Annotated in this window: 51 protein-coding genes and 2 tRNA genes; 23 read left to right on the top strand and 30 right to left on the bottom strand. The window is 67.5% G+C overall.

Going from position 1 to position 51076, the window contains the following annotated elements:
- The 4 genes from kdpB to AC07ZS_RS20065 form a co-directional block, all read left to right on the top strand.
- A partial coding sequence (kdpB, locus tag AC07ZS_RS20080; protein WP_494800295.1) for a potassium-transporting ATPase subunit KdpB occupies nt 1-1405 on the top strand: 1405 nt, incomplete at its 5' end.
- 9 nt (nt 1406-1414) lie between these two features.
- Nucleotides 1415-2059 (top strand): potassium-transporting ATPase subunit KdpC, encoded by a 645-nt coding sequence (gene kdpC / locus AC07ZS_RS20075; protein WP_494800294.1) that lies wholly within the window; start codon nt 1415-1417, stop codon nt 2057-2059.
- Nucleotides 2060-2151: 92 nt separating this feature from the next.
- Nucleotides 2152-4872: an ATP-binding protein gene (locus AC07ZS_RS20070; protein WP_494800293.1), complete on the top strand. Its 2721-nt coding sequence runs from the start codon at nt 2152-2154 to the stop codon at nt 4870-4872.
- A 4-nt stretch (nt 4873-4876) separates the two neighbouring features.
- Entirely contained in the window at nt 4877-5602 is a 726-nt protein-coding gene (locus AC07ZS_RS20065) for a response regulator (RefSeq protein ID WP_494800292.1), read from the top strand.
- Nucleotides 5603-5604: 2 nt separating this feature from the next.
- Here AC07ZS_RS20065 and AC07ZS_RS20060 read toward each other — a convergent pair whose 3' ends face one another.
- From AC07ZS_RS20060 to AC07ZS_RS20050, 3 genes are read right to left on the bottom strand one after another with little or no spacing between them, the layout of a single operon-like run.
- On the bottom strand, nt 5605-6891 hold the full coding sequence (locus AC07ZS_RS20060; protein WP_494800291.1) for an arsenic transporter: 1287 nt from the start codon (nt 6889-6891) through the stop codon (nt 5605-5607).
- 6 nt (nt 6892-6897) lie between these two features.
- Nucleotides 6898-7401, bottom strand: a complete 504-nt coding sequence (locus AC07ZS_RS20055) for an arsenate reductase ArsC (protein ID WP_494800290.1) — start codon at nt 7399-7401, stop codon at nt 6898-6900.
- An 8-nt stretch (nt 7402-7409) separates the two neighbouring features.
- A complete protein-coding gene (locus tag AC07ZS_RS20050; protein WP_494800289.1) occupies nt 7410-7730 on the bottom strand; it encodes an ArsR/SmtB family transcription factor in 321 nt (106 codons plus the stop codon).
- A gap of 92 nt (nt 7731-7822) precedes the next feature.
- Between AC07ZS_RS20050 and AC07ZS_RS20045 the strand changes: the two genes are divergently transcribed.
- From AC07ZS_RS20045 to AC07ZS_RS20015, 7 genes are all read left to right on the top strand, one after another.
- Nucleotides 7823-8827, top strand: a complete 1005-nt coding sequence (locus AC07ZS_RS20045) for a zinc-dependent alcohol dehydrogenase (RefSeq protein WP_494800288.1) — start codon at nt 7823-7825, stop codon at nt 8825-8827.
- A gap of 30 nt (nt 8828-8857) precedes the next feature.
- Nucleotides 8858-9280, top strand: coding sequence for a 6-pyruvoyl trahydropterin synthase family protein (locus AC07ZS_RS20040; protein WP_494800287.1), 423 nt, complete (start codon nt 8858-8860; stop codon nt 9278-9280).
- Nucleotides 9281-9283: 3 nt separating this feature from the next.
- Nucleotides 9284-10339 (top strand): glycosyltransferase family 4 protein, encoded by a 1056-nt coding sequence (locus AC07ZS_RS20035; RefSeq protein WP_494800286.1) that lies wholly within the window; start codon nt 9284-9286, stop codon nt 10337-10339.
- Nucleotides 10336-11172 carry a class I SAM-dependent methyltransferase gene (locus AC07ZS_RS20030; RefSeq protein WP_494800285.1) on the top strand — a complete coding sequence of 279 codons (837 nt, stop codon included), beginning with the start codon at nt 10336-10338 and terminating at the stop codon, nt 11170-11172. The genes AC07ZS_RS20035 and AC07ZS_RS20030 overlap by 4 nt, the downstream gene beginning before the upstream one ends.
- Before the next feature lie 74 nt (nt 11173-11246).
- Nucleotides 11247-11891: a LysE family translocator gene (locus AC07ZS_RS20025; RefSeq protein WP_494800284.1), complete on the top strand. Its 645-nt coding sequence runs from the start codon at nt 11247-11249 to the stop codon at nt 11889-11891.
- Between the two features lie 16 nt (nt 11892-11907).
- Nucleotides 11908-12228, top strand: coding sequence for a hypothetical protein (locus AC07ZS_RS20020; protein WP_494800283.1), 321 nt, complete (start codon nt 11908-11910; stop codon nt 12226-12228).
- Nucleotides 12229-12260: 32 nt separating this feature from the next.
- Nucleotides 12261-12518, top strand: a complete 258-nt coding sequence (locus AC07ZS_RS20015; RefSeq protein WP_494800282.1) for a hypothetical protein — start codon at nt 12261-12263, stop codon at nt 12516-12518.
- 6 nt (nt 12519-12524) lie between these two features.
- Here the strand turns inward: AC07ZS_RS20015 and AC07ZS_RS20010 are convergent, their stop codons facing one another.
- From AC07ZS_RS20010 to AC07ZS_RS19945, 14 genes are all read right to left on the bottom strand, one after another.
- Nucleotides 12525-13235, bottom strand: a complete 711-nt coding sequence (locus AC07ZS_RS20010; RefSeq protein WP_494800281.1) for an ABC transporter ATP-binding protein — start codon at nt 13233-13235, stop codon at nt 12525-12527.
- Nucleotides 13235-13996: an ABC transporter ATP-binding protein gene (locus AC07ZS_RS20005; RefSeq protein ID WP_494800280.1), complete on the bottom strand. Its 762-nt coding sequence runs from the start codon at nt 13994-13996 to the stop codon at nt 13235-13237. The genes AC07ZS_RS20010 and AC07ZS_RS20005 overlap by 1 nt, the downstream gene beginning before the upstream one ends.
- Nucleotides 13993-14985, bottom strand: coding sequence for a branched-chain amino acid ABC transporter permease (locus AC07ZS_RS20000; protein WP_494800279.1), 993 nt, complete (start codon nt 14983-14985; stop codon nt 13993-13995). Before AC07ZS_RS20000 ends, AC07ZS_RS20005 begins: the two co-directional genes overlap by 4 nt.
- Nucleotides 14982-15845: a branched-chain amino acid ABC transporter permease gene (locus tag AC07ZS_RS19995; protein WP_494800278.1), complete on the bottom strand. Its 864-nt coding sequence runs from the start codon at nt 15843-15845 to the stop codon at nt 14982-14984. The genes AC07ZS_RS20000 and AC07ZS_RS19995 overlap by 4 nt, the downstream gene beginning before the upstream one ends.
- Before the next feature lie 97 nt (nt 15846-15942).
- Nucleotides 15943-17130: an ABC transporter substrate-binding protein gene (locus tag AC07ZS_RS19990; protein ID WP_494800277.1), complete on the bottom strand. Its 1188-nt coding sequence runs from the start codon at nt 17128-17130 to the stop codon at nt 15943-15945.
- A 110-nt stretch (nt 17131-17240) separates the two neighbouring features.
- Entirely contained in the window at nt 17241-17714 is a 474-nt protein-coding gene (locus AC07ZS_RS19985) for a flavodoxin domain-containing protein (RefSeq protein WP_494800276.1), read from the bottom strand.
- A 67-nt stretch (nt 17715-17781) separates the two neighbouring features.
- Nucleotides 17782-17858: transfer RNA gene (locus AC07ZS_RS19980), tRNA-Arg, on the bottom strand.
- Between the two features lie 60 nt (nt 17859-17918).
- A tRNA-Pro gene (locus AC07ZS_RS19975) sits at nt 17919-17995 on the bottom strand.
- A 47-nt stretch (nt 17996-18042) separates the two neighbouring features.
- Nucleotides 18043-18747, bottom strand: coding sequence for a glutathione binding-like protein (locus AC07ZS_RS19970; protein WP_494800275.1), 705 nt, complete (start codon nt 18745-18747; stop codon nt 18043-18045).
- A gap of 89 nt (nt 18748-18836) precedes the next feature.
- Nucleotides 18837-20096 (bottom strand): acyl-CoA dehydrogenase family protein, encoded by a 1260-nt coding sequence (locus AC07ZS_RS19965; protein WP_494800274.1) that lies wholly within the window; start codon nt 20094-20096, stop codon nt 18837-18839.
- A gap of 39 nt (nt 20097-20135) precedes the next feature.
- Nucleotides 20136-21221, bottom strand: coding sequence for a phosphotransferase (locus AC07ZS_RS19960; protein WP_494800273.1), 1086 nt, complete (start codon nt 21219-21221; stop codon nt 20136-20138).
- 64 nt (nt 21222-21285) lie between these two features.
- Entirely contained in the window at nt 21286-22005 is a 720-nt protein-coding gene (locus tag AC07ZS_RS19955) for a Crp/Fnr family transcriptional regulator (protein WP_494800272.1), read from the bottom strand.
- An 85-nt stretch (nt 22006-22090) separates the two neighbouring features.
- The gene (locus AC07ZS_RS19950) at nt 22091-22870 is read right to left on the bottom strand and encodes an oxepin-CoA hydrolase, alternative type (RefSeq protein WP_494800271.1); all 780 of its coding nucleotides are present in this window, start codon (nt 22868-22870) and stop codon (nt 22091-22093) included.
- Between the two features lie 25 nt (nt 22871-22895).
- Nucleotides 22896-24416, bottom strand: a complete 1521-nt coding sequence (locus tag AC07ZS_RS19945) for a 3-hydroxyacyl-CoA dehydrogenase (RefSeq protein WP_494800270.1) — start codon at nt 24414-24416, stop codon at nt 22896-22898.
- 76 nt (nt 24417-24492) lie between these two features.
- Between AC07ZS_RS19945 and AC07ZS_RS19940 the strand changes: the two genes are divergently transcribed.
- Complete coding sequence (locus AC07ZS_RS19940) at nt 24493-26577, top strand: type IV pilus assembly protein FimV (RefSeq protein ID WP_494800269.1); 2085 nt, start codon at nt 24493-24495, stop codon at nt 26575-26577.
- 69 nt (nt 26578-26646) lie between these two features.
- On the opposite strand, the gene AC07ZS_RS19935 is transcribed toward AC07ZS_RS19940, so the two are convergent.
- From AC07ZS_RS19935 to lexA, 3 genes are all read right to left on the bottom strand, one after another.
- Entirely contained in the window at nt 26647-27654 is a 1008-nt protein-coding gene (locus AC07ZS_RS19935; RefSeq protein ID WP_494800268.1) for a D-2-hydroxyacid dehydrogenase family protein, read from the bottom strand.
- A gap of 70 nt (nt 27655-27724) precedes the next feature.
- On the bottom strand, nt 27725-28093 hold the full coding sequence (locus tag AC07ZS_RS19930) for a hypothetical protein (RefSeq protein ID WP_494800267.1): 369 nt from the start codon (nt 28091-28093) through the stop codon (nt 27725-27727).
- 139 nt (nt 28094-28232) lie between these two features.
- Nucleotides 28233-28919 (bottom strand): transcriptional repressor LexA, encoded by a 687-nt coding sequence (gene lexA, locus AC07ZS_RS19925; RefSeq protein WP_494800266.1) that lies wholly within the window; start codon nt 28917-28919, stop codon nt 28233-28235.
- A gap of 133 nt (nt 28920-29052) precedes the next feature.
- Here lexA and AC07ZS_RS19920 point away from each other — a divergent pair, with 133 nt between their 5' ends.
- Genes AC07ZS_RS19920 through AC07ZS_RS19910 form a run of 3 tightly spaced genes read left to right on the top strand, consistent with a single transcriptional unit; the run spans nt 29053 to nt 30929 of the window.
- On the top strand, nt 29053-30009 hold the full coding sequence (locus AC07ZS_RS19920) for an asparaginase (RefSeq protein WP_494800265.1): 957 nt from the start codon (nt 29053-29055) through the stop codon (nt 30007-30009).
- A 4-nt stretch (nt 30010-30013) separates the two neighbouring features.
- Complete coding sequence (locus tag AC07ZS_RS19915) at nt 30014-30433, top strand: hypothetical protein (RefSeq protein WP_494800264.1); 420 nt, start codon at nt 30014-30016, stop codon at nt 30431-30433.
- 10 nt (nt 30434-30443) lie between these two features.
- A complete protein-coding gene (locus AC07ZS_RS19910; protein WP_494800263.1) occupies nt 30444-30929 on the top strand; it encodes a DUF6152 family protein in 486 nt (161 codons plus the stop codon).
- A gap of 63 nt (nt 30930-30992) precedes the next feature.
- Here the strand turns inward: AC07ZS_RS19910 and adk are convergent, their stop codons facing one another.
- The 6 genes from adk to AC07ZS_RS19880 all read right to left on the bottom strand — a co-directional run bounded on the left by adk (nt 30993) and on the right by AC07ZS_RS19880 (nt 34998).
- A complete protein-coding gene (gene adk, locus AC07ZS_RS19905; RefSeq protein ID WP_494800262.1) occupies nt 30993-31649 on the bottom strand; it encodes an adenylate kinase in 657 nt (218 codons plus the stop codon).
- A gap of 154 nt (nt 31650-31803) precedes the next feature.
- Nucleotides 31804-32589, bottom strand: a complete 786-nt coding sequence (kdsB, locus tag AC07ZS_RS19900) for a 3-deoxy-manno-octulosonate cytidylyltransferase (RefSeq protein WP_494800261.1) — start codon at nt 32587-32589, stop codon at nt 31804-31806.
- Nucleotides 32586-32792 carry a Trm112 family protein gene (locus tag AC07ZS_RS19895; protein ID WP_291117088.1) on the bottom strand — a complete coding sequence of 69 codons (207 nt, stop codon included), beginning with the start codon at nt 32790-32792 and terminating at the stop codon, nt 32586-32588. The genes kdsB and AC07ZS_RS19895 overlap by 4 nt, the downstream gene beginning before the upstream one ends.
- 37 nt (nt 32793-32829) lie before the next feature.
- Nucleotides 32830-33900, bottom strand: coding sequence for a tetraacyldisaccharide 4'-kinase (gene lpxK / locus AC07ZS_RS19890; protein WP_494800260.1), 1071 nt, complete (start codon nt 33898-33900; stop codon nt 32830-32832).
- Between the two features lie 19 nt (nt 33901-33919).
- Entirely contained in the window at nt 33920-34354 is a 435-nt protein-coding gene (locus AC07ZS_RS19885; protein WP_494800259.1) for an ExbD/TolR family protein, read from the bottom strand.
- Entirely contained in the window at nt 34351-34998 is a 648-nt protein-coding gene (locus tag AC07ZS_RS19880) for a MotA/TolQ/ExbB proton channel family protein (RefSeq protein ID WP_494800258.1), read from the bottom strand. The genes AC07ZS_RS19885 and AC07ZS_RS19880 overlap by 4 nt, the downstream gene beginning before the upstream one ends.
- A 357-nt stretch (nt 34999-35355) precedes the next feature.
- On the opposite strand from AC07ZS_RS19880, the gene xseA reads away from it, so the two are divergent.
- The 3 genes from xseA (at nt 35356) to AC07ZS_RS19865 (ending at nt 39828) form a co-directional block, all read left to right on the top strand.
- A complete protein-coding gene (gene xseA / locus AC07ZS_RS19875; RefSeq protein WP_494800257.1) occupies nt 35356-36654 on the top strand; it encodes an exodeoxyribonuclease VII large subunit in 1299 nt (432 codons plus the stop codon).
- Between the two features lie 119 nt (nt 36655-36773).
- A complete protein-coding gene (locus AC07ZS_RS19870; RefSeq protein WP_494800256.1) occupies nt 36774-37355 on the top strand; it encodes a superoxide dismutase in 582 nt (193 codons plus the stop codon).
- A gap of 235 nt (nt 37356-37590) precedes the next feature.
- A complete protein-coding gene (locus AC07ZS_RS19865) occupies nt 37591-39828 on the top strand; it encodes an NADP-dependent isocitrate dehydrogenase (RefSeq protein ID WP_494800255.1) in 2238 nt (745 codons plus the stop codon).
- A gap of 34 nt (nt 39829-39862) precedes the next feature.
- On the opposite strand, the gene AC07ZS_RS19860 is transcribed toward AC07ZS_RS19865, so the two are convergent.
- Entirely contained in the window at nt 39863-40312 is a 450-nt protein-coding gene (locus AC07ZS_RS19860; RefSeq protein ID WP_494800254.1) for a DUF192 domain-containing protein, read from the bottom strand.
- Between the two features lie 96 nt (nt 40313-40408).
- On the opposite strand from AC07ZS_RS19860, the gene icd reads away from it, so the two are divergent.
- Both icd and AC07ZS_RS19850 read left to right on the top strand, forming a co-directional pair.
- Entirely contained in the window at nt 40409-41668 is a 1260-nt protein-coding gene (gene icd / locus AC07ZS_RS19855; RefSeq protein WP_494800296.1) for an NADP-dependent isocitrate dehydrogenase, read from the top strand.
- Nucleotides 41669-41697: 29 nt separating this feature from the next.
- On the top strand, nt 41698-42105 hold the full coding sequence (locus AC07ZS_RS19850) for a SirB2 family protein (protein ID WP_494800253.1): 408 nt from the start codon (nt 41698-41700) through the stop codon (nt 42103-42105).
- Here the strand turns inward: AC07ZS_RS19850 and AC07ZS_RS19845 are convergent.
- Together AC07ZS_RS19845 and ytfE are read right to left on the bottom strand one after the other, a co-directional pair.
- Entirely contained in the window at nt 42076-44355 is a 2280-nt protein-coding gene (locus AC07ZS_RS19845; RefSeq protein ID WP_494800252.1) for a nitric-oxide reductase large subunit, read from the bottom strand. The two genes, AC07ZS_RS19850 and AC07ZS_RS19845, sit on opposite strands and share 30 nt — an antisense overlap.
- Nucleotides 44356-44369: 14 nt before the next feature.
- Nucleotides 44370-45047 carry an iron-sulfur cluster repair protein YtfE gene (ytfE, locus tag AC07ZS_RS19840; protein WP_494800251.1) on the bottom strand — a complete coding sequence of 226 codons (678 nt, stop codon included), beginning with the start codon at nt 45045-45047 and terminating at the stop codon, nt 44370-44372.
- 152 nt (nt 45048-45199) lie between these two features.
- Here ytfE and norR point away from each other — a divergent pair, with 152 nt between their 5' ends.
- The 3 genes from norR (at nt 45200) to clpA (ending at nt 49726) form a co-directional block, all read left to right on the top strand.
- Entirely contained in the window at nt 45200-46735 is a 1536-nt protein-coding gene (gene norR, locus AC07ZS_RS19835; RefSeq protein WP_494800250.1) for a nitric oxide reductase transcriptional regulator NorR, read from the top strand.
- A 204-nt stretch (nt 46736-46939) separates the two neighbouring features.
- Nucleotides 46940-47299: an ATP-dependent Clp protease adapter ClpS gene (gene clpS, locus AC07ZS_RS19830; protein WP_494800249.1), complete on the top strand. Its 360-nt coding sequence runs from the start codon at nt 46940-46942 to the stop codon at nt 47297-47299.
- 90 nt (nt 47300-47389) lie between these two features.
- Entirely contained in the window at nt 47390-49726 is a 2337-nt protein-coding gene (gene clpA / locus AC07ZS_RS19825) for an ATP-dependent Clp protease ATP-binding subunit ClpA (protein WP_494800248.1), read from the top strand.
- Between the two features lie 69 nt (nt 49727-49795).
- Here clpA and AC07ZS_RS19820 read toward each other — a convergent pair.
- The coding region (locus AC07ZS_RS19820; protein ID WP_494800247.1) for a helicase HerA-like domain-containing protein at nt 49796-51076 on the bottom strand (1281 nt) is incomplete at its 5' end.

Below are 51076 nucleotides of genomic sequence, written 5' to 3'. Positions count from 1 at the left end.
GAAGACGCCCAACGAGATCGCCCTGGGCATCGTGCTGGCGGTCATGACGCTGACCTTCATGATCGTGGTCGTCACGCTGCCGTTCATTGGCGGTTTCGTGGACGTCCAGATCAACGTCGTGCTGTTGGTGGCCTTGCTGGTCTGCCTGATCCCGACCACCATCGGTGGCCTGTTGCCGGCCATCGGCATTGCCGGCATGAACCGTGCGCTCAAGGCCAACGTGCTGGCCAAGTCCGGCAAGGCTGTGGAGGTGGCGGGTGATGTGGATGTGCTGCTGCTGGACAAGACCGGCACCATCACCCACGGCGATCGCCAGGCCACCGCCTTTCACGCGATGGCCGGCGTTGATGCCGCGCTGCTGCGCCAGGCCGCGATGCTGGCCTCCCTGGCCGATCCCACGCCGGAAGGGAAGTCCATCGTCAAGCTCGCGCGCGAGAAGGGCGAAACGCTCGCCGACCCGGAAAAGGCGCACTTCCTGCCCTTCACCGCGCAGACGCGCATGTCGGGCGTGGACCTGCCCGATGACCGTGTGATCCGCAAGGGCGCACTCGATGCCATCGCGGCACACGTCAAGTCCCTGGACGGCCGCGTGCCGGCCGAGCTGGAAGCGCGCGTCTCGGAAGTGGCGCGCAAAGGAGCGACGCCGCTCGTGGTCAGCGATGGTCGCCATGTGCTGGGGGTCGTCGAGCTGTCAGACGTGATCAAGCACGGCATCAAGGAGCGCTTCGCGCGCTTGCGCGAGATGGGCGTGAAGACCGTCATGATCACCGGCGACAACAAGCTGACGGCCGCGTACATCGCCGCCGACGCCGGTGTGGACGACTACATCGCCGAAGCGCGACCGGAAGACAAGCTGGCGCGCATCCGCGCCGAGCAGGCCGGCGGCCGCCTGGTGGCCATGGTGGGCGACGGCACGAACGACGCACCCGCCCTGGCGCAGGCCGACGTGGGGCTGGCGATGAACTCCGGCACGCAGGCGGCCAAGGAGGCGGGCAACATGGTGGACCTGGATTCCGACCCGGCCAAGCTGCTCGCGGTGGTCGAGATCGGCAAGCAGCAGTTGATCACGCGGGGCGCGCTGACCACCTTTTCGCTGGCCAACGACGTGTCGAAATACTTCGCCATCCTGCCCGCGCTCTTCGCGGCGGCGATTCCTTCGATGGCCGTGCTCAACGTGATGAACCTGTCGAGCCCGAACAGTGCGGTGCTGTCGGCGCTGATCTTCAACGCCCTCGTGATTCCGGCGCTCATCCCGCTGGCGCTGCGTGGCGTGCGCTTCAAGCCCGCCAGTGCCACCCATCTGCTGCGCAACAACATGCTGATTTATGGCGTGGGTGGCGTGCTGCTGCCGTTCGTGGCGATCAAGCTCATCGACGTCGTGCTCTCGGCGCTGTTCAACCTCTGAGGATTTCCCATGACCATGACATCCACTCTCACTGTCAACGCACGCAAGGCCGATGCGGACCATCCCACGGTGGCCGGCCGCGGCACCTGGCGCGGCGCGATCGGGCTGACCATCCTCTCCCTGGCCGGTTTTGGCTTTCTCTATTCGCTCGCCGGCGTCGGCGTGGGGCAGGCGCTGTTTCCAAAGACGGCCAACGGCAGCCTGATCGAGCGCGACGGCAAGGTCATCGGCTCCGAGCTGGTGGCGCAGCCCTTCGTCAGCGACACCTATTTCCAGTCGCGCCCGTCCGCGGCCGGTTACAACACCATGTCCCTGGCCGGCAGCAACCAGGCGCGGACCAACCCCGACATGCGCAAGCGGCTGGAAGAGACGCGCGCCGCGATCGCACAGCGTGAAGGTGTCGAGCCGTCGGCGGTCCCTGGGGACTTGTTCACCCAGTCCGGCGGGGGCATCGATCCGCACATCAGCCCGGATGGCGCCGCCATCCAGATCGAGCGCGTGGCGCGCGCGCGAGGCCTTGAGCGCAGCGCCGTCGAGCGGCTCGTGGCGGCGCACACCGACAGCCAGCAACTCGGCGTGTTCGGGCAAGCCCGCGTTCATGTGCTGAACCTCAACCTGGCATTGGACGCGCTGAACGCACCTGCCAGAAAGTGAGGACGCCACGGAGCTGGCCACATTGAAGCCGATTGCCAAGGCGGCGCCGGCCACCACAATACCGGTTCGTCTCTGCAAGAAAGACAGATCACATGGGTGCTGAAAACACGGGGCAGGCCGACGCCCTGATCGGTGAGTTGCAGCGGCAGTCTGCGGGCAGGCTGACCGTCTTCCTGGGTGCCGCGCCAGGCGTTGGAAAAACCTACGCCATGCTCGCCCGCGCGCGCGAGCTGCACCGCCAGGGGGTTGATGTGGTGATCGGCATCATCGAGACGCATGGCCGCAGCGAAACCCAGGCGCTGCTGGAGGGCCTGCCGCAGTTGCCGCGGCGCAAGGTCGAGTACCAGGGTCGAACGCTGGATGAGATGGACCTGGATGGCCTGCTGGCCCGCAAGCCCGCCATTGCTCTGGTGGACGAGTTGGCGCACCGCAACGTCCCGGGGAGCCGGCACGAACGGCGTTGGCAGGATGTCGAGGAGCTGCTCGATGCGGGCATCGATGTCTACACCACCGTCAACATCCAGCACTTGGAGAGCCTCAACGACGTGGTGCATCAGATCACGGGCATTCGCGTCAGCGAGACCGTGCCCGACGCGGTGCTCGAGCGGCTGCGGGACATCCGCCTGGTCGATCTGCCCGCGCGCGAGCTGATCGAGCGCCTCAACCAGGGCAAGGTGTACCTGCCAGAGCAGGCGGCGCAAGCGCTGCAGGCCTTCTTCTCCCCATCCAACCTCACGGCGTTGCGCGAGCTGGCGATGCAGACCGTGGCGGAGCACGTGGACGCCGACCTGCGCGAGACGCGCACCGCGCGTGGGCTGGGGGACATCGCGATTCAGCGCCACGTGCTCATCGCCATCGACGGCAAGGGCCAGTCGGAATACCTGGTTCGGGCGGGTGCGCGCATCGCCGAGCGCCGGGGCGCGCCCTGGTCCGTGGTGGCCGTGGACACGGGTCATTCCGCCGACGCCGCGCTGCATGCGGAGGACCTGGAGCGCGCGGTCGCACAGCGGCACTCCCTGGCGCACACCGAGCAGCAGCGGCAGATGGAGCTGGACAAGGCCTTTGCACTCGCGCGCAACCTGGGGGGCGACACCGAGATCCTCTACAACACGGACATCCCGCAAGCGCTGCTGGACGCGGCGGCCGCGCGCGGCGCGCGTTCGATCGTGATCGGCCGCACGCGCGAGCGACCCATCGCGCGCATCTTCAACCGCACGCTGACCCAGCAGCTGTTGCTCAGAGGCGCGCGCTACGAACTGACCATCGTCAGCACCCCGCAGGCGAGGCAACGCGCCCGCCGGTTCCAGGATCTGGCGGGCGAGCGGCTGGCCAAGGGCGAACCCGTCCTGATCGCGCTGGCCACGGCCGGGGCCATTGCCGCCGCGGTCGTCGCCGAGCGCTTTCTGGGACTGGAAGACCTCTCCACGGTGTTCCTGGTCGCCGTGCTGCTGGTGGCCTCGCGCACGCGCATGGCGGCTGCGGTCATCACTGCGGTGCTGTGTTTCCTGGCCTACAACTTCTTCTTCATCGATCCGCGGTTCACCTTCCTCATCAGCGCGCCGCGGGGCGTCGCCACGGTCATGCTGTTCATGGCCGCCGCCCTGATCGCCGGGCGCCTGGCATCGCGCTTGCGCATGCAGGTCATCTCGTTGCGCACCGCGAACACGCACACGACCGCCATGCAGAACCTGGCGCGCCAACTGTCCAAGGCCGCCGATCTCGGCCAGGTGATCAGCGCCAGTGCATCGGTTCTGCAATCGAGCCTGAACGCCCAGGCCTGGGTGCGCATCAACGGCGAGTCCGGACCGTCGGCGGTGGCTGGCGAGCTCACCGAGAAAGACCTGATCGCGGCAGACTGGGCGCAGCGGCACGGGCAGCCCAGCGGCCGGTACACCGACACGCTCGGCCAATCCACGTGGTGGTTCCTGCCCATCCGGTCCGAACAGGACACGCTCGGCGTGGTGGGCCTGCACTTTCCCTCGACCATGGGGCGGCTGTCGTTCGAGCAGCGGCGCCTGGCCGAGAGCATGACGGACGACATCGGCCAGGCGGCGCTGCGCGCGCGCCTGGTCTCGGAGCTGGAAGTGGCCAAAGTGACGGGCGAGACGGAGCGCCTTCGTTCGGCCCTGCTTTCCTCGGTCTCGCACGACCTGCGCTCGCCTTTGTCCTCCATGATCGGCGCGGCCGACAGCCTGGCTCGGTATGGCAAGGACATGAGCGCCGACGACCGCAGCGATCTGCTGCAGACCATTCGCGTCGAAGGCGAACGGCTGGACCGGTACATCCAGAACCTGCTCGACATGACCCGGCTGGGCCAGCAGGGCCTGACCTTGACGCGCGACTGGATTGGCGTGGACGAGCTGGTGGGCTCCGCCGCGCGGCGCCTGCAGCGCTACGAGCCGTCGGTGAAGGTGGAGATCGACATCGACGCCGTGGTGGGGCTGATCCACGTCCACCCCGCGCTGATCGAGCAAGCGCTTTTCAACGTGATGGAGAACGCCGCCAAGTTCTCTCCACCGGACGAGCCCATCCGGGTCCAGGCCAGGCTCGCTGAGGGCCCTGCCGTCCAGATCGACATTTCGGATCGGGGGCCGGGGATTCCGGCGGATGAGCGGCGCCGCATTTTCGACATGTTCTACAGTGTGGAGCGCGGCGATCGGGGTCGGCAAGGCACCGGACTCGGCCTGACGATCGTGCAAGGCATTGTGGGTGCGCACATGGGTAAGGTCGAGGCTCTGCCGGGGCCACAGGGGCGAGGCACATCCGTCCGGCTGACCCTGCCCAAGGGCGAGCAGTCCATCGAAGAGGTATGAAAAAGTGACGTCATCCGCCGATTCGGCGCCACCCGCGCGGGTCCTTGTCATCGACGACGAACCTCAGATCCGCAAGCTGATCGACATCAGCCTGCGCTCGCAGGGTTACCTCACCCTGCTGGCGGAAACCGGGCAGCAGGGCCTGAGCCTGCTGGCGGGAAAGGGCGCGGACATCGTGGTCCTTGACCTGGGGCTTCCCGACCGCGATGGCAAAGACGTGCTTCGGGCGTTGCGACAGTGGTCGCGCGTGCCCGTCATCGTGCTCACGGTGCGGTCTGGAGAAGACGAGAAGGTCGCCTTGCTGGACGCGGGCGCCAACGACTATGTGACCAAGCCGTTCGGCATCGAGGAGCTGATGGCGCGAATTCGCGCCTTCCTGCGGGTGGCGAGCCTGCGCAGCGAGGCTGGGCCGGTCTATGACGATGGACACCTGCACATCGACCTCGCGCAGCGGGAGGTACGGGTCCAGGGACAGCCCGTGACCTTGACCCGAAAGGAGTTTGCATTGCTGGCGTTCCTGGTCGAGCAGCCGGGCCGGCTGGTGACGCAGTCGCAGCTTCTGCGAGAGATGTGGGGCCCCAGCCACGAGGAAGACGCGCACTATCTCCGCATCCTGGTGGGCAAGCTGCGCCACAAGATCGGAGACGATGCCTCGGCCCCGCGGTACATTTCCACGGAGCCTGGGGTCGGTCTGAAGTTTGTCGGCAAGGAACACCTGGCGGGGGATTGACGTCAGGTGGCGCCAAGGCGCAGGGCCAGGGCCGCCAGCGTGACCGCGAGAACGGGCAGCGTCAGCACGACGCCGACGCGGAAGTAGTAGCCCCAGGCGATGGTGGTGCCCTTGCGGGCCAGCACGTGCAGCCACAGCAGCGTGGCCAGGCTGCCGATGGGCGTGATCTTGGGCCCCAGGTCGCAGCCGATGAGGTTGGCGTAGACCATGGCCTCCTTCACCACGCCGGTGGCGGTGGACTGGTCGATGGACAGCGCGCCCACCAGCACCGTGGGCATGTTGTTCATCACCGAAGACAGCGCCGCCGCCAGGAAGCCGGTGCCCAGGGCCGCGCCCCACACCCCGCCTTGGGCGAAGCGGTCCAGCAGCGCGGCGAGGTGGCCCGTCAAACCGGCGTTGCGCAGGCCGTAGACGACCAGGTACATGCCGAGTGAGAAGACCACGATCTGCCAGGGCGCTTCCTTCAGCACCTTGCGGGTGCCGATCACGTGGCCTCGCGCCGCGACGGCGAGGAGGATGGCCGCGCCGGCCGCCGCCACCGCGCTGACGGGAACGCCCAGCGGCTCCAGCCCGAAGAAGCCCACCAGCAGCAGGCCCAGCACACCCCAGCCGGCCCGGAAGGTGTTCAGGTCGCGGATCGCGGCGGAGGGCGCCTTCAGCTGGCGCAGGTCATAGGTCGCGGGCAGGTCGCGGCGGAAATACAGGTAGAGCACCACCAGGCTGGCGGCCACCGAAGCCAGGTTCACCGGCAGCATGACGGCGGCGTAGCGGTTGAAGCCGATGTCGAAGAAATCGGCCGAGACGATGTTCACCAGGTTGGACACCACCAGCGGCAGGCTGGCGGTGTCGGCGATGAAGCCGGCCGCCATGACGAAGGCCAGTGTGGCGGCCGGCGAGAAGCCGAGCGCCACCAGCATGGCCATGACGATGGGCGTCAGGATGAGGGCGGCCCCGTCGTTGGCGAACAGCGCGGCGACCACCGCGCCCAGCAGCACGATGAAGGCGAACAGCCGGGGACCCCGGCCACCGCCCCAGCGTGCGAAGTGCAGGGCGGCCCACTCGAAGAAGCCGGCCTCGTCCAGCACCAGGCTGATGACGATGACCGCCACGAAGGTGGCGGTGGCGTTCCAGACGATGTCCCAGACCACGGGAATGTCGGACAACTGAACGACACCCGCCAGCAGCGCCACCCCGGCGCCGAGCAGCGCGCTCCAGCCGATGCCCAGCCCCCGGGGTTGCCAGATGACGAGGAGCAGCGTGAACGCAAAAATCAGGACGGCCGCGATCATGCCGGCTCAGCGCTGGGCCAGTTCGCGCGCCGCGTGCTGCAGCGCCAGCCGGTCCACGCTCGCCGGTGGCAGGCTGACCAGAAACTCCAGGCGCCGGCGGATGGCCAGCAGGGTCTCGCGGAAGGCTTCCTGCTGCTGCTCGTGCGTGCCCTTGGCCTCGGACGGGTCGGCATAGCCCCAGTGCGCTGTGGCCGGCTGGCCGGGCCAGTACGGGCAGGTTTCGCCGGCGGCGTTGTCGCACACGGTGATGACCAGGTCCATGTGGGGTGCGTCGGCCTGGCCGAATTCATCCCAGCTCTTGCTGCGCAAGCCTTCGGTCGGGATGCCGGCGCGCTGCAGCACCTCCAGGGCGAGCGGGTTGGGCTGCTGGTTCTCGCGCGGGCTGCTGCCGGCGGAGAAGGCCTTGAAGCGGCCATGGCCCAGGTGGTTCAGGGTGGCTTCGGCCAGGATGCTGCGGGCGGAGTTGTGCGTGCACAGGAAGAGCACGTTCAGGGGCGAGGGGGAGGTCATGGCAAGCATCAGCAGTTGCAGGAAGTGTTGTCCACGGCGCACACCGCGCCCTGGCAGCAGTTGTCGGTGAGGTAGCCGAGCAGGCCGTTCATCTGCTCGTAGGCGGCGCGGTAGACCAGGTGCCGGCTGGAGCGCTCCTGGGTCACCAGACCCGCCGAAGCCAACTCCTTCAGGTGGAACGACAGGGTGGTGTTGGGTATCGCCAGCGCCTCGCTCATCACGCCCGGCGTGAGGCCCGCCTGGCCATTCACCACCAGGGCGCGGAACACACGCAGGCGCAGCGGGTGGGCCAGGGCGGCCAGCGCGCGGATGACATCGGTTTCGTTCATGCACTGAATAATACGATATTTCAAGGATTATGGAAATATAAGTCATGGGTCACACTATGCCGACCCGTTGGACCTCCTGTTCGCGAACTCCCATGCCCACCGTCTCCGATCCGTTGGCTTCCGTGTCTGCCCAGGCCTGTTGGGTGGTGGCGCCCGGCCGCGCCGAGATCCGCGACGAAACCCTGCCGCCGCTGCCTGAGGGCTTTGCGCGCGTGCGCACCCTGCACACCGCCGTGAGCCGGGGCACCGAGGGCCTGGTGTTCCGGGGCGAGGTGCCGGCCGTCGAGGCGCAGCGCATGCGGGCCCCGTTCCAGGCGGGCGACTTCCCCGGCCCGGTGAAGTACGGTTACGTGAACGTGGGCCGGGTCGAGGCCGGGCCGCCCGAGCTGCTGGGGCGCGAGGTGTTCTGCCTGCACCCGCACCAGACCGTGTTCCAGGTACCGGCCTCGGCGCTGGTGCCCTTGCCCACCGGTGTGCCCGCCGCGCGCGCCGTGCTTGCGGCCAACCTGGAAACCGCCATCAATGCCCTCTGGGACGCCCACCCCGAGCCGGGCGACCGCATCGCCGTGGTCGGCGGCGGCACGCTGGGCCTGCTGGTGGCCTGGCTCACGGCGCGCCTGCCCGAAGGCCGCGTGCAGGTGGTGGACACCAACCCCGCGCGCGCCGGCATCGCGACCGCGCTCGGTGCCGGCTTTGCGTTGCCCGAGCAGGCTGAGCCGCAGGCCGATCTGGTCATCCACACCAGTGGCCAGCCTGCGGGGCTGGCCACCGCGCTGCGGCTGGCGGCCTTTGAAGCCACCGTGCTGGAGCTCAGCTGGTATGGCAGCCGCCCGGTGTGCGTGCCGCTGGGCGAGGCCTTCCACTCGCAGCGGCTCACGCTCAAGAGTTCGCAGGTGGGCCATGTGGCCCCGCGCCAGCGCGGGCGCTGGAGCCACCGCCAGCGGCTGGAGCTGGCGCTTTCGCTGCTGACCGAGCCGGTGCTGGACCCGCTTATCACCCACGCCGCGCCCTTCGCGGAACTGCCCCGGGTGCTCGAGCGCCTGGCAGGTCCCGATGCGCCCGACACGCTGTGCCAGCGCATCGACTACCCTGTGTGATCCTTCCACTTCGCCGAGGCCCTTCTTCCGATGTACGCCGTCAACGTCAGAGACCACTTCATGATCGCCCACAGCTTCCAGGGCGCGGTGTTCGGGCCGGCCCAGCGCCTGCACGGCGCCACCTACGTGGTGGACCTGGAGCTGCGCCGCGAGGCGCTGGATGCCGACGGCGTCGTGGTCGACATCGGCCTGGCCACGCAGGTGCTGCGCGAGACGCTGGCCGTGCTCAATTTCCAGAACCTGGACGCGATGCCCGAATTCAAGGGCCGCAACACCACCACCGAGTTCCTGGCGAAGGTGATCTTCGACCACATCGCCGCACGCATCGCGGCCGGTGCGCTGGGGGCGCAGGCATGGCCAGATGCAGGGTCTGCCGGCCTGCAGCAACTGAAGGTGACGCTGCATGAATCGCATGTGGCCTGGGCTTCCTACGAGGGCAGGCTGCCCGCCTGAACCATGGCCGCGCCGCGCACCTGCCACTTCCTGCTGCCCGGCGACTGGCACACCCCCACGGGTGGCTACACCTACGACCGGCGGCTGGCGCTCGCCCTGGGCGAGGCCGGCTGGACGGTGCAGCCCGAGGTGCTCGCAGGGGCATGGCCGTGGCCCGACGACAGCGACCTTTCGGCCGCCTCGACCCGCATCGCGGCCTTGCCCGACGGTGCGCTGGTGCTGGCCGACGGCCTGGCGTTCGGCGCCCTGGCCCGGGTGGTGCGGCCGCATGCCCAGCGCTTGCGCTGGGTGGCGCTGGTGCACCATCCCCTGCACCTGGAAACCGGCCTGAGCGCCAAGGACAGCGCGCGCCTGCGCGTGGCCGAGGCACAGGCCCTGCAACTGGTGCGGCAGGTGGTGGTGACCAGCCGCAGCACCGCGGCCGATGTGACGGCCCTGGGGCTGCCGCCCACCCGCATCGCCGTGGTGGAGCCGGGCACCGACCCCGTGCTCCCGCCACAGGCCGCACCCCGGCGCGGGGGCCCGGTGCAACTGTTGTGCGTGGCCTCGGTCACGCCGCGCAAGGGCCATGCCGTGCTGCTGGAGGCGCTTGCCGGACTCACGCCGCTCTCATGGGTGCTGCATCTGGTGGGCGACACGGAGCGCGACCCCCACACCGCCGCGCGCCTGAAGGCCCTGGCCGCGCCGCTGGGCGAGCGCGTGGTCTGGCACGGCGAACTGCCGGGCACGGCTTTGCGCGCGCACTATTTGGCGGCCGATGTGTTCGTGCTGCCCTCGTTGTACGAGGGCTACGGCATGGTGGTGGCCGAGGCGATCGCCCACGGCCTGCCGGTGGTCGCCACCGACGGCGGTGCGCTGGCGCAGACCTTGCCGCCGCGGGTGGGGCTGCAGGTGCCGGCCGGCAATGCGCAAGCGCTGCAGGTGGCGCTGGAGCGTGTGCTGTCCGATGCCGGGCGGCGCGAACGCCTCGCGGCCGGTGCGCGCCTCGCCGCTGCCGCGCTGCCGACCTGGCCGCAGCAGGCGGCGCGCTTCGCGGCCGTGCTGGAGGCGGTGGTGTGAGCGAAGCCGCCCGCTTCAGCGCCGGATGGCTGCAGCAGCGGGAACCCTTCGACCGCGCCGCGCGCGACGAGGCTGCGAAACGGTTGCACCTGGCCGCGCGGCTGCGCGCCCTGGCGCCTGCGGCGGGCACCCCCTGGCGCGTGATCGACCTGGGCTGCGGTACCGGCGCCAACCAGCGCTGGCTCGCGCCCCGGCTGGGCGGGGCGCAACAATGGCTGGCGGTGGACCACGACGCCGCGCTGCTGCGCGGCTGGCCGCCCGCTCTCAGGGGCCCGGGCTTCGAGGCGTCCACCGTCTGCCGGCAGCTGGACCTCGCGCAGCACCTGGAGACGTTGCCCTGGCACGCGGCACACCTCGTCACCGCCTCGGCCTTGCTCGACCTTGTGAGCGCCAGTTGGCTGCAACGGCTCGTGGCGCTGGCGGTGGCGGCGCGCGCGGCCATGCTTTTCACGCTCAGCGTGGACGGCCGCCACGGCTGGGAGCCGGGCGACCCGCAGGACACGATCGTCGGCCGGCTCTTTGCCCTGCACCAGCGGCGCGACAAGGGCTTCGGCCCGGCGCTCGGCACGGCGGCCGTGCCCGCCCTGCGGCGCGCGCTGCAGGGCAGCGGCTACCGGGTGTTCAGCGCGCCCAGCGACTGGTGGCTGCACAGCCATCACGGCCCGCAAGCCGGCGCACTGCATCACGCGCTCATCGACGGCATGGCCCACGCGGCCTGTGAGCAGGACCCCGCGTCCACCGCGGCGCTCGAAGCATGGCGGCAACGGCGGCACGCGCGGGCGGCATCGGGCGGCCTGCGCGTGGGCCACGTGGATCTGCTGGCCTTGCCCTGACCGGGTTTCAACCCGCTGTCGGCGACTGGCTTCGCGGTACAGCGATACTGGCGGTCTCGACTTCCGGAGACCCCATGCTTCCCGACACGCCTTTGCTCCTGGCTTTCGTGGGCGCCAGCCTGGTGCTGGCCCTGACCCCCGGGCCCGCCGTCGTCTACATCGTCGCCCGCACCCTGGCGCAGGGCCGCGCCTGCGGTCTTTCGTCCGTGCTGGGCGTGGCGCTGGGCAACCTCGCCAATGCCCTGGGCGCCGCACTCGGCCTGGCCGCCGTGTTCGCCGTGTCGTCGGCCGCCTTCACGGTCGTGAAGTGGGCCGGGGCGGCCTACCTCGTTTACCTGGGCGTGCGTCTGTGGATGGCGGCGGCCCCCGCCACCGACGGCACGGCCCCGCAAGTGCCGGCGCAGCCCTTGGGGCGCGTGTTCCGCGACGGCTTCGTGGTGGCGCTGCTGAACCCGAAAACCAGCTTGTTCTTCGCCGCCTTCCTGCCGCAGTTCATGGATGCGCACGGGGGCAGCCCCTTGCTGCAGACGCTGGCGCTCGGCGGCGTGTTCGTGGCGATTGCCTGCTGCACCGACATCCTCTACGTGCTCACGGCCAGTCTGGTCGCGCCGCGCCTGGGCCGCTCTGCGCGGCACGGTGTATGGGGCAACCGCCTCGCGGGCACCTCGTTCATCGGCCTGGGCGTGCTCACGGCCATGGGCTCGCGGCCTTCGCGCTGAAGGGGCGAGGCGCTTCATGAACCTGTACGAAGTCATCCGCTGGGGCAACGATTCCGACGACGTGTTCACCGGCGGCGCCAACGGCCCCGATACCTGCTTTCTCGTTCGCGCCGGCTCGGTGGAGCAGGCGGCCGGTCTGGCCGATGCCGAGCTGGCCCGGCGGCCATCCAAGCTGGTTTCCGACTGGGCAGAGGCTGTGCACCTCCTGGGTGTCGAGCAGGCGAAGGAGGACCTCCCTCGGGTCCTGCGCGGTCCGTACGTCCAGCACGCCTACACCCACGGTTGGCGTTGCTGGCACCGGGACAGTGCCTCGGACCCCTGGGTCGAACGCCCATGACGCCGCTTTCATGCACCCGCTGTCGGCGGGCCGTGTCTTTCACACCCCAAAGGGGCGAGGAACTGCGGCGGTGCCGGCAGTTCCTGGTGTTCGCCGTGGTGTTGGCTGTGGTCGCCGGCGGGCTTTACCTGGCCGAGGTGCCTTTGTGGCCTTGGTGGATCGGAGGCATGGCGGCCTACGTGCTGAGCCAGGCGGCGTTCAAATGGCACCTCAGCCGATGGACCTTCTGCCATCCGTGCCAGCACGGCCGCTATGTCTACCGGCGTGCGGCGGGGCCGGACGACGAATAGGGTCTCTCAGACGCCGAGGTACTGTTCCAGCAGTTCCGGCTGCGCGTGCAGTTGTTCCGAGCTGCCTTCAAACACCACCTCGCCCTTGACGAGGATGACGTTGCGGTCGGTGATCTGGGTGACGTGTTTCCAGTTCTTGTCCACGATCACGCTGCTGATGCCGCTCTCGCGGATCAGGCCGCAGATGCGCCAGATCTCGCGGGCGATCAGGGGCGCGAGGCCTTCGGTGGCTTCATCGAGGATGAGCAGGTCGGGGTTGGTCATGAGCGCGCGGCCGATGGTGAGCATCTGCTGCTCGCCGCCGCTGAGCTGCTGTCCGCCGTGGTTCAGGCGCTCGGCCAGGCGCGGGAAGGTCTCGAGCACGCGGTCGTAGGTCCACTCGCGCTGGCCTTGCGTGCCGGCCCGGGCCGACATCACGAGGTTCTCGCGCACGCTCAGGTTGCCGAAGATGCCCCGGCCTTCGGGCACGTAGGCGATGCCCTGGCGGGCGACCTCGAAGGTGGCGGCGCCGGTCATGTCCCGGCCTTTCACGTGCACCTTGCCGCCGCTGGGTTTGACGATGCCCATGAGGGACTTGAGCAGGGTGGACTTGCCCATGCCGTTGCGGCCCATCAGGCCGATGGTCTGGCCCTTGTCGACGGTGAAGTCCACGCCGCGCAGGATGTGGCTGGCGCCGTAGTGGGTGTGCAGGCCGGTGGCCTGGATCAGGGCGCTCATCAGTGTTCCTCGCCGAGGTAAGCCGCCTGCACGCCTGCGTCGGCGCGGACTTCGGCTGGTGTGCCGCTGGCGATCACCTGGCCGTTGACCATCACGGTGAGCCGGTCGGCCAGGGTGAACACGGCGTCCATGTCGTGCTCCACGAGCATCATGGCGTGATCCTTCTTGATTTTCAGCAGCAGCCCGACCATGCGTTCGGCCTCGGCCTGGCCCATGCCGGCCAGCGGTTCGTCGAGCAGCAGCACGGTGGGCTCGGTGGCCAGGGTCATGGCGATCTCCAGCTGGCGCTGCTCGCCGTGGCTGGTGGTGCCGGCGACGCTGGTCGCGCGGGCCGTGAGGCCGGCCAGTTCGATGGCGCGTTCGCAGCGGCGGTTGACGTCGGCCATGGCGCCGGCTGAAGAGAGCCAGCGCAGCGGGTTCCAGGGGCTGTGCCGTTCGCGCGACTGCGCGGCCAGGCGCACGTTGTCCCACACGGTGAAGGGCAGGAAGATGTTGGTCTTCTGGTAGCTGCGGCCCAGGCCCAGGCGCGAGATGTGCTCGGGGCTCTTGCCGGCGGTGTCGCTGCCGTTGAGCGTGATGCGGCCGGAGGTGGGCGGCAGGTCGCCGGAGAGCAGGTTGGTCAGCGTGGATTTGCCCGCGCCGTTGGGGCCGATGACGGCGTGGATGTGGTCGCGGTGCAGGTCCACCGACACGTCGTTGACGGCGGCCAGACCGCCGAAGCGCTTGGTGAGCTGGCGGGCCGAGAGCAGGAGTTCGCTCATGGGGCACCCCGCTTGCGCGAGAACTGCGCCACCAGGCCCAGCAGGCCACGCGGCGCGAACACCACGATCAGCACGATGAAGCTGCCCATGAGCAGCTGCCAGTGCTTGGTCAGGTCCTTGAAGAAGTGCATGACGTACTCGAACGCGAAGGCACCGACGATGGCGCCGGCGAAGTTGCCCATGCCGCCGAGGATGACCATCATGATGGCGTGCGCGCTCATGTGAAAGCCCATGAGCTCGGGGTTCACGAAGCCGGTTTGCGCGGCCCAGAGGAAGCCCGCGACGCCGGCCAGCGCGCCGGCCAGGGTGAAGGCCGCGAGCTTGTAGCCGAAGGTGCCGTAGCCCACGGCGCGCATGCGGTGCTCGTTGACGCGGATGCCGGCGAGCACGCGGCCGAAGGGCGAGAACAGCAGGCGCCGCAGGAAGGCGTACACCAGCACCAGGAGCAGCAGGGTGAAGTAGTAGAACGTGGTCTTGTTTTCGAGGTCGATGCCGGTCCAGCCGAACAGCGAGGCGTCGGGCCGGAAGTTCACGTAGATGCCGTCCGAGCCGCCCAGCGCCTTGTTGTCGAAGAACAGGAAGAACACCATCTGCGCGAAGGCCATGGTGACCATGATGAAGTAGATGCCGCGCGTGCGCACCACGAAGAAACCGATGATCAATGCCGCCAGGCCGGCGCCCAGGGCCGAGACGGGCAGCGACCACCACAGGCTGATGGGTGTGTCGGCCGGCGTGAGGAAGGCCAGGGCATAACCCGCCAGCCCGAAGTAGGCGGCGTGGCCGAGCGAGACCAGGCCGGTCACGCCCTGCAGCAGGTCGAGGCTCATGGCGAAGATCGCCAGGATCATCATCTGCGAGAGCATCTGCAGGTAGAAGTCCACGCCGGTCAGGGGCATGAGAGGGAAGGCGGCGAGGGCGACGGCGCCCAGCAGCAGGATCACCTGCATGCTGCGCGGCAGTTTTTCCAACTGGGCTTTGGGCGAACTCATTGTTTGAACAGCCCTTCAGGCTTGTAAAGCAGCACGGCGGCCATGAGCATGTAGACGGCCATGCCGGCGATCTGCGGAACCAGCACCTTGCCGAAGGTGTCGACCAGGCCGACCAGCAGCGCGGCCACGAGGGCGCCGCGCACCGAGCCGATGCCGCCGATGACGACGACCACGAAGCACATGATCAGCACCGAGCTGCCCATGCCGGGGTACACACTGGAAACCGGCGAGGCGATCATGCCGGCGATGGCCGCCAGGGCCACGCCGAGCGCGAACACCACACCGTGGATGAGGCGGATGTTGATGCCGAGCGATTCGGTCATCTCGCGGTTGAAGGCGCCCGCGCGGATCTTCATGCCCAGGCGGGTCCTGGAGATGAGCAGGTACAGGCCGAGGGCGAGTGCGACGCACACGCCCGACATCACCAGCCGGTACACCGGGTAGGACAGGTTGTCGGTGAGCGGGATCGACCAGTTGAGCAGCTCGGGCACCTGCACCGAGTGCACGTCGTCGCCCCAGAGGATGGAGCGCACTTCCTCGAAGATGTAGATCAGGCCGAAGGTCAGCAGCACCTGGTCCAGGTGGTCGCGGTGGTAGAAGTGGCGGAACAGCAGCCACTCCAGCAACCAGCCCAGCGCGACGGCGATGACGGTGCCGAGCACGATGGCCAGCACCAGGCTGTCGAGCTGCGACGCCAGGAACCACGCGAGGTAGGCGCCGAGCATGTAGAAGCTGCCGTGCGCGAGGTTGACCACACCCATGATGCCGAAGATCAGGGTGAGTCCGGCCGCCAGCATGAACAGCAACAGGCCGTATTGCAGGCTGTTGAGCAACTGGATCAGGAAGTTGGCGAAGTCCATGAAGCGGGGCGGAGAGAAACGGACGAAGAGGGCGAGCAAAAACCAGACCAGCGCCTGTGGGCGCCGGTCTGCGGTGGCTTGAGCGAGGCGAGGGCGGTCAGCCCATGCGGCAGCCGGTGGCCGGATCGGCCACGGCCTTCTGCGCGATGCCGATCACCTTGTTTTCCTTGTTCTCGACCTTGCGCATGTAGATGTCCTGGATCGGGTTGTGGGCCTTGCTCATGGTCCACTTGCCGCGCGGGCTGTCGATGGTCGCGCCTTCCATGGCGGCGTACAGCGCCTTCTTGTTGTTGAGGTCGCCCTTGACGGCATTGGCGCCCTTGACCAGCAGCAGGCCGGTGTCGTAGCCCTGCACGGCGTACACGTCGGGCTGCAGGCGGAAGGCCTTGGCGTATTCCAGGCGGAACTGCTTGTCGCGCGGCGTGTTGAGCGAATCGCCGTAGTGCATGGTGGTGAGCACGCCGTTGGCTGCCGGGCCCGCGGCCTCCAGCGTGCCCTCGGTCAGGAAGCCCGAGCCGTACAGCTGGATGCTCTTGTTCAGCCCGGCCGCGGCGAAGTCGGTCATGAACTTGGCGGCACCGCCGCCGGCGAAGAAGCAGGCCACGGCATCGGGCTTGAGCGAGGCGATCTCGGTCAGCAGCGCCTGGAACTCCACGTTCGGGAACGGCAGGCCGAGCTTCTTCATGATGGTGCCGCCCGCGGCGGTGTAGCTCTGCTCGAAACCTTCAAAGGCTTCGTCGCCGGCGGCGTAGTTCCAGGTGATCCAGACCGCCTTCTTGTGGCCGTTGGCCACCATGGCCTTGCCCAGCGCGAGCGTGGGCTGCGAGTTGGTGAACGAGGTGCGGAACACGTTGGGCGCGCACTGGGCGCGGGTGGCGATGTGCACGCCGGCGTTGGGGATCAGGTTGAGCACGCCGGTGTCGCGCGCGACCTTGTGGATGCCCATCTGCACGCCCGAGTGCACGGTGCCCACGAGCACGTCCACCTTGTCGCGCTGCACCAGGCGGGTCGCGTTCTCGATGCCCTTGGCGGGGTTGGACTCGTCGTCCACCTTGAAGTACTCGACTTCACGGCCGCCCAGCTTGCCGCCTTGCTCGTTGAGCGCCATGCGGAAACCGTTTTCGATCGCCACGCCGAGCTGGGCGAAGGTGCCGGTGTACGGCAGCATGAAACCCACGCGCACCTTGTCGGACTGTGCGCGCACGATCTGCGGCAGCAGCAGGCCGGTGGATGCGGCGCCGATCACGGCGGCGCTGCGGGTCAGGACGATTCGGCGGGTGGTCATGGAGTTCTCCTGTGGGTGGTTGCCGGAATGCGGTTCACTGTAGACGCGGGGTAGGGGGTTGACGATCCAGAATTACCCGTACTTGAGGTCTAAAACATTTATGTGTGAATTTAAGAGGGCTGCAGGATCTGAGCCAACCAGTCGCGGCACCAGGCCACGCCCGCCGCAGCGGCCTCGGTGCCATCGGAGGCATCGTGGCGAAATACTTCGCCGATGCGCACGGCGCCCAGGTCGACCAGGCGCTCGTCGAAGCGCAGGCCGCCGTTGCAGAAGGTCTGGGGGTAGACGCTGTCGCCCAGGGCAATCACGCCATAACGCACATGGCCCAGGTACTTGGGCTCGCTGCCCAAGGATTCGTACAGCGCTTGCGCGTTCTCGGGCACATCACCGGCGCCATGGGTGGACGAGCATATGACATATAGTGCATCTCGGTCGAATGCACGGATGTTCAGGCCGTCCATGCGGTGAACTTCGATGGGATGGATCAGGTCGGCGCAGTCCATCTCGATGGCACGTGCCACGTTCTCGGCGGTGCTGGTCACCGTGCCGACGAGGATGATGAGGGGGCTGGAAGCGGCGTTCATGATGCGGAAGCTGCAATATACTTCATGAACTCGGGGCCGGACACCGGGTAAACCCGATAGAAGTGTTTGGCCTGCCCGGAGGGACTCGAACCCCCGACCTGCTGCTTAGAAGGCAGCTGCTCTATCCAGTTGAGCTACGGGCAGACAGGGCGACCGGTGATACAAAAAAGGCCCACACCGTGGGCCTTCTTGTTTTTGGATGAATGGTCGGAGCGGCGGGATTCGAACTCGCGACCCTCTGCTCCCAAAGCAGATGCGCTACCAGGCTGCGCTACGCTCCGACTAAGCGGCGAATTGTACCCGTTGAATGGGGGTGTTCCGGCCGGGCTCAGCGCTTTTCGTACTGGGTCTTGCCAAACAGCACTTCGCGCGACTTGTCGTCGGTGATCGGTTTGCGCGCATCGGCGAGCACGGCCACGCCGCGCTGCACCGCGGGGCGGGCGGCGATGGTGTCGAACCACTGCTTCAGGTGAGGGAAGTCGGCCCAGTCGATGCCCTGGTTCTGCCAGTTGCGCAACCAGGGGAAGATCGCGATGTCGGCGATGCTGTACTGGTTGCCGGCGATGAACTTCTGGTTCGTCAGTTGCCGGTCCATGACGCCATAGAGCCGCCTGGCCTCATTGGTGTAGCGGTCGATGGCATAGCCGATCTTCTCGGGCGCGTATTGCCGGAAGTGGTGGTTCTGACCGAGCATGGGGCCCACGCCACCCATCTGGAACATGAGCCACTCCAGTACCTTGAACCTGGCGCGGTCGCTCCTGGGCAGGAACTTGCCGGTCTTGGACGCGAGGTAGAGCAGGATCGCACCCGACTCGAACAGGCTGATGGGCCGGCCGTCGGGACCCACGGTGTCGACCAGTGCGGGAATCTTGTTGTTCGGGCTGATCTGGAGAAAGGCTAGGTCGAACTGGTCGCCCTTGCCGATGTTGACCGCATGAACCTGCCAGTCCCGGCCGAGCCGGAGTCCGCACTCCTCCAGCATGATGTGGACCTTGTGTCCGTTGGGGGTCGGCCAGGAGTAGACGTCGATCATGAAGCTTGCCTTTCTTGCGGGAGCGTTGCACAGGAGCCGACCACTCTACGGGAAACCGAAAGCCCGTGTGAACGCCCCGCCAGGCAGATTCAGAAGCCGCGCGTGACCGGCATCTCCACTTCGGTCTTCACCAGCATGTGCTTGGCCAGCTCCAGCTTGGCGATGGACTGGCGATGGACCTCGTCCGGGCCGTCGGCCAGGCGCAGGGTGCGCTGGCCGGCGTAGGCGTAGGCCAGCGGGAAATCGTCGCTCACGCCACCGCCGCCGTGGGCCTGGATGGCCATGTCGATGATGTCGCAGGCCATGTTGGGGGCCACCACCTTGATCATGGCGATTTCGGCCTTGGCGACCTTGTTGCCGACGGTGTCCATCATGTAGGCGGCCTTGAGGGTGAGCAGGCGCGCCATCTCGATGCGGCAGCGCGCATCGGCGATGCGCTCGTGCCAGACCGACTGCGCCGAGACCGGTTTGCCGAAGGCGACGCGGCTGTTGAGGCGCTTGCACATGAGTTCCAGCGCGCGTTCGGCCGCGCCGATGGAGCGCATGCAGTGGTGGATGCGGCCCGGGCCGAGGCGGCCCTGCGCGATCTCGAACCCGCGGCCTTCGCCCAGCAGGATGTTGCCGACCGGCACGCGCACGTCCTTGAGCACGACTTCCATGTGGCCGTGCGGCGCGTCGTCGTAACCGAACACCGACAGCGGTCGCACCACGGTGATGCCTTTGCTGTTGGCCGGCACGATGATCATGGACTGTTGCGAATGGCGTGGCGCATCGGGGTTGGTCTTGCCCATCACGATGTAGACCGCGCAGCGCGGGTCACCGGCGCCGGAGGACCACCACTTGCGGCCGTTGATGACGTAGTGGTCGCCGTCGCGCTCGATGCGGCACTGGATGTTGGTGGCGTCCGACGAGGCGACCTCGGGTTCGGTCATCAGGAAGGCCGATCGGATCTCGCCGCGCAGCAGCGGCTCGAGCCACTCGTCTTTGAGTTCCTCGCTGGCGTAGCGCTCGAAGGTCTCCATGTTGCCGGTGTCGGGCGCCGAGCAGTTGAAGACTTCGGCCGCGAACGGCACGCGGCCCATGATTTCGCACATCGGCGCGTACTCGAGGTTGGACAGGCCCTGCGGCGCGCGCGGGCTGCGCGGCAGGAACAGGTTCCACAGGCCGGCCTTGAGCGCCTTGGGCTTGAGTTCTTCGATGATCGTGGTGGGCAGCCAGGGGTTGCCCTTGGCGCGGTTGGCCGCGATCTCGGCGAAGAAGCGCGCCTCGTTGGGGTAGATGTGCTCGTCCATGAACGCGAGCAGGCGCTCGCGCATGTCCTTGACCTTGTCGGTGTAGTCGAAATTCATCTTGGCTCCAGTGAAAGGGTGTGTGGGGGTGTGGAGGGGTCAGCGGGCGCTGGCGAAGCCCCAGGCCATCTCGGCCAGGGGGCGGGCGCCGGCGCCGGATTTCACGGCCTGCTCGCTGGACGCGGTGCCGGCTTCAACGCGCTTGGCAATGCCCTGCAGGATGGCCGCGAGGCGGAACATGTTGTAGGCGAGGTAGAAGTTCCAGTCCGCCTTGAGTTGCTCGGGCGTGGCGATGCCGGTGCGCTCGCAGTAGCGCGAGATGTAGTCGGCCTCGGAGGGGATGCCCAGCTCGGCCAGGTCCAGCCCCTGGATGCCCCGGAACATGCCGGGCGGGATGTGCCAGGACATGCAGTGGTAGCTGAAATCGGCCAGCGGGTGGCCCAGTGTGGAGAGCTCCCAGTCGAGCACGGCGAGCACGCGCGGTTCGGCGGCGTGGAACATCAGGTTGTCGAGGCGGAAGTCGCCGTGCACCACCGACACCATGGACCCGTCGCGCGCCATGGCCGGGATGTTCTGCGGCAGCCATTCCATGAGGCGGTCCATCGCCTCGATGGGCTGCGTGACGGAGGCCTGGTACTGTTTGCTCCAGCGGCCGATCTGGCGCTCGAAGTAGTTGCCGGGCTTGCCGTAGTCGGACAGGCCGATCGCATCCGGCCGGACGGTGTGCAGCGCCGCCATGACGCGGTTCATTTCGTCGTAGATCGCGGCGCGCTGAGCGCGGTCCATGCCGGGCAGCGATTGTTCCCAGAGCACGCGGCCGTCCACGCACTCCATGACGTAGAAAGCGCGGCCGATCACCGATTCGTCCTCGCACAACACGTGCATCTGCGCCACCGGCACGCCCGTGCCGTGCAACGCGCTCATGACGCGGAACTCGCGCTCGATCGCATGGGCCGAGGGCAGCAACTTGGCCACGGGCCCGGGCTTGGCGCGCATGACATAGGCGCGCTGCGGCGTGATCAGTTTGTAGGTGGGGTTGGACTGGCCGCCCTTGAACATCTCCACCGAGAGCGGGCCGGCGAAGCCCGGCAGCCGGTCTTTCAGCCAGCGTTCGAGGGCCGCGATGTCGAAGGCGTGTTGTGCCGCAACGGGCCGGGTGCCGATGAAGTTCTGGGTGTCGCTCATGGGTGGCGGCTCAGGGCCGTGGTGGGTTGACGGGCCTGAAGCAGCAGTGGCGACAGCGCCGGGGTCAGGACTCGGCTTCGGCGATGCGCATGAGCATGTCGCGGTTGCGCACGACCACGCCGCCTTGTTCGATGCGGATCGCGTCCTCCCGCTCCATCGATTTGAGTTCCTGGTTCACGCGCTGCCGGGAGGCGCCCAGCAGTTGCGCCAGCTCCTCCTGGGCGAGTTGCAGACCGATGCGCATTTCGCTGCCGTCGGCCAGGCAGGGCACGCCGTAGCTGCGCACCAGGTGCAGCAGCTGCTTGGCCAGGCGCGCGCGCAGGGGCAGGGTGTTGAGGTCTTCCACCAGGCCGAACAGCGTGCGGATGCGCCGCGCCTGCAGGCGCATGAGCGCTTCGTAGAGCTCCACGTGTGTGGCCAGGATCTTCTGGAAATCGGTGCGTGCCACGCACAGCAAGGTGGTGGCGCCGTGCGCGTAGGCATCGTGGGTGCGCTGGTCGCCGTCGAACATGGCCACATCGCCGAACCACACCCCGGGCTCCACATAGGTCAGCGTGATCTGCTTGCCCGAGAGCGAGGTCGAGCTCACGCGCACCGCGCCGCGGGCGACGGCCGACCATTCGGTCGGCGGGTCGCCGCGCGCGACGATGAGGTCGCCGTCCTTGAATCGCTTGACGTGGGCGCATCGGAGAATGTCGTGACGCAGGGAAGGAGAAAGGCTGTTGAACCAGCGACCGTTGTTGATCGCCTCGCGTTCTTCCATTGTCAGAATCGGTTCGTCCATGGGCTGTCTTTTGAGTGACTGGGGATGGCCTTCATTGTCGCCACTGAGACGCGGCGAACAGATCAGGGTATGCGCGCAGACCGCGTCAACGGTATTGGGCGGGCCGCTTTTCGAGGAAGGCCGCGATGCCTTCGCCCGCATTGGCGTGGTGCAGGTTGCGCACGAAATGGTCGCGTTCGGCGGCGAGTTGCGCGTGCAGTGTGACTTGGGGGGCATCGTTGACCAGTTCCTTGACGCTGGCCAGCGCATTGGGCGCGCGCGCGTTGAGGCGCTCGCACAGCGCCAGGGCGTCGTGCAGGGCTTCGCCCGGGGCGCTGGTCTGGGTGATCACGCCCAGTTGCTGCAGCCGCTCGGCGCCGATGCGTTCGCCGCACATCAGCAGTTGCAGCGCGGTGGCGCGGGGCAGGGCGCGCATCAGGCTCCAGGTGGCGCCGCCGTCGGGCGAGAGGCCCACGCTGCTGTACGACATCGCGAACACGCTGTTCTGCGCGGCGATCACGAGGTCGCAGGCGAGCGTGAGGGAAAAGCCGGCACCGGCGCAAGCGCCTTCCACGGCCGCCACCACAGGTTTGGGGAAGGCGCGAATGGTCTCGATCCAGTTGTGCAGACCTTCGACGCTTTGCGCCTGCACCTCCGGCGGCAATTGCCGGTTGGCCAGCAGGCGCTGCAGGTTGCCTCCGGCACAGAAGTGCGCGCCTTCGCCCGTGAGCACGACGCTGCGCACCTCGGCGCTGTTTTCGGCGACGTTGAGCGCTTCGACGCCGGCGGCGTACATGTCGGGGCTGAGGGCGTTGCGGTGTTCCGGGTTGCTGATGGTCAGCACCATGGTCTGACCATGGCTGTGGCTCTTGAGGCTGGCGGTCATGCGGTGTCGGTCCTTGGCGGAGAGGTCAGGCTTCTTCGTGCGTCAGGCTCAGGCCCAGCGCGCCACGGCGGCGCAGCCAGGGCGAGGGGCGGTAACGCGGGTCGCCGTACACGGTCTGCAGGTTGAACAGGATCTCCAGCAGGTTGGTGGGGCCAATGCGGTCGCCCATGGCCAGCGGGCCCATGGGGTAGCCCAGGCCGAGCGTGACCGCCACGTCCAGGTCGGCGGGCGAGCAGATGCCCTGCTGGCACATGTCGGCTGCGATGTTCACGATGGTGGCGACCACGCGCTGCGTGACGAAGCCGCCGCTGTCGCGCACCACGCTCACCGCTTTGCCGTCGCTGGCGAAAAGGGCGTGCGCGGCGTCGCGCATGTCGGCCCGGGTGGCGGGGTTGGTGGCCAGCACGCGGCGGCGCGTGGAGGCGTCGTCGAGCATCATGTCGATGCCCACCGTGCGCGAGGCGTCCAGCCGCTCGACGGCGGCCAGCGTGGTCACGTCCAGGCCCAGCGGCGCGACCAGGATGAGCGCAGCGGCCGACGGCGCGGCCCCGGTCTCGATGCGGGCCCCCAGGTCCTTGAGCAGTTGGTAGAGCTCCGCCCGGCGCGCGGCCTTGGGCGAGACCCAGACCGGCGGCAGCTCGGCCACCGTCGGCGCCGGGGCCTCGGCCGGCACCTGGGCCGCGCCCTTGTCGTAGATGTAGAAGCCCTCGCCGACCTTCTTGCCCACCACGCCACCGGCCAGCCGCTGGGCCGTGATCACGCTGGGGCGGTAGCGCGGTTCCTCGAAGTACTGGTGGTAGATCGACTCCATCACCGGGTGCGACACGTCCAGCGCCGTCAGGTCCATCAGCTCGAACGGCCCGAGCTTGAAGCCCATCTGGTCCTTGAGGATGCGGTCGATGGTGGCGAAATCGGCCACGCGCTCACCCACCACGCGCAGGGCTTCGGTGCCGTAGCCGCGGCCCGCGTGGTTGACGATGAAGCCGGGCGTGTCCTGCGCGGACACCGGGGTGTGGCCGAACTGGCGGGTGTAGTCCGTCAGGCGCTGGCAGACCGTGGCGCTGGTCTTGAGGCCGGCGATGACCTCGACCACCTTCATCAGGGGCACGGGATTGAAGAAGTGGTAGCCGGCGAGCTGGGCCGGGCGCTTGAGGGCGGCGCCGATCGAGGTGACCGACAGGGACGAGGTGTTGGTGGCCAGCACGGCATCGGGCTTGACGATGGCTTCCAGGTCGGTGAACAGGCGCTGCTTGACGTCGAGCCGCTCGACGATGGCTTCCACCACGAGGTCGCAGGGCGCCAGATCGGTCAATGCGCTGGCCAGATGCACCCGGGCCAGGCAGGCTTCCATCTGGCTGGCATCCATGCGGTTTTTCCCCACAAGCGTCTGCCAGGTGCCCTGGAGGGCGGTGCGGGCCGCCTCGGCCGCGCCGGCCTGGACGTCGAAGAGCCAGACCGTGCTGCCCGCCTGGGCGGCCATCTGGGCAATGCCGCGGCCCATGGCACCGGTCCCGACGATGCCGGTTTGAAGAAATATGGGTTGCATAAGTGTGTTGTATTTGGAATGAGGGCGTCTGGAGCTATGACAAAATGATCCAACGAAAGAACGAAGGGCTTCCAACGTGCGCCAGACATGGACAGGCTGTATTTTGCTATTAACTGCCCTGGGCAGTTCGGCGGCCACGCTGGGGCGGCACAGTGGCGCAGCCGTCATCGGACAGCCTCTCGATATCCGGGTCCAGGTTCTGCTCGCGCCGGGTGAGGATCTCGCCACCCAGTGCCTCAACGCCGACGTCTTCTACGGCGACACACAGGTCGCCCCCAACCTGGTGCGCAGCACGCCCCAGAAGGCCGAGCCGGAATCCTCGGTGCGCATCCAGTCCCGGCAGCCGATCAACGAGCCCATCGTCACCTTGTATGTGCGTGCCGGCTGTGGCACCGCCTTCACCCGCCGTTTCGTGTTGCTGGCCGATCCGCTCAACGAGCCGGTTGGCTCGGCTGATCGCTCCCCTGGCCCTGCAGCCGTGGCGCCACCTGCAGCGGTGCAGGCCGCACCCGCGCGCTCTGGCGCTGATGCCACCGGCAGTGCACCAGTTCGGTCACCCGCCACGGCACCGCCGGCAACGCGGCCCGCGGCCAAACCTGCCGCGAAACCGGGTACGGTCGCACCGCCACGTTCGAGCAGTGTGGTGCGCCGTCCGCCGCCAGCGCCCGCTGCAGCGCCCCGACTGCAGCTCGACCCCATCGAACTGGATGCCGGTATCGAGCGCGATCCGACGCTCAAACTCTCGCCCCTGCTGCTGAGCGAGCCCGGAGCCTCGGAGGAGGCCCGAGCCGCCGCCGGACTGCTCTGGAAATCCCTCAACGCGCCGCCGGAAGACATCCTGCGCGACGCCCAGAAACTCGCGGCGCTGGAGGCGGAAGCCGAGCAACTGCGCAAGGCCGGTGCCCAGAGCCAGAACAGCATCGGGGAACTGAGCGCCCAACTGAATGAGGCCCGCGATCAGCGTTACCGCAACTGGCTGGTGTACCTGCTGGGGGCGCTGCTGTTGCTGGCGCTTCTGGCGCTGCTGATGGCGTCGCGCCGCCGGCCAGCCCAGGCGGGGTCGGACGCCTCGCGGGCGTGGTGGTCCGCGGCGCCGGAGGACAAGGTCGTTCCCGATCCGGCCCGCAAACCGGGCCAGGCGGCCTCGGTGGCCACGATGCCTGCGCCCGTTGGCATGGGTCTGGACCTCGATCTGGACCGGGATTCCTCGCTGGATGAGCTTAAGCGCCTGAGCGGTGCGGCGGTTCTCGAGAGCGATGCACAGCCGGAGTCGGCGGCCGCGCTGCCCTCGCGCGACCGGCGGGATTTTTCGCCCAGCGCCCTGGGCATCTCCCGGTCGGTGGCCACGGAAGAGCTTTTCGACGTCCAGCAGCAGGCCGACTTTTTCGTGTCGCTGGGCGAGGACGAGCAGGCCATCCAGGTGCTGCGCAACCACCTGGCCGAGAGCCATGAGCCCAGTCCTCTGGCGTACCTCGATCTGTTCAAGCTGTATCACCGCCTCGGACGGCGCGAAGACTACGACGCGCTGCGCGACGAGTTCAACCACGTCTTCAACGCGGGCGCGCCGCCCTTCAACCGGTACACCGATGGCGGCCGAGGCCTTGAAGCGTATGAAACGGCCTTCAGCCGCATCCAGTCGTTGTGGCCCGAGCCCCGGGTGCTGGACCTGATCGAGGAGTCGATCTTCCGGGACGTCAGCGACGATGAGGTCGAGGTGTTCGATCTGGAGGCGTACCGCGAGCTGTTGCTGTTGCATGCGATGGCCAAGGAGCTGATCAAGCGCGAGGAGCCGTCCGCCGCGCGGCACAGCGAGTTCCGCCACACGAACATGCAGCCGCTGAAGGCCGACGGTCGACGTCCGCACGGCCCGGCGGCCAGAAAGGCGGCCGAAGAGCCCGCAGGGGGGCGGAACACGGAGCCGATGGCACTGGATGTCCTGATGCCTGCGTCGTCTCACCTCGGCCTGGACATCAACCTGAACGAACTGTCCGAGTTCTCGGCCTTCGAGGCCTCGCTGCCGGAGGTGTCGCCGCCTGTGGAGCCGACCGCCAAGGCGGCCGACGGCCAGGGCACGCCCTTGAGCAATCTGATCGACTTCGAGGTGCTGGACTTCATGCCGCCCGATGACGAGCCGGAATCGAAGCCGGGTGACCAGCGCTAAGGCCTTCTGCACCATGAAAAAACGCCGGTCGAGACCGGCGTTTTTTCATGGTGAGGACCGCGGCCGCGATCAGCGCCGGACCTGCAAGGCGCCCGGGTTGACGATGTTGGTCGGCGTGCCCTTGATGTAGTTGACCACGTTGTCGAACGCGGAAGAGAAATACATCTCGTAGCTGTCCTGCTCGACGTAGCCGATGTGAGGCGTGCAGATGCAGTTCTCGAGTCGCAACAGGGCGTGGCCTTGCAGGATGGGTTCGGACTCGAACACGTCGATCGCGGCCATGCCGGGGCGTCCCCGGTTCAGCGCGGCGATCAGCGCTTCGGGCTGGATGAGCTCGGCCCGGGAGGTGTTGACCAGCAGCGCGGTGGTCTTCATGGCGGCGAGGTCTTCATTGGTCACGCAGCCCGCGTTGTGCTCGCTCAGTCGCAGGTGCAGGCTCAACACGTCGGCCGTCTCGAACAGGGCGGCCTTGCTGGGCGCCACATCGAAACCGTCGGACGCGGCACGGGCCCGGCTTTCCTCGCTGCCCCAGACGATCACGCGCATGCCGAAGGCCCGCCCGTAGCCGGCCACCATCTGCCCGATGCGGCCATAGCTCCAGATGCCCAGGGTCTTGCCGCGCAACACCATGCCCACGCCGAAGTTGGCGGGCATGGCCGCGGCCTTGAGCCCGGCCTGCTGCCAGGCGCCATGCTTGAGGTTGGCGACGTACTGGGGGATGCGCCGCATGGCCGCCAGGATCAGGGCCCAGGTGAGTTCGGCCGTCGAGACGGGTGAGCCGACGCCCTCGGCCACCGCAATGCCTCGCTCGGTGCAGGCGTTGACGTCCACATGCCCGCCCACACGACCGGTCTGGGCGATCAGTTTGAGCCTGGGGAGTTTTTCAACCAGTTGGCGGGTGATGGTGGTGCGCTCCCGGATCAGGACCAGCACATCGGCATCTCGCAATCGAATGGACAACTGCCCCACGCCCTTGACCGTGTTGGTGAAGACTTTGGCCGGGTAGGGCTCCAGTTTCTCGGCACACCGCAGTTTGCGCACAGCGTCCTGATAGTCATCAAGGATCACAATATTCATGGCCCTATTGTGCCTTCACCTCCCAGGCTCTCCGGACCGTTGACCCCTGGTTACAAGCGCGCGCGAGGTCTTATGCAGCGCGCGTGGACAGCAGGCGTTCCTGGTCGGCCAGTCGATCCAGCTCGGCGCACACGTCATTGATGCGGCCCGAAATCACCAGCCTCACACCGGCCCGATGCGCTGCCGCGGGACCGGTCTGCTGCAGCACGCGGACACGGGGTGCCGGGGCAGTCGCCGGCGGCACCGCCCGCAAGACCGGTGGCGTGCTGGCGGGGGAGCGGCCACGCTTGAGCCAACCCGCGCGCGCAAAGCGCTGCGCCGTTCGCGTCAGCACGGGCTCGTTGGCGGCCGATGTCTGGCGGATGGCGGGAGAGGGCAGCCAGCTGTCGATCAACTGCAAAGGGGCGCGCCACGTGTTGGTGTTGAAAAGTTTTCCCATGCGAAACTCCATTGGTGGGGTTGAACACAGGCAGGATTGCGAAATCAAACGCCTTCGCAGGGATGTGCCCTCGGGGTGGCTTGCGCACCCGAGAGGACCAAACGCCCGCCACCTGCTGAGGCGATACCGACCGGAACGGTCAGAGTTGGAAGCTGTTGCGGATCAGGCCCACGGCGAGCCCTTCGATTTCAAAGGGTTCGCCCGGCTCGACGACGATGGTCTTGTAGTCGGGGTTTTCCGCGTGCAGCTCGATGAGGTGCTGGCGCCGCATGAAACGCTTGACGGTGACGTCGTCACCCAGGCGGGCCACCACGATCTGGCCGTTCTTGGCTTCTTTCGTGGCCTGCACGGCGAGCAGGTCGCCGTCCATGATGCCGATGTCGCGCATGGACATGCCGCGGACCTTGAGCAGGTAGTCGGGCGTGCGCTGGAACAGGCTGCGCTCGACCTGGTAGGTCTGGTCCACGTGCTCTTGCGCCAGGATGGGGGAGCCGGCGGCCACGCGGCCGATCAGGGGCAGCACCAGCTGGGCCAGGCCGGGGATCGGCAGTGTAAGCTGGCGTGCACGCGAGTTGTTGATGGACTGCAGGTCCTCGCTGCGCAGGCGGATGCCGCGCGATGTGCCACTGACCAGCTCGATCACGCCCTTGCGCGCCAGCGCCTGCAGATGTTCTTCCGCGGCGTTGGCCGACTTGAACCCGAGCTCGCTGGCAATCTCTGCGCGGGTGGGCGGTGCGCCGGTGCGCGCGATCGCCGTCTGGATCAATTCCAGAATCTGCTGTTGCCGGGCGGTGAGCTTTGGTGCGGTGTGGGGCAGGTCAAGCATGAGAACCTCGTCAGGAACGTGGTGGCCAGAGGGGACGCCGTCTGGGAAAGCCGGTGCAGCGCGGGGAGCGGCTGGTACCTGTTTTCTTATCCAGTGGCTGTATTTTTAACCAGTTTTCAAGGAATGGCAAGTGGTGGAAGCAAATCAGGGCCGGCGGTTGGTGATCCTGGGCACCGGGGGCACCATCGCCGGGCGCGCTTCGGTGGCCGGCGACAACGTGGGCTACGTGGCGGGGCAGGTGGGTGTGGCCGATCTGGTGGCGGCGGTGCCGGCACTGGCGGGACTGCCGCTGGACGTGGAGCAGGTGGCCCAGATCGACAGCAAGGACATGGGACTGCCCGTGTGGCAGGCGCTGGCGCAGCGGCTGCAGGTGCATCTGGACGACCCGCAGGTGTCGGCGGTGATCGTGACGCATGGCACCGATACGCTGGAAGAGACGGCGTTCGTGCTGCAGCATCTGCTGCAACCCGCCAAGCCTGTGGTGCTGACCTGCGCGATGCGCCCGGCTTCCGCACTGGTGCCCGACGGCCCCCAGAACCTGGCTGACGCGGTGGCCGTCGCGCAGCAGGCGCAGGCCGGGGTGGTGGTGGTGTGCGCCGGGCAGGTGCACGGCGCGCTGGAGGTGGCGAAGGTGCACACCTACCGGGTGGATGCCTTTGACTCCGGGGATGCGGGACCGCTGGGCTGTGTGGAAGAGGGGATGCTGCGCCGTTTCCGGGCCTGGGGTGCCCCCGTGGCGCGCCACGCCGCGTGGATGGAGCGCTTCCTGGCGGCCAAGGCCTTGCCCCGGGTCGAATTGCTGACCAGCCACGCCGATGCGGATGGTGGTCTGGTGCAAGCCGTGATGGCGGCGGGCGCTTCACGCCCCGTGCAGGGCATCGTGGTGGCCGGCACGGGCAACGGCACTGTTCACCAGGCGCTCACGGAGGCGTTGAAGGCGGCGCAGGCACAAGGGGTGCGCGTGGTGCTGGCGACGCGCTGTGCGCGGGGCCGGGTGGTGCCGCACGCGGGCCTGCCATTCGGGCATTCGGCCGGGCTGTCGCCGGTCAAGGCGAGGCTGGCGCTGGCGCTGGACCTGCTGATGGATTGACGGGATGTTCGCCGCGCTCGGTGCCCACGCCTGGGCGTACCCCATGCTGGAGGTGGCCCACCTGTTGGGGGTGGCGCTGCTGCTCGGCAACCTGACGCTGCTGGAGCTGCGGGTGTTCGGGTGGGGAGCAAGCCTCCCTGTGGAGCCGTTGGCCAGGATGAGCCTGGGCCTGGTGGCGGTGGGCTTCGGGCTGGCGGCCGCGTCGGGCCTTCTGATGTTCGGTACCCAGGCCGGGGAACTGCTGGCCAATCGGGTGTTCACAGCCAAGATGGTGTTGATCATGCTGGCGGGGTGCAACGCCGGCTGGTTCCACGCCCGCCGATCGCTGCAGCGCCAGGACCGCACCGCGCGGCTGCTGATGTTGCTGTCGTCGGCCTTGTGGCTGCTGGTGCTGACCTGCGGCCGTTGGATCGGTTACGTGTGACGCGAAGGAGATGGCCATGCAACGACGTGAGGTGATTCAGGGCGGGGCGCTGCTGGGGCTGAGCGCCTGGGCAGGAGCGGCGGCGGCCCACCACGGCTGGAGCAGCTTCGACCAGGACCGGCCGATCTATCTGGAGGGGCGGGTGGTCGACGTGAAGTGGCGCAACCCGCACGCGGAGCTGGTGCTGGAGTTGCCCGAGAACCTGCGCCTGCCCGCCGATCTGGCCCAGCGCGTTTTGCCGGCCCAGACGGCGGGCATCGACGGGGCCGCTTTGCTGGCGAAAACCGTGCTTCCCACGCGCCGCGACCGGCGTTGGGAGATCGAGCTGGCGCCGCTGTTCCGGCTCGGGCAATGGCAGATGCCCGAAGTCAAGACCGGCGCGGTGTTGTCCACCGTGGGCTTTGCCTTCAAGGACGAGAAGGGCGAGGCGATCCTGCGCGCGGAGTATGTGTTTCTGGACGGCAAGGCCTACGGCCTGCGCTCCAGCCCGGCCTGACCCCTGAAAGCAGAACACCCGGCACGGGGCCGGGTGTTCGGTGCTGAAGGAAGCCGGTGTGGCTTACTTCGACAGTGCCTCGAAAGCGCGTGCCGTGATGTCGTCCACCGAGCCCATGCCGCTGATGGCGCGGTACTTGGGCGCGGCGGCCGCGTCGGTGCGGGCCCAGCTGCTGTAGTAGTCCACGAGCGGACGGGTCTGTGCGCTGTAGACCTCGAGCCGCTTCTTCACGGTCTCTTCCTTGTCGTCCTCGCGCTGGATCAGCGGTTCGCCGGTCACGTCATCCTTGCCGGCCACCTTGGGCGGGTTGAACTTGACGTGGTAGGTGCGGCCCGAGGCGGGGTGGGAGCGGCGGCCGCTCATGCGCTCGATGATGGCGTCGAACGGGACGTCGATTTCCAGCACGTAGTCCAGCTTCACGCCGGCGGATTTCATGGCGTCGGCCTGCGGAATGGTGCGCGGGAAGCCGTCGAACAGAAAGCCGTTGGCGCAGTCGGACTGGGCAATGCGTTCCTTGACGAGGTTGATGATGAGGTCGTCGCTGACCAGACCGCCGGATTCCATCACGGCCTTGGCCTGCAGGCCCAGGGGGGTGCCCGCCTTCACCGCTGCGCGAAGCATGTCACCGGTGGAGATCTGGGGGATGCCGTACTTTTGGCAAATGAACGTGGCTTGCGTTCCTTTGCCGGCACCCGGGGCGCCCAAAAGAATCAGTCTCATCGCTTTCCTTTTTCAGAGTTTCAATGGCGTGGCCGCTTGTCTCGAGCGGCCGCCCCGGGGCGTGGGAGCCAGGGCAACCGACCGAGGATAGCACGGGCACCCTTCGCTCTGGCTGACAGAAAAAGGCCTCGCCGCCGCCCCGCAGGCCGCCAAATCAGGGCTTGGCGAGCTGGTCGCGGACCCTCTGAAGGTCCTGCGGTGTGTCCACCCCGGGGCCCGGGGCTTGGGCCGTCACATGCACCGCGATGCGGTGGCCATGCCACAGCACGCGCAGCTGTTCGAGCGACTCGGTGGCCTCCAGCGTGGAAGGCTCCAGCAGGGGAAACTGCCGGAGGAAGCCAGCGCGATAGGCGTAGATGCCAACATGGCGCAGCGGGGCCGGGGTGGGCAGCGCCCCCATGGGCTGGCCGGGCGCCATGCCGTCGCGCCACCAGGCGATCGGTGCGCGGCTGAAGTACAGCGCCGTGCCCGCCCGGTCCAGCACCACCTTGACCACGTTGGGGTTGAGGAAGTCGGCGGTGCTGTCGAGGGCGTGGGCGGCGGTGCTCATCACGCAGTCGTCCCGCCGCCGCAGTTCGGCCGCCACGGCGTCGATGAGCGCGGGCTCGATCAGCGGTTCGTCGCCTTGCACGTTGACCACCAGCGCGCCGTCGGCCAGGCCGAGCAAGGTGCAGGCTTCGGCCAGCCGGTCGCTGCCCGAGGGGTGGTCGGTGCGGGTGAGCAGGGCCTCCACGCCATGGTCGGTGCAAGCCTGGACGATGCGCGGATCGTCGGCTGCCACCACGCAGCGCGAGGCGTGGCTCTGCATCGCGCGCTGTGCCACCCGCACGACCATGGGCAGGCCGGCGATGTCGGCCAGGGGCTTGTCGGGCAGGCGCGTGGACGCCAGCCGGGCGGGAATGAGGACGGTGAAGTCGGCCGCCGGGGTGCTCAAGCTCATGCAAGCGGCGCGGGCGCCGAGGGACGCGCCGCTTCCTCTTCGCTGATCGTGCGGGCCTCGTGTTCGAGCAGGATGGGGATGCCGTCGCGCACCGGGTAGGCCAGTCGCGCGCTGCGCGAGAGCAGTTCCTGCTTGTCGCGATCGAAGATCAGGGGGCCCTTGGTGACGGGGCAGACCAGCAGTTCGAGCAGTTTGGTGTCCATGCCGGAATGATAGTCGCGCGGCGCACCCTCAAGGCATTCAGGTGCCGGGGCGCCAGCGGGCGAGATGGGCATCGACAGCCGCCAGGAACGCCGGGTCGGGGGTGAGTTCGAGCGGGATGGCCCAGGCCTGCACCGAGCCGTCCGCCGGGAGCTGGGCAAAGAGTTTGGTCGCGTCTTTCTCGGTGCAGACCAGGGTCTGCGGCGCACCGCGCAGCACCTCGACATAGGCGGCCGGTTCCGCGTGGTCCGGCAGGGGCCGCCGCGACACGGGTCCGAGCCCGCGCTTCTCCAGCATGTCGAAAAACACCTCGGGTCGGGCAATGCCCGCAACGGCGGTCAGCGCCTGGCCGTTCAGTTGGGACAGCTCGATGCGCTGCCCCTGGGGGCCGACGGCGTGCGCGGCCAGTTGCCGAACCGCCTGGAAACCGGGCATGCCCGGTGCCGCGACCGCGGTGGGCGGCGGGGCGTCGGTGCGGACCTGCCGCAGCAGGAGGTCGGGTCTGAAGCGAGACTGGCGCGCGGGTGGCCAGGGTTCGCGCAGCAGGCCGGCGGGCAGCAGCCAGCCGTTGCCCACGCCACGGTCGTCAAACACCACGATGGCGAGTTGCCGTGCCAGGGCCAGGTGCTGGAGCCCGTCGTCGCACACCAGAATGTCCACCTCCGGGTGAGCGGCGCGCAGGGCACGCCCCGCCTCGACCCGTCGGGCGGCCACGCACACCGGCACGCCGGTGCGCTGGTGGATCAGCAGCGGTTCGTCGCCCGCCTCGCTGGCGGAGGTGGTGGCGCTCACCTGGGTCACGCCGGTGGCGCTCCGGCCATGGCCGCGCGAGATCACGCCCGGGTGCCAGCCTTGGGCCTGAAGGTGGCTCACCAGCGCGATGGTGCAGGGCGTCTTGCCGGCGCCGCCGACCACCACATTGCCGACCACCACGACCGGCACATCCAGCTGGTGGACCTCTAGCAGCCCGCAGGCATACAGCCCGCGCCGAAGCGCCATGAGCCACCGGTACAGCAGGGAGACCGGCCAGAGCAGGGCGTTCAACGGGCCTCGCCGCTGTGCGAGCTGCAGCCAGGCGGCTTGCCGCATCTGCCCCTGGGCCTGGCTCATGGCGGGCACGTGGGGTGCGTCAGGATTTTCCGCGGGCAGGGGCGCCTGCCTGCTGGGTCGCAAACGTGATCTGCACCAGGCCGGCCCGGCGGGCCGCGTCCATCACATTGATGACCGACTGGTGGGTGGCGGCGGCGTCCGCACTGATGACGATGACCGTGTCCCGGTTGTCCTTGGACGCTTCGGACAGCACGCGCGTGAGCACCTCGACGCCGGCGCCTTCGAGCACCTGCCGGTTGATCGAGTAGCGGCCGTCGGCGCCCACCGCGACCACGATCTCGCTCGGGTTCTGCTTGGGCGCCTGCGCATCCGCCACGGGAAGGTTCACCTTGAGTTCGGTGAACTTGCTGTAGGTGGTCGTGAGCATCAGGAAGATCAGCACCACCAGCAGGATGTCGATGAACGGGATCAGGTTGATCTCGGGCTCATCGTGCTCACCGGTGCGGAAGTTCATAGCGTGGGCTTCCGCAGGCTCAGCAGGTGGCGTGCAAAGCGCTCGGCCGCGAGTTCCATGGACAGCAGGTAGCTGTCCACCCGGGCGCGGAAGTAGCGCCAGAAGATCAGCGCCGGGATGGCGATGATCAGGCCGAAGGCGGTGTTGTACAGGGCGATGGAGATGCCGTGCGCAAGCTGGCCGGGGTTGCCCATGCCGGGCACGGCGCCGGCGGTGTCCACCGCCTGCGAGCCGAAGATCTCGATCATGCCGATCACGGTGCCGAGCAGGCCGAGCAGGGGAGCGGCCGAGGCGATCGTGGCCAGCGCACCCAGGTAGCGCTGCAGCTTGGCAGCGGCCTCGCGGCCCGCGCCTTCCAGGCTGGCGCGCAGATCGTCTTCGGTGGCGCGCGGGTTGATGTTGTAGGTGCGAAAGCCGGTGGCGAGCACCGCGCCCAGCACCGAGTTCTGTTCGAGCTGCTTGACCACGTCCGGGCCCGGGATGCCGTTGCGCGACACCATGATGGCTTCATCGAGCAGTTTGGGCGGGAAGATCTTGCGCGACTTGAGGCTCACGAAGCGTTCGATGACCAGGGCCAGCCCGAGCACGGAACAGGCGATCAGGGGCCAGATGGGCCAGCCAGCGGCTTGTATGATGGAAAACAAATCAGGACTCCAGGCTTGTGCCACCGGACGCGGGTGGCCTTGAGGGTGCGAACGATTATGTCTCAGGCCCATCCGGGGCCCCTCGAAGGGACCGACCATTCGGCTCCCGCCTGCGCCGTCCAGCCGGTCCGGCCGATTCTTCTCCGCGATGCACAAATTCTGTGGATAACTTTGTGAAAAACTCACCCGCCATGCGTTCGAGGCCCCGTCCCGGCAGGGCCCGCGCCACTTCGATCACAAAACAGGCACCGCAAATGCCTTTGGAATCAAGGCTCTTGGCGCCATGGGGCGCCTCCGTTGGGGGTGATGCGGAAATCTCCAGCAATGGCGCGGCTTGTGGACACATTTGCCTCGGAGATGCGCTTGGCTGAATCCTTTTTTGATGCCGATCCGCCTGCTGCGCGGCGTGTGTGGGCGGTTGGCCCGCTGATGCGAGCCGTGGCCGACACCCTCTCGGCCCGGTTCAATCCCGTGGCGGTGCGGGGGGAGCTTTCCGGGTTCTCGCGCGCGGCCAGCGGCCATTGTTATTTTTCGCTCAAGGACGACACCGGCCAGGTGCGCTGCGCCATGTTCAGGCGCTCGGCCGACCAGCTGAGTTTTGCCCCGCGCGACGGCCAGTTGGTCGAGGCGCGTGGCAAGCTCGACGTCTATGGCGCGCGCGGCGACCTGCAACTGATCGTCGAGTCGCTGCAGCCCGCCGGCCAGGGCGCGCTGTTCGAGCAATTCCTCAAGCTCAAGGCCCAGCTGGAGGCCGAGGGGCTGTTCGAGGAGGCCCGCAAAAGGCCGCTGCCGGCCCAGCCGCGCAGCATCGGCATCGTCACCTCCCTGGGTGCCGCGGCCCTGCGCGATGTGGTTACCGCGCTGAAGCGGCGGGTGCCTCATATCCCGGTGGCCATCTACCCGTCGGCGGTGCAGGGCATGCAGGCGGCGGCCGAGCTGTGCACGGCATTGCAAACCGCGTACCGGCGTCATGCCGACACCGGTGAGAGCGAGGTGCTGCTGCTGGTGCGGGGCGGCGGTTCACTGGAAGACCTGTGGTCGTTCAACGACCCGGCACTGGTTCGCACCATCGCGCAGGCTCCAATGCCGGTGGTGTGCGGCGTGGGGCATGAAACCGACTTCACGCTGGCCGATTTCGTGGCCGATCTGCGCGCCCCCACACCCACGGCGGCGGCCGAGCTGTGTGCGCCGACCCAGGTGCAGCGGCAGGGCGAGCTGAGCTATCTGCAGGAGCGCCTGAACGACGGCATGTACCGCGACATCGATCAGCGCGGCCAGCGCCTGGACCGCCTGACCCAGCGGCTCGGGCGGCCGTCCGGGCGCATCCACGACAGCCAGCGGCAACTGGCCAGCCTGCAGCACGCCTTGCAACGCAGCGGTTCATTGGCCCTCCAGCGCCATCACAACGGCCTGCAGACCCTGCAGGTCAGGCTGCCGCAGGCCTTGCAGCGCGCCCTGGAGATGCAGCGGCAGCGGCTGCAGCGCGGCCAGACCGCGCTGGGCCTGCTCGATCCGCAACTGGTCCTGCAGCGGGGCTATGCCTTTCTTACCGATGAGCAGGGGATGGCCCTCACGCGCGCAGCCCAGGCCCGGCCGGGACAAGCGCTGCGCGCCACGCTGGCCGATGGCGCGCTGGACGTGCGGGTGGATGGCTGAGAAACCCTGATCGCTCTGCCGTCACCGGCCTTGCCTACAATGCGGAGGCCCGATTGCCTTGTGCCCCGCCGTCGGCGGCCAAGCGCGCCATTTCACAACACCAACGCAAGAGGAACCCCATGGAACATACCCTTCCCAAACTGCCCTATGACCTGGACGCCCTGGCCCCGCACTACAGCCGTGAGACGCTGGAGTTCCACCACGGCAAGCACCACAACGCGTATGTGGTCAACCTGAACAACCTGCAGAAGGGCACGGAGTTCGAGAACATGGACCTCGAGTCCATCATCAAGAAGTCCAGCGGCGGCATCTACAACAACTCGGCCCAGATCTGGAACCACACCTTCTTCTGGAACTGCATGAAGCCCAACGGCGGCGGTGAGCCTTCCGGCGCGCTGGCCGCGGCCATCACGGCCAAGTGGGGCGGCTACGCCGCGTTCAAGGAAGCCTTCGTCAAGTCCGCCGTGGGCAACTTCGGTTCGGGCTGGACCTGGCTGGTGAAGAAGGCCGACGGCTCGGTCGACATCGTCAACATGGGCGCCGCCGGCACCCCCCTGACCACGGGCGACAAGGCCCTGCTGACCGTGGACGTGTGGGAACACGCCTACTACATCGACTACCGCAACCTGCGTCCCAAGTTCGTCGAGACCTTCCTCGACAAGCTGGTGAACTGGTCGTTCGCCGAAGCCAACTTCGCCTGATTGCATGCGCCAGCATGAAGGGCTCGAGGGGTGACCTTCGAGCCCTTTTTGCTGTCCTGATCCCCGATTGCATGCAAATTTTTTCGCGCGTGTTTTGTATTGTGGGAATGTGATCCCAAAAACGAAGTCTTGGCACTTGCGCTGAAAGCACAATCACGGGATACCGACCACCGTATCCGCGCGACCCGCGCGGATGCCGGTCGGCGCCGTACCCAACAACCTCTGGAGATAAGCAATGAGCAGCCAGCAACCCACCATCATCTACACCCTGACGGACGAGGCCCCCTTGCTGGCCACCAGTGCGTTTCTCCCCGTCATCCGCGCCTTTGCAGCGCCCGCGGGCATCAACGTTACCACCGCCGACATCTCGGTGGCCGGGCGCGTGCTGGCTGCCTTCCCTGAGTGCCTGTCCGAAGAGCAGCGCGTCAGCGACGACCTCGCCGCGCTGGGCAAGCTCACGCTCAAGCCCGAGGCCAACATCATCAAGCTGCCCAACATCAGCGCGTCGGTGGCGCAGCTGAAGGCCGCCATCAGCGAGCTGCAGCAAAAGGGCTACAAGATCCCGGACTTCCCCGAAAGCCCGAAGACGGACGAGGAAAAAGACATCCGTGCGCGCTACAACAAGTGCACCGGCAGCGCGGTGAACCCGGTGCTGCGCGAGGGCAACTCGGACCGGCGCGCCCCCCGTGCGGTGAAGGAATACGCCCGCAAGAACCCGCACAGCATGGGTGAGTGGAGCCAGGCTTCGCGTTCGCACGTCTCGCACATGCACCACGGCGACTTCTACCATGGCGAGAAGTCCATGACCCTGGACAAGGCGCGCGACGTCAAGATGGAGCTGATCACCAAGAGCGGCAAGACCATCGTGCTCAAGCCCAAGGTCTCGCTGCTGGACCGCGAGGTGATCGACTCCATGTTCATGAGCAAGAAGGCGCTGCTGGACTTCTACGAGAAGGAGATCGAGGACGCGCGCAAGACCGGCGTGATGTTCTCGCTGCACGTCAAGGCGACCATGATGAAGGTGTCTCACCCCATCGTGTTCGGCCACTGCGTGCGCATCTTCTACCGCGAAGCCTTCGAGAAACACGGCAAGCTGTTCGATGAGTTGGGCGTGAACGTCAACAACGGCATGGTGGATCTGTACAACAAGATCACCACGCTGCCGCAGAGCAAGCAGGACGAGATCAAGCGCGACCTGCACGCCTGCCACGAAGGCCGCCCCGAACTGGCGATGGTGGATTCGGCCAAGGGCATCACCAACTTCCATTCGCCCAACGACGTGATCGTCGACGCCTCCATGCCGGCGATGATCCGCAACAGCGGCAAGATGTGGGGCGCCGACGGCCGCCTGAAGGACGTGAAGGCCGTGATGCCCGAATCGACCTTCGCCCGCATCTACCAGGAAATCATCAACTTCTGCAAGTGGCACGGCGCGTTCGACCCCAAGACCATGGGCACCGTGCCCAACGTCGGCCTGATGGCTCAGCAGGCCGAGGAATACGGCTCGCACGACAAGACCTTCGAGATCCCCGAGGACGGCGTGGCCAACATCACCGACCTGGCCACCGGCGAAGTGCTGATGAGCCAGGACGTGGAGCAGGGCGACATCTGGCGCATGTGCCAGGTCAAGGACGCCGCGATCCGCGACTGGGTCAAGCTGGCGGTGACCCGCGCGCGCAACTCCGGCATGCCCGTGGTGTTCTGGCTCGATGCCTACCGCCCGCACGAAGCCCAGCTGATCACCAAGGTCAAGATGTACCTGCACGAGCACAACACGGCCGGTCTGGACATCCAGATCATGAGCCAGGTGCGTGCCATGCGCTACACCCTGGAGCGCGTGATCCGCGGCCAGGACACCATCAGCGCCACCGGCAACATCCTGCGCGACTACCTGACCGACCTGTTCCCGATCATGGAACTGGGCACCAGCGCCAAGATGCTGTCCATCGTGCCGCTGATGGCCGGTGGCGGCATGTACGAAACCGGTGCCGGCGGCTCGGCCCCCAAGCACGTGCAGCAGCTGGTGGAAGAGAACCACCTGCGCTGGGATTCCCTGGGTGAGTTCCTGGCCCTGGCCGTGAGCTTCGAGGACCTGGGCCTGAAGAACAACAACGCCTCCGCCAAGCTGCTGGCCAAGACCCTGGACGCGGCCACGGGCAAGCTGCTGGACAACAACAAGAACCCGTCGCCCAAGACCGGCCAGCTCGACAACCGCGGCAGCCAGTTCTATCTGGCGCTGTACTGGGCGCAGGAACTGGCCGCTCAGACCGAGGACAAGGCGCTGGCCGACAAGTTCGCGCCCCTGGCCAAGGCGCTGGCCGACAACGAGAAGACCATCGTCAAGGAACTGGCCGATGTGCAGGGCAAGCCGGTCGACATCGGCGGTTACTACAAGCCCGACTTCGCCAAGCTGGAGACCATCATGCGCCCCAGCAAGACGTTCAATGCGGCGCTGGCCTCGCTGAAGGCCTGATGCAGAAAGAAGGCCACCGGAAACGGTGGCCTTTTTACTTGGTGAACGGGGCGCCGCTCAGGCGCGAGCCGGCTTTGATGCCGCGCTTGTCGAACCAGCCCTGGTGCATTTCAAGCACGTAGCGCACCGGCTTGGCCGAGCAGTGCGAGTCCAGGCTCTGGGGCTGCATGTTCGCGAGGTTGACGATGGTGCCGTCGTCGGCCACGAAAGCGGCCGTCAGCGGCAGCAGCGTGTTTTTCATCCAGAAGCATTGCCCCGAAGCCTGCTCGAACACGAACAGCATGCCTTCGTTGACCGGCATCTCCTTGCGGAACATCAGGCCCACCGCGCGCTCCTGGGGCGTGGCGGCGACCTGTGCCTGGATCAGGTGCATGCCGGCCGACAGGCCGACGCGGGGCAGCTGGAGCTGGGGCCCTTCCTGGGACCGGGCGGGCCCCGACAGCAGGAGGAACAGGCAGATCAGGGGCGTGAGCAGGCGTTTCATGCGGTGAGGCGGGTGAGTCGGTTCAGGCCCGCATTGTCTCCGAGTCTAGAATTCGCGCTCTTGTTCCCTTCCTCAGCTCTCTGGATTCCCATCGACATGTACCAGCACATCCGCGTGCCCGCCCAAGGTCAGAAGATCGCCGTCAACGCCGACATGTCGCTTCAGGTGCCTGACGAACCGATCGTGCCCTACATCGAAGGCGACGGCACCGGCCTGGACATCACGCCGGTGATGCTCAAGGTGGTGGACGCCGCTGTGGCCAAGGCCTACGGCGGCCGTCGGAAAATCCACTGGATGGAGGTCTATGTCGGCCAGAAGGCCACCCAGGTCTACGGGCCGGACGTCTGGCTGCCGACCGAAACCCTGGACGCCCTGCGCACCCACGTGGTGTCCATCAAGGGGCCCTTGTCCACGCCTGCCGGCGGTCCGTTCCGCTCGCTCAACGTGGCGCTGCGCCAGGCGCTCGACCTCTATGTCTGCCTGCGCCCGGTGCAGTACTTCGAGGGTGTTCCCTCGCCGCTGAAGGAACCCGAGAAAACCAACATGGTGGTGTTCCGCGAGAACTCGGAAGACATCTATGCGGGGATCGAGTACGAGGCCGGCTCTCCCCAGGCGCAAAGCCTGATCCGCCTCCTTCAGGACGAAATGGGCGTGACCAGCATCCGCTTCCCGGCCACCTCGGGCATCGGCATCAAGACCGTGTCCATGGAGGGCACCGAGCGCCTGATGCGCAAGGCGATCCAGTACGCCATCGACCACGACAAGCCCAGCGTGACCATCGTGCACAAGGGCAACATCATGCGCTACACGGAAGGCGGCTTCCGCGACTGGGCCTACGCGCTGGCCCGGAAGGAGTTTGGTGCGACCTTGCTCGACGGCGGGCCGTGGTGCCAGTTCCGCAACCCGAAGACCGGCCGGGACATCGTCATCAAGGATTGTTTTGCCGACGACTTCCTGCAGCAGATCCTGCTGCGTCCGCTGGACTTCTCGGTGGTGGCCACGCTCAACCTCAACGGCGACTACATCGCCGACGCGCTGGCGGCCCAGGTGGGCGGCATCGGCATCGCGCCGGGCGCCAACCTCTCCGATTCCCTGGCGTGCTTCGAGCCCACCCACGGCCCCGTGCCCAGGTTCGCGGGCAAGGACTACGCCAACCCTTGCGCCGAAATCCTCGCTGCCGACATGATGCTTCGGCACCTGGGCTGGAAGGAGGCCGCCGACGTGGTCATCGCCGCGCTGCGCAGCGCCATCGGCAGCAAGCAGGTCACGCACGACTTCGCGCGGCTGATGGCCGGCGCCACCCAGGTGAGCTGCTCCGGTTTCGGTCAGGTCATGATCGACGCGATGGAGGCGTGAAGACCACCAGGCCGGTCGCGCAGGGTCGCATGTCTCTGACAGAGTTCTACCCCTTGATCAAGGCGACCCACGTCGCACTGGCGCTGCTCAGCGGTGGGCTGTTCGCCGGGCGCGGCGTGGGCGTGCTGTGGGGCTCCGCCGCACCCATGGCGCCCGCGGTGCGCCGCGCGAGCCAGTGCATCGACACGGCCCTGCTGGCAGCGGCCTTGCTGCTGCTGATGGTGTTGCAACTCAACCCTTTCGCCACGCCGTGGCTGCTGGCCAAGCTCGTGCTGCTGGTGGCCTACATCGTCTTCGGGACGCTGGCACTCAAGCGGGCGCCCTCCCGCGCCGGCAAGGCCTTGGCATTCGCCGCGGCCCTGACCTGTTTTGCGGCGATGGTGGCGACCGCCCGCACGCACGATCCTTCAGGCTTTCTGCGCCTCCTGGGCCTGTGAGCGCGGGCGTGCCGGCGCACGGCCCCACAGCCCCAACACCACCTGCAGCGCCATCGCGACGGCGCCGCCGATGAAGACCACATCGCCGAAAGTGCGCACCCAGCGCAGCGTCTGCAGCAGGGGTTGCTGCATGAAGGCTTCACTGCGCGCATGCCACAGGCCTTCACTGACGCTGGCGTGGAACTGGAGCACCCCGATGGGCAAGAGGCTGGTGAAGATCATCAGCACCAGGCCGGCATTCAGCCCCCAGAACGCCGTCTTCATCAAGGGCTCGCTGAAGGCCTGTCCCGGCCGCAGGTAACGCAGCACCAGCAGCGTGAAGCCCAGAGCCAGGAAGCCGTAGACCCCGAACAGCGCCGCATGGGCGTGCACCGGCGTGGTGTTCAGACCCTGGATGTAGTACAGGGCGATGGGTGGGTTGATCATGAAGCCGAAGACACCGGCGCCCAGCATGTTCCAGAACGCCACGGCGACAAAGCACATGAGCGGCCAGCGCAGGTTCTCCATCCAGGCCGCGCGGGTTTTGAGCCGCCAGTTCTCCCAGGCCTCGTGGCCGAGCACGATCAGCGGCACCACTTCGAGCGCGCTGAAGCTCGCCCCGACCGCCATCACCGGTGTGGTGGTGCCGGCGAAGTACAGGTGGTGGAAAGTGCCCGGAATGCCGCCCAGCATGAAGAGCGAGGCCGAGGCCAGGCTCGCCGCCGTGGCCATGCGCACCGACACCAGCCCCAGCGTGGAGAAGATGAAGGCGAGGGCGGTGGTGGCGAAGACCTCGAAAAAGCCTTCCACCCACAGGTGCACCACCCACCAGCGCCAGTACTCCATCACCGAGAGATGGGTGCGCTCGCCATAGAACAGGCCGGCACCGTAGAACAGACCGATGGCCCCCACAGACGCGGTCAGCAGGGCGAGCAGGTTCTTGTCACCGCCCGGCTTGAGCAGGGCGGGAACCACACCGCGCAGCATCAGCACCAGCCACAGCAGGATGCCGACGTACTTGCCGATCTGCCACAGGCGTCCCAGGTCCACGTACTCATAACCCTGGTGGCCGAGCCAGAAGTTCCACTCGGGCGGCATCACCTGGGCGATCGCCAGGTAGTTGCCGGCAAAGGAGCCGACCACCACCGCGACCAGCGCCCAGAACAGCACGTCCACACCGAGCTTCTGGTGCTTCGGGTCCTGTCCGCCATGGATCAGCGGCGCGAGGAACAGGCCGGCGGCGAGAAAGCCGGTGGCGATCCAGAACAGCGCGGCCTGGATGTGCCAGGTGCGCGTGAGCGCATACGGAAACCAGCGCGAGACATCGATGCCGTAGAACTGCTGGCCTTCGACCGTGTAGTGCGCAGTGAACCCGCCGATGAACACCTGGAACACGAACAAGGCCACGACCAGGAACAGGTACTTGCCCAGCGCCCGTTGCGAGGGCGTGAGCGCGAACGTGGTCAAGGGATCGCGCGCCGGTGCGGCGGGCAGGGGGTCGTCCTGGTGGCGCAGGAACGACCAGCCCCACACCAGAAAGCCCACGCCCGCCAGCAGCACGACGATGCTGGCAACGGACCAGACGATGTTTTCTCCGCTCGGCTGGTTGCCGATCAGGGGCTCGTGCGGCCAGTTGTTGGTGTAGGTCACCTTCTGGCCGGGGCGCTCCGTGGCGGCGGCCCAGGCGGTCCAGAAAAAGAACTGCGACAACTGTTGGCGCCGTTCGGCGCTGGGCAGCGTGTTTTCCTTCATCGCGAAGTGCTCGCGGCTGGTCTGGAGCGCAGGCGCATCCGAGAACAACTGGTCGTAGTAGGCGGCGGTCTGGGCGATGGCTTGAATGCGGCGCGCCGAGAGCTTGAGCACCTGGGCCTCGTCGACGCGGTTGTGGCGGTACTCGGCCTTGAGCTGCTCGCGCAGCGCGGCCTGCGCCGGGCCGTCCAGCGCGGCGTAGGCCTTGCCCTGGGTCTGCTGCGCGGCCAGTTCGAGCCAGGCCGTCAGCTCGCGGTGCAGCCAGTCGGCTGTCCAGTCGGGCGCCTGGTAGGCGCCGTGGCCCCAGATGGAGCCCAGTTGCATGCCGCCCACCGACTGCCAGGCCGTCTGGCCGTCGAGGATGCCCTCGCGGTCGAACAGCACCTGGCCGCTGTCGCTGGTGACCTGCGCCGGGATGGGCGGCGCCTGCCGGTAGACCTCGCTGCCGTAGTAGCCCAGCAGCGAGAAGGTGACGATCAACACGCCGATCAGCGTGAACCAGAGTTTCTTGTACGGGCCCATGTGTGCCTCCGGGGTCAGTGCACGGCTGCCGGCGCGAAGCGCTCGAACAGGATGTTGTTCTCGGTGTGGATGTGCGCCATCAGGTCTTCGCGGAAGCTGCGCAGGCCGGCGTAGAGCGCGCGCCAGGTGGTGCAGGCCGCGCGCGGCGGGGTGAGGTGGTCGGTCAACTCTTCCAGGCGGCGCAGGGCGGCCCCGTGCTCGTCGTGCTCCATGCGCATCACGGTGATCGGTGCACCGGCCATCGCGCCATGCCCGCGGGCGATCATGGGAAACAGCACGTCCTCTTCCTTGCGCATGTGGCTTTCCAGCTCCTGCGCCATGGCCGAGAGGTGGTCCGCCAGGCCGCGCGGGCAGTCGGCGCGCTCGCCGTGCACCTGCTCGACCTTGCGCGCGAGGCGGATCAGTTCGGGCAACTGCTCGCGGTGCACCGCGTGGTAGCGCGTCAGGATGTGGTCCACGAGTTCCGTGGGGGAGGCGCCGTCCCAGGTGCTTGCGCCGTCGGCGGCGGCGCGGCCTTCGAGCTCGCGCAAGGCCTCGACGATGGGCGCCACCTCCACGCCCGCGGCCTGGGCGGCCGACCGCAGCGACTGGTTGCCGCCGCAGCAGAAGTCGAAGTGGTGGTCGTCGAACACGCGCGTGGCGCCGGCAATGCGGCGTGCGAGCTGTCCCAGCGTTTGGTCGATCAGTTCCATGGAGATCTCCTGCGAAGTGGTTCATGCCGGTTTGGCCTTGAACAGAATGCGAGCCGCGTGCCAGGAAAAATTCTTTATGGATCAACGATGTTTTTTGTGGGTGGTGTTTTTTACCGTGTGTGAAGTGGTTTTATGTACCATGTGCGGTATCCATGACCACATCCTTCCATCTCCTGTTGCTCACCGACCTGGTGGTCGATCTGCCGGTGGCGGTGCGCCTGCAGCGCCTGGTGGGCAGCCTGCGTGCGCACTTCGGTTGCGGCGCCGTGGCCTTGCTCAAGCTGGAGGGCGAGCACCTGCGGCCCGTGGCGGTGGACGGCCTGACGAGCGATGCGCTGGGGCGGCGTTTCCTCGTCAAGGACCACCCGCGGCTGGCGACCATCCTGCAGCGGCGCGGCGTGACGCGCTTCCACCACGACAGCAGCTTGCCCGACCCCTACGACGGTCTGATCGACGAGCGCGCCGGTGAGCCGCTGCCCGTGCACGACTGCATGGGCATGGCCTTGGACGTGGAGGGTGAGCGCTGGGGCGTGATCACGCTGGACGCCTTGCAGGTGGGGGCGTTCAATGCCCAGGCACAACGCGACCTTGCCGAACTCGCCAGCGCGATCGAGGCCGCCGTGCGCGTGACCCGGCTCGAAGCCGAGATTCGCGGGCTGCGCCTGTCCACGGGCGGGTCGCCCGCCGGTTCACAGGCACCACGAGAGGAGAGCGAGCTGGTGGGGCAGAGCGACGCCATTGCGCACCTGCTTCACGAACTCCAGGTGGTTGCCGATTCCGAATTGCCGGTGCTGCTGCTGGGCGAGACCGGTGTGGGCAAGGAACTGTTCGCGCACCGGTTGCACCAGCTGTCGCGGCGCGCTGCCAAGCCGCTGGTCCACGTGAACTGCGCGGCCTTGCCGGAGTCGCTGGCCGAAAGCGAGCTGTTCGGGCATGCGCGCGGCGCGTTCTCCGGTGCGGTGAGCGACCGGCCGGGCCGTTTCGAGGCGGCAGAGGGCGGCACCCTGTTTCTGGACGAGGTCGGCGAGCTGCCCCTGTCGATCCAGGCCAAACTGCTGCGCACGCTGCAGAACGGCGAGATCCAGCGCCTGGGCGCGGACCAGCCCCGGCGCGTCAACGTGCGGGTGATCGCGGCCACCAACCGGAGCCTGCGCGACCACGTGCGCGACGGCTCTTTCCGGGCCGACCTGTACCACCGGCTGTCGGTCTATCCCATCCCGATCCCGCCGTTGCGCGAGCGCGGCAACGACGTCCTGCTGCTGGCCGGGCGCTTCCTGGAGCTCAACCGCGCGCGCCTGGGCCTGCGCAGCCTGCGGCTGTCCGTGCAGGCGGAGGACGCGCTGCGCCGCTACCGGTGGCCTGGCAATGTGCGCGAACTCGAGCACGTGATCAGCCGGGCCGCGCTCAAGGCCGTCAGCCGGGGAGCGGACCGCAAGGACATCGTGACGTTGGAGGCGGACATGCTGGACCTCGATGCCCTCGTGGTGCCCCCCGGCGAGACCTTGCCGGTGGCGGTGCTCCCCGCGAGGGCGGCGCCGATGAACGACCTCATCGAGGATTGCCAGCGCCAGGCGATCCGGCAGGCCCTGGCGGCGCACCAGGACAACTGGGCGGCGGCCGCGCGGCAACTGGCGCTGGACCCCAGCAACCTGCACAAGCTGGCGCGGCGGCTGGGCCTCAAGAAATAGGGAAGGCCCAAGCCTGGGAAGAAGCTCACGAATGCCGCCCAACTCGGTGGTTTTCGCGCGGGCTTTCGCTTCACAATGAGGCATGGCTGATGCTGGTTGCCACACCCCGCGTCGACCCGATGGCAACGCTGTTTCGGGCCGCTGGAGCGCTGTTGTATTCCCGCACGGTGCGGCGGTGCAATGCGCACCGCTAGAATCATTTTCATGGCCACCCAGAACCCCAAGAAACCACCCAACCCTGTCGTCTCTCCCCCCAGCACGGGCGCAGACGACTCGGTGGTGCTGGAACGGCGCGCGCAGCGCACCCAGCCCCCTCAGATGTTCCAGGTGGTGTTGCTCAACGACGATTTCACGCCGATGGAGTTCGTGGTTCACGTCATCCAGGAGTTTTTCAGCAAGGACCGGGAAACCGCCACCCAGATCATGCTCAAGATCCATCTGGAAGGAAAAGGCATCTGCGGCGTGTATTCGCGCGATGTCGCCAGCACCAAAGTGGATCAGGTGCTTCAGGCCGCCCGGGCGGCAGGGCATCCGCTGCAATGTCTGAGTGAACCGGTTGAATAAATCCGAATCCACCCCATCTGAGACCCAGTCTTCCCTTTTTGAACCCAGACGATTGCCTCTTCGATCACCCCAGCCCAAAGGACGTGCCCCATGATTGCCCAGGAACTTGAAGTCAGCTTGCATATGGCCTTTGTCGAGGCTCGGCAGCAGCGGCACGAATTCATCACGGTGGAGCACCTGCTGCTCGCGCTGCTGGACAACCCCAGCGCCGCCGAGGTGTTGCGCGCCTGCTCGGCCAACATCGACGACCTTCGCAAATCCCTGACGAATTTCATCAAGGACAACACCCCGCAGGTCGCCGGCACCGACGAGGTGGATACCCAGCCCACGCTGGGTTTCCAGCGCGTCATCCAGCGCGCGATCATGCACGTGCAGTCCACCGGCAACGGCAAGAAGGAAGTCACCGGCGCCAACGTGCTGGTGGCCATCTTCGGCGAGAAGGACTCGCACGCCGTCTACTACCTCCACCAGCAAGGCGTGACGCGCCTGGACGTGGTGAATTTCATCGCCCACGGCATCCGCAAGAGCGACCCGCCCGAGCCCACCAAATCGGGCGAAAGCGCGGCCGAGAACGAGGAAGCCAGTGAAGCCAAGGGCAACGAGAAAGCCTCGCCGCTGGAGCAGTTCACCCAGAACCTGAACCAGATGGCCAAGGACGGCAAGATCGATCCGCTGATCGGCCGCGAGTACGAGGTCGAGCGCGTGATCCAGATCCTGTGCCGCCGCCGCAAGAACAACCCGCTGCTGGTGGGCGAAGCCGGTGTGGGCAAGACCGCCATCGCCGAGGGCCTGGCCTGGCGCATCACCCAGGGCGACGTGCCCGAGATCCTCGCCGAGTCGGCCGTGTACTCGCTCGACATGGGCGCGCTGCTGGCGGGCACCAAGTACCGCGGTGATTTCGAGCAACGCCTCAAGGGTGTGCTCAAGTCGCTCAAGGACCGGCCCAACGCCATCCTGTTCATCGACGAGATCCACACGCTGATCGGCGCGGGTGCCGCGTCGGGCGGCACGCTGGACGCGTCCAACCTGCTCAAGCCGGCGCTTTCCAGCGGCCAGCTCAAGTGCATCGGCGCGACCACTTTCAGCGAATACCGTGGCATCTTCGAGAAGGACGCCGCCCTGTCGCGCCGCTTCCAGAAGGTGGACGTGGTCGAACCGACCGTGCCGGAAACGATCGAGATCCTCAAGGGGCTCAAGAGCCGCTTCGAGGAGCACCACAGCGTGAAGTACGCGGTGGCGGCCCTGCAGGCGGCGGCCGAGCTGTCGGCCAAGTACATCAACGACCGCCACCTGCCCGACAAGGCCATCGACGTGATCGACGAGGCCGGTGCGGCGCAGCGCATTCTGGCGCCCTCCAAGCGCAAGAAGACCATCGGCAAGGCCGAGGTCGAGGAAATCGTGGCCAAGATCGCCCGCATCCCGCCGGCGAACGTGTCCAACGACGACCGCAGCAAGCTGCAGACGCTGGAGCGCGACCTCAAGAGCGTGGTGTTCGGCCAGGACAAGGCACTGGAAGTGCTGGCGTCGTCGGTCAAGATGGCGCGCTCGGGCCTGGGCAAGGCGGACAAGCCGATCGGTGCCTTCCTGTTCAGCGGCCCTACCGGCGTCGGCAAGACCGAAGCCGCGAAGCAGCTGGCCTACATCATGGGCATCGACCTGATCCGCTTCGACATGTCGGAGTACATGGAGCGCCATGCCGTGAGCCGCCTGATCGGTGCGCCTCCCGGCTACGTGGGCTTCGACCAGGGCGGTCTGCTGACCGAGGCGATCACCAAGAAGCCGCACTGCGTGCTGCTGCTCGACGAGATCGAGAAGGCGCACCCGGACATCTTCAACGTGCTGCTGCAGGTGATGGACCACGGCACCCTGACCGACAACAACGGACGCAAGGCCGACTTCCGCAACGTCATCATCATCATGACGACGAACGCGGGCGCCGAGACCATGAACAAGGCGACCATCGGCTTCACCAACCCGCGCGAAGCGGGCGACGAGATGGCCGACATCAAGCGCCTGTTCACGCCCGAGTTCCGCAACCGCCTGGATGCGACGGTCAGCTTCAAGGCGCTGGATGAAAACATCATCATGCGCGTGGTCGACAAGTTCCTGCTCCAGCTGGAGACGCAACTCGCCGAGAAGAAGGTCGAGGTCACGTTCACCGACGGGCTGCGCAAGCACCTGGCGAAGAAGGGCTTCGACCCGCTGATGGGCGCGCGCCCGATGCAGCGCCTCATTCAGGACACGATCCGCCGTGCCCTGGCCGACGAGCTGCTGTTCGGTCGCCTGACCGAAGGCGGGCGCCTGACGGTGGACATCGAGACCAAGCAGGACGAGGCGGGCAAGGAAACGCACGAAGTCGCGCTCGACATCCAGCCCCTGTCGAAGAAGGAAGGCAAGGCCCGGCCCGAAGAAGCCACGGCCGGCTGAGCGTTGCAGCCGCCACATGAAAAAGGCCCGGGATGACCGGGCCTTTTTTCTTGGGTGAACCCGTCGGGGTCAGCGCTTCCTGCTGCCGCCCAGCAGGCCACCGAGCATGCCGCGCACGAGCTGTCGGCCCAGGCCGCTGGCCACGCTGCGGGCGGCGGTTTTGGCCATGGTCTGCACCAGTCCGTCGTACTGCCCGCCGCGCGGGCCGGTGCGGCCGAACAGCGCTTCGTTGACCAGGTTGCCGAAGCCGCCGCTGTCGGCCGGCGCCTGCTGCTTGTCGGCGCCGGGAATGCGGGGCGTCTTCGCGGGCGCATCGGCGGGTTCTTCCGCGCCGCGCTGGCCCGCGTGCTGGGCGAACATCTCGTAGGCGCTCTCCCGGTCCACCACCTTTTCGTACACGCCGGCCACCAGCGAGTTTTGCCGCAGTTGCTGGCGCTGGGCGTCGGTGATGGGGCCCAGCTGGCTGCCCGGCGGCACCACGAAGACGCGCTCGGTTTCGCTCGGGCGGCCCTTGGGGTCGAGCAGGCTGACCAGGGCCTCGCCCACGGCCAGTTCGGTGATGGCGGCCTCGATGTCCAGCCCGGCCTTGGGGCGCATGGTCTGGGCGGTGGATTTCACGGCCTTCTGGTCCCGTGGCGTGAAGGCGCGAAGCGCGTGCTGCACGCGGTTGCCCAGCTGGCCGAGCACGCTGTCGGGGATGTCCAGCGGGTTCTGCGTCACGAAATAGACGCCCACGCCCTTGGAGCGCACCAGCCGCACCACCAGCTCGATGCGCTCGATCAGGACCTTGGGGGCCTCGTTGAACAGCAGGTGGGCCTCGTCGAAGAAGAAGACCAGCTTGGGCTTGTCCGGGTCGCCGATTTCGGGCAGGGTCTCGAACAGCTCCGACAGCATCCACAGGAGGAAGGTGGCATACAGGCGCGGCGCGTTCATGAGCTTGTCGGCCGCCAGCACGTTGATCACGCCCTTGCCGTCCACCGTCTGCATGAAGTCGCTGATGTCGAGCATGGGCTCGCCGAAGAACTTGTCGCCGCCTTGCTGCTCCACCTGCATCAGTCCGCGCTGGATGGCCCCGATGCTGGCGGCGCTGATGTTGCCGTACTCGGTGGTGAACTGCTTGGCGTTGTCGCCGATGTGCTGCAGCATGGCCCGCAGGTCTTTCATGTCGAGCAGCAGCAGGCCGTTGTCGTCGGCGATCTTGAACACCAGGTTGAGCACGCCGGCCTGGGTGTCGTTGAGGTTGAGCATGCGCGCGAGCAGCAGCGGGCCCATGTCGCTGATGGTGGCGCGCACCGGGTGGCCCAGCTCACCGAAGACGTCCCACAGGGTGGTGGGGCAGGCCTGGGAGGC

The sequence above is a fragment of the Hydrogenophaga sp. GW456-12-10-14-TSB4 genome (genome assembly GCF_059424305.1).
The sequence above is the reverse complement of the archived record's forward strand: the minus strand, read 5'-3'. Positions and strand labels throughout refer to the sequence as shown.

Coding starts and splice junctions, on each gene's coding strand:
- kdpC (WP_494800294.1), top strand. CDS start 1,415: ATGACCATGACATCCACTCTCACTGTCAACGCACGCAAGGCCGATGCG.
- AC07ZS_RS20070 (WP_494800293.1), top strand. CDS start 2,152: ATGGGTGCTGAAAACACGGGGCAGGCCGACGCCCTGATCGGTGAGTTG.
- AC07ZS_RS20060 (WP_494800291.1), bottom strand. CDS start 6,891: ATGATCGCGGCCGTCCTGATTTTTGCGTTCACGCTGCTCCTCGTCATC.
- AC07ZS_RS20055 (WP_494800290.1), bottom strand. CDS start 7,401: ATGACCTCCCCCTCGCCCCTGAACGTGCTCTTCCTGTGCACGCACAAC.
- AC07ZS_RS20050 (WP_494800289.1), bottom strand. CDS start 7,730: ATGAACGAAACCGATGTCATCCGCGCGCTGGCCGCCCTGGCCCACCCG.
- AC07ZS_RS20045 (WP_494800288.1), top strand. CDS start 7,823: ATGCCCACCGTCTCCGATCCGTTGGCTTCCGTGTCTGCCCAGGCCTGT.
- AC07ZS_RS20040 (WP_494800287.1), top strand. CDS start 8,858: ATGTACGCCGTCAACGTCAGAGACCACTTCATGATCGCCCACAGCTTC.
- AC07ZS_RS20035 (WP_494800286.1), top strand. CDS start 9,284: ATGGCCGCGCCGCGCACCTGCCACTTCCTGCTGCCCGGCGACTGGCAC.
- AC07ZS_RS20025 (WP_494800284.1), top strand. CDS start 11,247: ATGCTTCCCGACACGCCTTTGCTCCTGGCTTTCGTGGGCGCCAGCCTG.
- AC07ZS_RS20020 (WP_494800283.1), top strand. CDS start 11,908: ATGAACCTGTACGAAGTCATCCGCTGGGGCAACGATTCCGACGACGTG.
- AC07ZS_RS20010 (WP_494800281.1), bottom strand. CDS start 13,235: ATGAGCGCCCTGATCCAGGCCACCGGCCTGCACACCCACTACGGCGCC.
- AC07ZS_RS20005 (WP_494800280.1), bottom strand. CDS start 13,996: ATGAGCGAACTCCTGCTCTCGGCCCGCCAGCTCACCAAGCGCTTCGGC.
- AC07ZS_RS20000 (WP_494800279.1), bottom strand. CDS start 14,985: ATGAGTTCGCCCAAAGCCCAGTTGGAAAAACTGCCGCGCAGCATGCAG.
- AC07ZS_RS19995 (WP_494800278.1), bottom strand. CDS start 15,845: ATGGACTTCGCCAACTTCCTGATCCAGTTGCTCAACAGCCTGCAATAC.
- AC07ZS_RS19990 (WP_494800277.1), bottom strand. CDS start 17,130: ATGACCACCCGCCGAATCGTCCTGACCCGCAGCGCCGCCGTGATCGGC.
- AC07ZS_RS19985 (WP_494800276.1), bottom strand. CDS start 17,714: ATGAACGCCGCTTCCAGCCCCCTCATCATCCTCGTCGGCACGGTGACC.
- AC07ZS_RS19970 (WP_494800275.1), bottom strand. CDS start 18,747: ATGATCGACGTCTACTCCTGGCCGACCCCCAACGGACACAAGGTCCAC.
- AC07ZS_RS19965 (WP_494800274.1), bottom strand. CDS start 20,096: ATGAATTTCGACTACACCGACAAGGTCAAGGACATGCGCGAGCGCCTG.
- AC07ZS_RS19960 (WP_494800273.1), bottom strand. CDS start 21,221: ATGAGCGACACCCAGAACTTCATCGGCACCCGGCCCGTTGCGGCACAA.
- AC07ZS_RS19955 (WP_494800272.1), bottom strand. CDS start 22,005: ATGGACGAACCGATTCTGACAATGGAAGAACGCGAGGCGATCAACAAC.
- AC07ZS_RS19950 (WP_494800271.1), bottom strand. CDS start 22,870: ATGACCGCCAGCCTCAAGAGCCACAGCCATGGTCAGACCATGGTGCTG.
- AC07ZS_RS19945 (WP_494800270.1), bottom strand. CDS start 24,416: ATGCAACCCATATTTCTTCAAACCGGCATCGTCGGGACCGGTGCCATG.
- AC07ZS_RS19935 (WP_494800268.1), bottom strand. CDS start 27,654: ATGAATATTGTGATCCTTGATGACTATCAGGACGCTGTGCGCAAACTG.
- AC07ZS_RS19930 (WP_494800267.1), bottom strand. CDS start 28,093: ATGGGAAAACTTTTCAACACCAACACGTGGCGCGCCCCTTTGCAGTTG.
- lexA (WP_494800266.1), bottom strand. CDS start 28,919: ATGCTTGACCTGCCCCACACCGCACCAAAGCTCACCGCCCGGCAACAG.
- AC07ZS_RS19915 (WP_494800264.1), top strand. CDS start 30,014: ATGTTCGCCGCGCTCGGTGCCCACGCCTGGGCGTACCCCATGCTGGAG.
- AC07ZS_RS19910 (WP_494800263.1), top strand. CDS start 30,444: ATGGCCATGCAACGACGTGAGGTGATTCAGGGCGGGGCGCTGCTGGGG.
- adk (WP_494800262.1), bottom strand. CDS start 31,649: ATGAGACTGATTCTTTTGGGCGCCCCGGGTGCCGGCAAAGGAACGCAA.
- kdsB (WP_494800261.1), bottom strand. CDS start 32,589: ATGAGCTTGAGCACCCCGGCGGCCGACTTCACCGTCCTCATTCCCGCC.
- AC07ZS_RS19895 (WP_291117088.1), bottom strand. CDS start 32,792: ATGGACACCAAACTGCTCGAACTGCTGGTCTGCCCCGTCACCAAGGGC.
- lpxK (WP_494800260.1), bottom strand. CDS start 33,900: ATGAGCCAGGCCCAGGGGCAGATGCGGCAAGCCGCCTGGCTGCAGCTC.
- AC07ZS_RS19885 (WP_494800259.1), bottom strand. CDS start 34,354: ATGAACTTCCGCACCGGTGAGCACGATGAGCCCGAGATCAACCTGATC.
- xseA (WP_494800257.1), top strand. CDS start 35,356: ATGCGCTTGGCTGAATCCTTTTTTGATGCCGATCCGCCTGCTGCGCGG.
- AC07ZS_RS19870 (WP_494800256.1), top strand. CDS start 36,774: ATGGAACATACCCTTCCCAAACTGCCCTATGACCTGGACGCCCTGGCC.
- AC07ZS_RS19865 (WP_494800255.1), top strand. CDS start 37,591: ATGAGCAGCCAGCAACCCACCATCATCTACACCCTGACGGACGAGGCC.
- AC07ZS_RS19860 (WP_494800254.1), bottom strand. CDS start 40,312: ATGAAACGCCTGCTCACGCCCCTGATCTGCCTGTTCCTCCTGCTGTCG.
- icd (WP_494800296.1), top strand. CDS start 40,409: ATGTACCAGCACATCCGCGTGCCCGCCCAAGGTCAGAAGATCGCCGTC.
- AC07ZS_RS19850 (WP_494800253.1), top strand. CDS start 41,698: ATGTCTCTGACAGAGTTCTACCCCTTGATCAAGGCGACCCACGTCGCA.
- AC07ZS_RS19845 (WP_494800252.1), bottom strand. CDS start 44,355: ATGGGCCCGTACAAGAAACTCTGGTTCACGCTGATCGGCGTGTTGATC.
- ytfE (WP_494800251.1), bottom strand. CDS start 45,047: ATGGAACTGATCGACCAAACGCTGGGACAGCTCGCACGCCGCATTGCC.
- norR (WP_494800250.1), top strand. CDS start 45,200: ATGACCACATCCTTCCATCTCCTGTTGCTCACCGACCTGGTGGTCGAT.
- clpS (WP_494800249.1), top strand. CDS start 46,940: ATGGCCACCCAGAACCCCAAGAAACCACCCAACCCTGTCGTCTCTCCC.
- clpA (WP_494800248.1), top strand. CDS start 47,390: ATGATTGCCCAGGAACTTGAAGTCAGCTTGCATATGGCCTTTGTCGAG.